Annotated in this window: 53 protein-coding genes (1 of these 53 only partly in view); 33 read left to right on the top strand and 20 right to left on the bottom strand. The window is 65.1% G+C overall.

Translation table 11 applies throughout. From position 1 onward, the window contains the following. Together BFL43_RS17545 and BFL43_RS17550 are read right to left on the bottom strand one after the other, a co-directional pair. Window positions 1–59, bottom strand: partial view of a M56 family metallopeptidase gene (locus BFL43_RS17545; protein WP_084893777.1) — the 5' portion only. The gene continues 889 nt to the left of window position 1, outside the view; the window shows 59 of its 948 coding nt (coding positions 1–59); the start codon lies at window positions 57–59; its stop codon lies off the left edge, out of view. Between the two features lie 8 nt (window positions 60–67). After that, complete coding sequence (locus BFL43_RS17550) at window positions 68–484, bottom strand: BlaI/MecI/CopY family transcriptional regulator (protein WP_084893826.1); 417 nt, start codon at window positions 482–484, stop codon at window positions 68–70. 298 nt (window positions 485–782) lie between these two features. On the opposite strand from BFL43_RS17550, the gene BFL43_RS17555 reads away from it, so the two are divergent. The 8 genes from BFL43_RS17555 (at window position 783) to BFL43_RS17590 (ending at window position 7,174) form a co-directional block, all read left to right on the top strand. Then, a complete protein-coding gene (locus tag BFL43_RS17555) occupies window positions 783–1,214 on the top strand; it encodes a PaaI family thioesterase (RefSeq protein ID WP_084893778.1) in 432 nt (143 codons plus the stop codon). Between the two features lie 7 nt (window positions 1,215–1,221). Beyond that, the gene (locus BFL43_RS17560; RefSeq protein WP_084893779.1) at window positions 1,222–2,472 is read left to right on the top strand and encodes an aldolase/citrate lyase family protein; all 1,251 of its coding nucleotides are present in this window, start codon (window positions 1,222–1,224) and stop codon (window positions 2,470–2,472) included. A gap of 175 nt (window positions 2,473–2,647) precedes the next feature. Beyond that, window positions 2,648–2,950 (top strand): urease subunit gamma, encoded by a 303-nt coding sequence (locus BFL43_RS17565; RefSeq protein ID WP_084838086.1) that lies wholly within the window; start codon window positions 2,648–2,650, stop codon window positions 2,948–2,950. A 31-nt stretch (window positions 2,951–2,981) separates the two neighbouring features. After that, complete coding sequence (locus BFL43_RS17570; RefSeq protein WP_084838213.1) at window positions 2,982–3,290, top strand: urease subunit beta; 309 nt, start codon at window positions 2,982–2,984, stop codon at window positions 3,288–3,290. 1 nt (window position 3,291) lies between these two features. Next, on the top strand, window positions 3,292–5,013 hold the full coding sequence (locus BFL43_RS17575) for an urease subunit alpha (protein ID WP_084893780.1): 1,722 nt from the start codon (window positions 3,292–3,294) through the stop codon (window positions 5,011–5,013). A 77-nt stretch (window positions 5,014–5,090) separates the two neighbouring features. Next, a complete protein-coding gene (locus tag BFL43_RS17580; protein ID WP_084893827.1) occupies window positions 5,091–5,711 on the top strand; it encodes an urease accessory UreF family protein in 621 nt (206 codons plus the stop codon). Between the two features lie 66 nt (window positions 5,712–5,777). Beyond that, window positions 5,778–6,476 (top strand): urease accessory protein UreG, encoded by a 699-nt coding sequence (gene ureG / locus BFL43_RS17585; protein WP_084893781.1) that lies wholly within the window; start codon window positions 5,778–5,780, stop codon window positions 6,474–6,476. Between the two features lie 20 nt (window positions 6,477–6,496). Continuing rightward, window positions 6,497–7,174, top strand: a complete 678-nt coding sequence (locus BFL43_RS17590; RefSeq protein ID WP_084893782.1) for an urease accessory protein UreD — start codon at window positions 6,497–6,499, stop codon at window positions 7,172–7,174. A gap of 1 nt (window position 7,175) precedes the next feature. Here BFL43_RS17590 and BFL43_RS17595 read toward each other — a convergent pair whose 3' ends face one another. Then, complete coding sequence (locus BFL43_RS17595; RefSeq protein WP_084893828.1) at window positions 7,176–8,693, bottom strand: NAD(P)/FAD-dependent oxidoreductase; 1,518 nt, start codon at window positions 8,691–8,693, stop codon at window positions 7,176–7,178. Between the two features lie 140 nt (window positions 8,694–8,833). Further along, the gene (locus BFL43_RS17600) at window positions 8,834–9,472 is read right to left on the bottom strand and encodes a GNAT family N-acetyltransferase (RefSeq protein ID WP_084893783.1); all 639 of its coding nucleotides are present in this window, start codon (window positions 9,470–9,472) and stop codon (window positions 8,834–8,836) included. 206 nt (window positions 9,473–9,678) lie between these two features. Here BFL43_RS17600 and BFL43_RS17605 point away from each other — a divergent pair, with 206 nt between their 5' ends. The 8 genes from BFL43_RS17605 to recD all read left to right on the top strand — a co-directional run bounded on the left by BFL43_RS17605 (window position 9,679) and on the right by recD (window position 22,799). After that, window positions 9,679–10,959, top strand: a complete 1,281-nt coding sequence (locus tag BFL43_RS17605; RefSeq protein WP_084893784.1) for an FAD-dependent oxidoreductase — start codon at window positions 9,679–9,681, stop codon at window positions 10,957–10,959. Continuing rightward, window positions 10,959–11,750: a DUF1365 domain-containing protein gene (locus tag BFL43_RS17610; RefSeq protein ID WP_084893785.1), complete on the top strand. Its 792-nt coding sequence runs from the start codon at window positions 10,959–10,961 to the stop codon at window positions 11,748–11,750. The genes BFL43_RS17605 and BFL43_RS17610 overlap by 1 nt, the downstream gene beginning before the upstream one ends. Continuing rightward, the gene (locus tag BFL43_RS17615) at window positions 11,750–13,066 is read left to right on the top strand and encodes a cyclopropane-fatty-acyl-phospholipid synthase family protein (RefSeq protein ID WP_084893786.1); all 1,317 of its coding nucleotides are present in this window, start codon (window positions 11,750–11,752) and stop codon (window positions 13,064–13,066) included. Before BFL43_RS17610 ends, BFL43_RS17615 begins: the two co-directional genes overlap by 1 nt. Continuing rightward, the gene (locus tag BFL43_RS17620; protein WP_084893787.1) at window positions 13,050–13,799 is read left to right on the top strand and encodes an SDR family NAD(P)-dependent oxidoreductase; all 750 of its coding nucleotides are present in this window, start codon (window positions 13,050–13,052) and stop codon (window positions 13,797–13,799) included. The genes BFL43_RS17615 and BFL43_RS17620 overlap by 17 nt, the downstream gene beginning before the upstream one ends. 48 nt (window positions 13,800–13,847) lie before the next feature. Next, window positions 13,848–14,291, top strand: coding sequence for a thioesterase family protein (locus BFL43_RS17625; RefSeq protein WP_084893788.1), 444 nt, complete (start codon window positions 13,848–13,850; stop codon window positions 14,289–14,291). 69 nt (window positions 14,292–14,360) lie between these two features. Further along, window positions 14,361–17,648, top strand: a complete 3,288-nt coding sequence (gene recC / locus BFL43_RS17630; protein ID WP_084893789.1) for an exodeoxyribonuclease V subunit gamma — start codon at window positions 14,361–14,363, stop codon at window positions 17,646–17,648. A gap of 4 nt (window positions 17,649–17,652) precedes the next feature. Continuing rightward, window positions 17,653–20,952 carry a UvrD-helicase domain-containing protein gene (locus BFL43_RS17635; RefSeq protein ID WP_084893790.1) on the top strand — a complete coding sequence of 1,100 codons (3,300 nt, stop codon included), beginning with the start codon at window positions 17,653–17,655 and terminating at the stop codon, window positions 20,950–20,952. Next, window positions 20,949–22,799 (top strand): exodeoxyribonuclease V subunit alpha, encoded by a 1,851-nt coding sequence (gene recD / locus BFL43_RS17640; RefSeq protein ID WP_240498331.1) that lies wholly within the window; start codon window positions 20,949–20,951, stop codon window positions 22,797–22,799. The genes BFL43_RS17635 and recD overlap by 4 nt, the downstream gene beginning before the upstream one ends. On the opposite strand, the gene BFL43_RS17645 is transcribed toward recD, so the two are convergent. Beyond that, the gene (locus tag BFL43_RS17645; RefSeq protein ID WP_084893829.1) at window positions 22,792–23,592 is read right to left on the bottom strand and encodes a PIG-L family deacetylase; all 801 of its coding nucleotides are present in this window, start codon (window positions 23,590–23,592) and stop codon (window positions 22,792–22,794) included. The genes recD and BFL43_RS17645 overlap by 8 nt on opposite strands. A gap of 132 nt (window positions 23,593–23,724) precedes the next feature. Between BFL43_RS17645 and BFL43_RS17650 the strand changes: the two genes are divergently transcribed. From BFL43_RS17650 to BFL43_RS17670, 5 genes are read left to right on the top strand one after another with little or no spacing between them, the layout of a single operon-like run. Further along, window positions 23,725–23,967 carry a hypothetical protein gene (locus BFL43_RS17650; RefSeq protein ID WP_084893792.1) on the top strand — a complete coding sequence of 81 codons (243 nt, stop codon included), beginning with the start codon at window positions 23,725–23,727 and terminating at the stop codon, window positions 23,965–23,967. 57 nt (window positions 23,968–24,024) lie between these two features. Continuing rightward, the gene (locus BFL43_RS17655; protein ID WP_084893831.1) at window positions 24,025–24,618 is read left to right on the top strand and encodes a sulfite oxidase-like oxidoreductase; all 594 of its coding nucleotides are present in this window, start codon (window positions 24,025–24,027) and stop codon (window positions 24,616–24,618) included. After that, a complete protein-coding gene (locus BFL43_RS17660) occupies window positions 24,615–25,331 on the top strand; it encodes a ferredoxin reductase (protein ID WP_276206114.1) in 717 nt (238 codons plus the stop codon). Before BFL43_RS17655 ends, BFL43_RS17660 begins: the two co-directional genes overlap by 4 nt. Beyond that, window positions 25,328–26,377: a beta-eliminating lyase-related protein gene (locus tag BFL43_RS17665; protein WP_084893793.1), complete on the top strand. Its 1,050-nt coding sequence runs from the start codon at window positions 25,328–25,330 to the stop codon at window positions 26,375–26,377. Before BFL43_RS17660 ends, BFL43_RS17665 begins: the two co-directional genes overlap by 4 nt. 31 nt (window positions 26,378–26,408) lie before the next feature. Continuing rightward, window positions 26,409–26,672, top strand: coding sequence for a hypothetical protein (locus BFL43_RS17670; RefSeq protein WP_084893794.1), 264 nt, complete (start codon window positions 26,409–26,411; stop codon window positions 26,670–26,672). A gap of 9 nt (window positions 26,673–26,681) precedes the next feature. On the opposite strand, the gene BFL43_RS17675 is transcribed toward BFL43_RS17670, so the two are convergent. Next, window positions 26,682–28,022, bottom strand: coding sequence for a TIGR01777 family oxidoreductase (locus BFL43_RS17675; RefSeq protein ID WP_084893795.1), 1,341 nt, complete (start codon window positions 28,020–28,022; stop codon window positions 26,682–26,684). 53 nt (window positions 28,023–28,075) lie between these two features. Beyond that, window positions 28,076–28,672 (bottom strand): TIGR03086 family metal-binding protein, encoded by a 597-nt coding sequence (locus BFL43_RS17680; RefSeq protein WP_084893796.1) that lies wholly within the window; start codon window positions 28,670–28,672, stop codon window positions 28,076–28,078. A 116-nt stretch (window positions 28,673–28,788) separates the two neighbouring features. Here BFL43_RS17680 and BFL43_RS17685 point away from each other — a divergent pair, with 116 nt between their 5' ends. Further along, window positions 28,789–29,628: an AraC family transcriptional regulator gene (locus BFL43_RS17685; protein WP_084893797.1), complete on the top strand. Its 840-nt coding sequence runs from the start codon at window positions 28,789–28,791 to the stop codon at window positions 29,626–29,628. 7 nt (window positions 29,629–29,635) lie between these two features. Here BFL43_RS17685 and BFL43_RS17690 read toward each other — a convergent pair whose 3' ends face one another. After that, on the bottom strand, window positions 29,636–30,019 hold the full coding sequence (locus BFL43_RS17690; protein WP_084893798.1) for a hypothetical protein: 384 nt from the start codon (window positions 30,017–30,019) through the stop codon (window positions 29,636–29,638). A gap of 152 nt (window positions 30,020–30,171) precedes the next feature. Between BFL43_RS17690 and BFL43_RS17695 the strand changes: the two genes are divergently transcribed. Then, entirely contained in the window at window positions 30,172–31,833 is a 1,662-nt protein-coding gene (locus BFL43_RS17695) for an FAD-binding dehydrogenase (RefSeq protein WP_084893832.1), read from the top strand. 10 nt (window positions 31,834–31,843) lie between these two features. Here BFL43_RS17695 and BFL43_RS17700 read toward each other — a convergent pair whose 3' ends face one another. Beyond that, window positions 31,844–32,899, bottom strand: a complete 1,056-nt coding sequence (locus BFL43_RS17700; protein WP_240498335.1) for a hypothetical protein — start codon at window positions 32,897–32,899, stop codon at window positions 31,844–31,846. A gap of 211 nt (window positions 32,900–33,110) precedes the next feature. Here BFL43_RS17700 and BFL43_RS17705 point away from each other — a divergent pair, with 211 nt between their 5' ends. The 5 genes from BFL43_RS17705 to BFL43_RS17725 all read left to right on the top strand — a co-directional run bounded on the left by BFL43_RS17705 (window position 33,111) and on the right by BFL43_RS17725 (window position 37,462). Next, window positions 33,111–33,743 carry a class I SAM-dependent methyltransferase gene (locus BFL43_RS17705; protein ID WP_084893799.1) on the top strand — a complete coding sequence of 211 codons (633 nt, stop codon included), beginning with the start codon at window positions 33,111–33,113 and terminating at the stop codon, window positions 33,741–33,743. Between the two features lie 84 nt (window positions 33,744–33,827). Continuing rightward, on the top strand, window positions 33,828–34,286 hold the full coding sequence (locus BFL43_RS17710; protein WP_084838068.1) for a cupin domain-containing protein: 459 nt from the start codon (window positions 33,828–33,830) through the stop codon (window positions 34,284–34,286). A gap of 66 nt (window positions 34,287–34,352) precedes the next feature. Next, window positions 34,353–35,171: an SDR family oxidoreductase gene (locus BFL43_RS17715; protein ID WP_084893834.1), complete on the top strand. Its 819-nt coding sequence runs from the start codon at window positions 34,353–34,355 to the stop codon at window positions 35,169–35,171. Between the two features lie 33 nt (window positions 35,172–35,204). After that, window positions 35,205–36,434: an acyl-CoA dehydrogenase family protein gene (locus BFL43_RS17720; protein WP_206186694.1), complete on the top strand. Its 1,230-nt coding sequence runs from the start codon at window positions 35,205–35,207 to the stop codon at window positions 36,432–36,434. Further along, window positions 36,431–37,462, top strand: a complete 1,032-nt coding sequence (locus BFL43_RS17725) for a phosphotransferase family protein (RefSeq protein WP_084893801.1) — start codon at window positions 36,431–36,433, stop codon at window positions 37,460–37,462. Before BFL43_RS17720 ends, BFL43_RS17725 begins: the two co-directional genes overlap by 4 nt. A 6-nt stretch (window positions 37,463–37,468) precedes the next feature. Here the strand turns inward: BFL43_RS17725 and BFL43_RS17730 are convergent, their stop codons facing one another. Then, window positions 37,469–38,143: a helix-turn-helix domain-containing protein gene (locus tag BFL43_RS17730; RefSeq protein ID WP_084893802.1), complete on the bottom strand. Its 675-nt coding sequence runs from the start codon at window positions 38,141–38,143 to the stop codon at window positions 37,469–37,471. A 166-nt stretch (window positions 38,144–38,309) separates the two neighbouring features. Here BFL43_RS17730 and BFL43_RS17735 point away from each other — a divergent pair, with 166 nt between their 5' ends. Further along, window positions 38,310–39,131 carry a class I SAM-dependent methyltransferase gene (locus BFL43_RS17735; RefSeq protein ID WP_084893803.1) on the top strand — a complete coding sequence of 274 codons (822 nt, stop codon included), beginning with the start codon at window positions 38,310–38,312 and terminating at the stop codon, window positions 39,129–39,131. Window positions 39,132–39,143: 12 nt separating this feature from the next. Here the strand turns inward: BFL43_RS17735 and BFL43_RS17740 are convergent, their stop codons facing one another. The 6 genes from BFL43_RS17740 to BFL43_RS17765 form a co-directional block, all read right to left on the bottom strand. Beyond that, window positions 39,144–40,106 (bottom strand): alpha/beta fold hydrolase, encoded by a 963-nt coding sequence (locus tag BFL43_RS17740; protein ID WP_084893804.1) that lies wholly within the window; start codon window positions 40,104–40,106, stop codon window positions 39,144–39,146. A 20-nt stretch (window positions 40,107–40,126) separates the two neighbouring features. Next, window positions 40,127–41,269 (bottom strand): polysaccharide deacetylase, encoded by a 1,143-nt coding sequence (locus BFL43_RS17745; RefSeq protein ID WP_240498332.1) that lies wholly within the window; start codon window positions 41,267–41,269, stop codon window positions 40,127–40,129. 247 nt (window positions 41,270–41,516) lie between these two features. Then, the gene (locus BFL43_RS17750) at window positions 41,517–41,711 is read right to left on the bottom strand and encodes a hypothetical protein (RefSeq protein ID WP_084838203.1); all 195 of its coding nucleotides are present in this window, start codon (window positions 41,709–41,711) and stop codon (window positions 41,517–41,519) included. A 201-nt stretch (window positions 41,712–41,912) separates the two neighbouring features. Then, on the bottom strand, window positions 41,913–42,602 hold the full coding sequence (locus BFL43_RS17755; RefSeq protein ID WP_084893805.1) for an HAD family hydrolase: 690 nt from the start codon (window positions 42,600–42,602) through the stop codon (window positions 41,913–41,915). After that, window positions 42,599–43,327, bottom strand: a complete 729-nt coding sequence (locus BFL43_RS17760; RefSeq protein ID WP_084893806.1) for a rhomboid-like protein — start codon at window positions 43,325–43,327, stop codon at window positions 42,599–42,601. The genes BFL43_RS17755 and BFL43_RS17760 overlap by 4 nt, the downstream gene beginning before the upstream one ends. Before the next feature lie 18 nt (window positions 43,328–43,345). Further along, window positions 43,346–43,963: a QsdR family transcriptional regulator gene (locus BFL43_RS17765; RefSeq protein WP_084893807.1), complete on the bottom strand. Its 618-nt coding sequence runs from the start codon at window positions 43,961–43,963 to the stop codon at window positions 43,346–43,348. A gap of 61 nt (window positions 43,964–44,024) precedes the next feature. Here BFL43_RS17765 and BFL43_RS17770 point away from each other — a divergent pair, with 61 nt between their 5' ends. Together BFL43_RS17770 and BFL43_RS17775 are read left to right on the top strand one after the other, a co-directional pair. Then, window positions 44,025–45,257 (top strand): acyl-CoA dehydrogenase family protein, encoded by a 1,233-nt coding sequence (locus tag BFL43_RS17770; protein ID WP_084893808.1) that lies wholly within the window; start codon window positions 44,025–44,027, stop codon window positions 45,255–45,257. Continuing rightward, window positions 45,257–46,402 carry an acyl-CoA dehydrogenase family protein gene (locus BFL43_RS17775; RefSeq protein ID WP_084893809.1) on the top strand — a complete coding sequence of 382 codons (1,146 nt, stop codon included), beginning with the start codon at window positions 45,257–45,259 and terminating at the stop codon, window positions 46,400–46,402. The genes BFL43_RS17770 and BFL43_RS17775 overlap by 1 nt, the downstream gene beginning before the upstream one ends. A 3-nt stretch (window positions 46,403–46,405) precedes the next feature. Here the strand turns inward: BFL43_RS17775 and BFL43_RS17780 are convergent, their stop codons facing one another. Both BFL43_RS17780 and BFL43_RS17785 read right to left on the bottom strand, forming a co-directional pair. Next, complete coding sequence (locus tag BFL43_RS17780) at window positions 46,406–46,690, bottom strand: 4a-hydroxytetrahydrobiopterin dehydratase (RefSeq protein WP_084893810.1); 285 nt, start codon at window positions 46,688–46,690, stop codon at window positions 46,406–46,408. Window positions 46,691–46,773: 83 nt separating this feature from the next. Further along, entirely contained in the window at window positions 46,774–48,204 is a 1,431-nt protein-coding gene (locus BFL43_RS17785) for an MFS transporter (RefSeq protein WP_084893836.1), read from the bottom strand. A gap of 112 nt (window positions 48,205–48,316) precedes the next feature. Here BFL43_RS17785 and BFL43_RS17790 point away from each other — a divergent pair, with 112 nt between their 5' ends. Then, window positions 48,317–49,555, top strand: coding sequence for an alpha/beta hydrolase (locus BFL43_RS17790; RefSeq protein WP_084893811.1), 1,239 nt, complete (start codon window positions 48,317–48,319; stop codon window positions 49,553–49,555). A 10-nt stretch (window positions 49,556–49,565) separates the two neighbouring features. Here the strand turns inward: BFL43_RS17790 and BFL43_RS17795 are convergent, their stop codons facing one another. Both BFL43_RS17795 and BFL43_RS17800 read right to left on the bottom strand, forming a co-directional pair. Then, window positions 49,566–51,044, bottom strand: coding sequence for an NAD(P)/FAD-dependent oxidoreductase (locus tag BFL43_RS17795; RefSeq protein ID WP_084893812.1), 1,479 nt, complete (start codon window positions 51,042–51,044; stop codon window positions 49,566–49,568). 42 nt (window positions 51,045–51,086) lie between these two features. Beyond that, window positions 51,087–52,229, bottom strand: a complete 1,143-nt coding sequence (locus BFL43_RS17800) for an IS630 family transposase (protein ID WP_084889713.1) — start codon at window positions 52,227–52,229, stop codon at window positions 51,087–51,089. Between the two features lie 100 nt (window positions 52,230–52,329). On the opposite strand from BFL43_RS17800, the gene BFL43_RS17805 reads away from it, so the two are divergent. Beyond that, complete coding sequence (locus BFL43_RS17805; RefSeq protein WP_084889720.1) at window positions 52,330–52,677, top strand: hypothetical protein; 348 nt, start codon at window positions 52,330–52,332, stop codon at window positions 52,675–52,677. Window positions 52,678–52,691 lie beyond the last annotated feature (14 nt).

The following is a 52,691-nucleotide window of genomic DNA, read 5'->3' on the forward strand; positions in this document are numbered from 1 at the left end:
CAGCCCGGAGCCGGTCCCACGAGGACCAGGGCGACGATCCCGAACACGAACGCGGTCAAGACAAATCCTACGGGTCGGTGATGCGATGCGGCTCGCGATGTGTTCCACGAGCCGATTCCAGTTCGTCCAATGCGCGCCGAAGGGCGTCTGCTTCGTCGGCGCCGACGCGTCCCACGAACGATACGAGCGCCGCCTGGCGCGACCCCGCCTCGTCGGCCTCGCTGAGTGCGTCGACCATCAGACTTGCCACGAGGTGCTCCCGCGGATGTGTCGCGGAGTACCGGTGGGCACGATCGTCCCGCAACTGAGTGACCAGATTCTTCTTGGCCAGGCGCTGCAGCACGGTCATCACGGTTGTATAGGCGAGTTCGCGGTCAGCCGATAGCGCAACGTGGACCTGCCGCACTGTTTGCGGTTCATCGGACGACCACAGACTGTCCATCACCGCGCGCTCGAGCTCACCCAACCCGTTCATTCTTCTCACTTTACGTTTCTTCTCATCAAACACCTCGACGCGCATCGCCATGACTTTTCTTCCGAAGTAGTTGACAGGTTGGTAAGGCTAGCCTACATTCATCAGTACGCGGACCGAGTGAGTGTCCTGAGGGCTGCAGAGACCCCCGGTCCACGCCACAGCAGGCCCCACCAATCCGGTGGGGCCTGCTGAGTCTTCTGGGTCGGTCTCGGGCGAGCCCGTTCCGCGCCGCACAGCGACCTTTGACAAACTGTGAGTTCGTCGGCGACCCGCTGGGTTCGCCAGCTTCACGGAGGAGTTTCGCCCGGTGACCGAGAAGATCGATGTCAGTAACAGCGATGCGAGTGACTGGACCGCGCGGGGATTCGACGCCGAGATCGGTCTCCAGTACAAAGACGTGACCCCCGACGCAGTGCGGGCCGAGTTCACGGTGACCGACAAGCTCCTGCAGCCGTTCGGGATCGTGCACGGAGGCGTCTATTGCGCGGTGATCGAGTCGGTGGCCAGCATCTCGGGTCAGGTCTGGCTGGTGAACAACGTCACGCCTGATGGCCATGTCGTGGGAGTGAACAACAGCACAGACTTCCTGCGGGCAGTGAAGACCGGGAACATGACGGCGCAATCCAAGCCCATCCACCGCGGTCGCCGCCAGCAGTTGTGGGAGGTCGACGTCGCCGATGAGAACGGCAAACTGATCGCCCAAGGCCGGGTCCGTCTGCAGAACATCACCGAGAGCTGACGCGGTCGTGTCTGCCGGTGACCCTGCCGTCGGTATCAGCCCACCCGCGCGAGCCCGGATCGACGCGGTGCTCGGGGCCATCGACATCGAGCTGGATCGCGACTTCCCCGGGGATCGTCCGGAGAAGCAGCCGGCGCACACCGCGTATGTCAGCGCCGCGGACGTCGACATCGACACCCCGGCGCGCTGGGGTCAGCACGCTCTGGAGATCGCCGAAGCCGCGGCGGCGACGCTGGCCGACCTCGATCCCCTCGGGGTGCTGCCACTGGTGAGGGAGCAGCTGTCGCACCACCCGATCGAAGATCTGAGAATTGATCTCGAAGACGGGTACGGATGGCGCGCCGGCGAGGTCGAAGACCGTCATGCCCGCGCGGCCGGCCAAGTGCTCGCGGGCTGGGCGACGGGCCACGCGGGAGCTCCCAGGGTGTTCGGGGTGCGATGCAAGGGGCTCGGCGCCGCCGAACGCGAGCGAGGACTGCGGACGCTCGAATTGGTACTCGACGGCGCGGGTGGCATACCGCAGGGCTTCGTCTTCACCGTCCCGAAGTTGCGAGCCGCCGGGCAGGTCGATGCCGTGATCATGATCTGCGAGGAACTCGAGCGCGCTCACGGACTCCCCGCCGGCGCGCTGCGATTCGAATTGCAGATCGAGAGTCCGCAGGCGGTTCTCGGGGCCGACGGGCGTGCGACGGTGGCCGAAGCGATTCACCGCGGCGGCGCCCGGGTGACCGGACTGCATTACGGCACTTACGATTACAGCGCTGCCTGCGGCATCGTTTCGGCGCAGCAGTCCCTGGAGCACCCGGTCGCCGACCACGCCAAGGCGGTGATGTTGGTCGCCGCCGCGCAGACCGGCGTCTGGGTGAGTGACGGCTCCACCCAGATCGCACCGGTTGGTAGCCCTGCGGTTGTCGACGCCGCGCTGCGACGCCATCACCGGCTGGTGACCCGCAGCCTGGAGCGCGGGATCTACCAGGGCTGGGACATGCATCCGGGGCACCTGGTGACCCGCTGGCTGGCCGTCTACTCGTTTTTCCGCGCGGCGATGCCTCCGGCGGCAAGCCGGCTCCAGGGGTACTTCGACCGTCAGAGTTCGGAGTTCGTCGACGAACCCGCAACCGCCCAGTCGCTGGCCCTGGTGATCCTGCGCGGTCTCGCGGCGGGGGCCTTCACCGAGGGCGACGTACTCGAGGTCGGTGGGCGATGCTCCGAGCAGGCCCTGACGGAGCTGCGGGCGCGCGGCGGTGTACTGGGCTGAGCCGGGGTTCGGTGTCGTTACGCCGCGCCGTGGCGCGGCTCGCGTGGCAGTATTGGAACAGTCGTCCTCCGAGCGGTTGACGGTGAACGTGCACCAGTCGGGCCGGAGCGGTCGACGGTGGGAATGAATCAGTCGGGCCTGAGGCGGTCGACAGTGGAGAACCGAGGAGGGCACCGTGCGTCTGTCGCCGCATGAGCAAGAGCGACTGATGATCTCGTACGCAGCCGAATTGGCCAGACGTCGACAAGGGCGAGGGCTGATCCTCAACCACCCTGAGTCCGTTGCGATCATCACCGATCACATCCTCGAAGGTGCCCGCGACGGACGGTCGGTTGCCGAGCTCATGTCCTCGGGTCGCGAGGTGCTCACCCGCGCCGACGTGATGGACGGGGTGCCCGAGATGCTGCACGACGTCCAGGTCGAGGCAACGTTCCCCGACGGCACCAAACTCGTGACCGTGCACAACCCGATCTCGTGATAGGAGTGCAGACCTCATGTCCGACGCTGGTCTGATACCTGGTGAAATCCTCTGCGCGGCAGGGGAGATAGTGCTGAACGAAGGCGCAGAGGTCACCGAGGTCCCGGTCGTCAACACCGGTGACCGGCCGGTTCAGGTCGGCAGCCACGTGCACTTCGTGCAATCCAACGAGGCGCTCGACTTCGACCGCGGGCTCGCGTACGGCAAACGACTGAACATCCCGGCCGGCACCGCGGTCCGATTCGAGCCGGGTATCCCGGCGACGGTCGCGCTGGTGCCGATCGGTGGCACGCGCGAAGTGTACGGAATCTCGCTGACGCCCCCGGGAAAGTTGGACTGACATGGCATCACTGAGTCGTGAGCGCTACGCCGAACTCTTCGGTCCCACAGTCGGCGACCGAATCCGGCTGGCCGACACCAATCTCCTGATCGAGGTCACCGAAGACCGATCCGGCGGTCCGGGTAAGGCGGGCGAAGAAGCGGTCTTCGGTGGAGGAAAGGTCATCCGCGAGTCGATGGGGCAGGGGCGGGCCACCAGGGCCGAAGGATCCCCCGACACCGTGATCACCGGGGTCGTGATTCTCGACTACTGGGGAATCATAAAGGCGGACTTGGGGATCCGAGATGGTCGTATCGTCGCGCTCGGTAAGGCCGGTAATCCCGACACCATGGACGGGGTCCATCCGGATCTGGTCATCGGGCCGTCCACCGAGATCATCGCCGGCAACGGCAAGATCGTGACGGCCGGCGGTATCGACTGTCACGTCCACTTCATCTGCCCCCAGATCATGGACGAGGCGCTCGGCAACGGGATCACCACCCTGATCGGTGGGGGCACCGGCCCTGCCGAGGGCAGCAAAGCGACCACGGTGACCCCGGGCGCGTGGCACCTGGCGTCGATGTTGCAGGCCACCGACCACTGGCCGATGAACATCGCGTTGCTGGGCAAGGGCAACACGGTCAATCCCGCCTCGATGCACGAACAGTTGCTCGCCGGTGCCTCGGGTTTCAAGCTCCACGAGGACTGGGGGAGTACGCCTGCTGCCATCGACGCCTGCCTGCGGGTGGCCGACGAGACGGGCGTTCAGGTCGCCCTGCACTCGGACACCCTCAACGAAGCCGGATTCGTCGAGCAGACCCTGGGAGCCATTGCCGGACGCGGCATCCACGCGTACCACACCGAGGGGGCGGGTGGTGGTCACGCACCGGACATCATCACGGTGGCCGGGTACGCGAACGTCCTGCCCAGCTCGACGAACCCGACCCGCCCGCACACCGTGAACACCCTGGACGAGCATCTGGACATGTTGATGGTCTGTCACCACCTCAATCCCAGCGTGCCCGAAGACCTGGCCTTCGCGGAGAGCCGCATCAGACCGTCGACCATCGCCGCCGAGGACCTTCTGCACGACATCGGGGCGATCTCCATGATCGGTTCAGATGCGCAGGCGATGGGTCGTATCGGTGAGGTGGTCCTGCGGACGTGGCAGACGGCGCACGTGATGAAGGCTCGCCGCGGTGCGTTGGCCGGTGATGGGGCCGCCGACAATCAGCGAGCGCAGCGCTACGTCGCGAAATACACGATTTGCCCGGCTGTCGCGCACGGGCTCGATGACGAGATCGGCTCGATCGAAGTCGGCAAACTGGCCGACCTCGTGCTGTGGGAGCCCGCGTTCTTCGGGATCCGTTCGCACGCCGTGATCAAAGGCGGTGCGATCGCGTGGGCCGCGATGGGCGACGCCAACGCTTCCATCCCGACACCGCAACCGTCGTTGCCACGCCCCATGTTCGGTGCCTCGCCCCGGCTGGCGGCCGCGACCTCATTGAGTTTCGTTGCGCAACAAGCCCTCGACGACGGGTTGTCCGATCGGCTGGGGCTGGACCGCCGGTTGCGTGCAGTGAAGAACGTGCGTCGGGTGGGCAAGTCGGACATGCCGAACAACGACGCACAACCCGAGATCACCGTCGACCCGGACAGTTTCACGGTCACCATCGACGGAGAGGTGTGGGATCAGCAGCCTGCAACCTCGCTGCCCATGGCCCAGCGCTATTTCATGTTCTGATGTCGACGGAGCCCACACCCACTGCAGGCCAGACCTTTCCCGGTGACCCGACGACCACCGGTGGACGACAGCTCGCAATGCTGCTGACCCTTGCAGACTCTCGGCTCCCGGTGGGGGGACACGTCCATTCCGGTGGGCTGGAGGAAGCCATCAGCGGAGGCGCGGTTCGTGACCTCAACACGCTGCGTGAGTTCTTGATCCGGAGGGTCAGGACCAGCGGGCTGGTCGCGGCGTCCATCGCCGCTGCGGTGGTCGACGGACGACTCGACGTGGCGACCGCAGAGGTCGAGGCCGACGCCCGCACGCCATCTGCTGCCGCTCGCACAGCATCGAGAGCGCAGGGGCGGGGCATGCTGCGCCTCGGGAAAAAGATCTTCCCGCAGGAGGATTGGAGTATGCACCCGCCTCGACCCCATCTGCCTGTGGTTGCAGGCGCGGTGGCGCGGATTGCGGGCCTGGACCCGTTCCAGAGCGCTCTGGTGCTGATCTATACGACGATGACGGGTTCGGCAACTGCCGGTCAACGGCTCCTGGCGCTGGATCCCGGGGATGTGGCGCTGTTGGGAGTGCAGATGACGCCGCTGTGCGAGAGTACCGCCGCCGCAGCAAGTGTCGAGCTGGCCGACCTGTCCGACCCGCTGCTCGACGTACTCGCGCAACGCCACGAGCTACGTCCCATGCCGTTGTTCGCCTCCTGAGGTGACCGGTACACACGTGAAGTATCCACAGCACGGCATCGATAAAAAACAAGAGGAGCAGTCCCCATGCCACCACATCTGATCGACGGTCAGCCGCACGTCCACGACCATTCGCGTCCCAAACGGAACCGCACACCGGGCGAGGCGCTGCGCATCGGGATCGGCGGGCCGGTCGGATCCGGGAAGACCGCACTGGTCGCCGCCCTGTGCCGGCAGTTGCGTGAAGAACTGTCGCTCGCAGTGCTGACCAACGACATCTACACCACCGAGGATGCGGACTTCCTGCGCCGCAACGCGGTGCTGCCCGATGAACGCATCACAGCGGTTCAGACCGGTGGCTGCCCGCACACCGCGATTCGCGACGACATCACGGCCAACCTGGACGCGATCGACGACCTGGTGGAAGCGAATCCGCCGCTGGACCTGATCCTGGTCGAATCGGGCGGAGACAATCTCACCGCGACCTTCTCGACCGGCTTGATCGACGCGCAGATCTTCGTGGTCGATGTCGCGGGCGGCGACAAGGTGCCCCGCAAGGGCGGGCCCGGTGTCACGTTCTCCGACCTGCTCGTCGTGAACAAGACGGATCTCGCGCCGATGGTCGGAGCGAACCTGCAGGTCATGCGGGACGATGCGGCGAAGGTGCGTGAGGGGCGTCCGACGGTTCTGATCTCGTTGACCGAGGACCCCGCCGCAACCGATGTGCTGGGCTGGGTGCGAGAACAGTTGGCCGCGATTTCTGAGGAAGCTGCGAGCAAGGCCTGAACTTCGGCACATACACCAAGATGCACACCGAACTCCATCTACAAGCAGTCAAGGGGCGGTCCCCGCGAATCCGGGCGTCGGGCGGTATCGCCGTCCGGCAGACCGGGGTCGACACCCTGCACATGATCTCGAGCGCCGCGACCCCCCTCGGCGGAGATCTCATCGAGATCCACGTCGAGGTCGGTCCCGGCGCCTACCTCAACCTGCACAGCGTCGCAGCAGCGATGGCCCTGCCGGGGCCGCACGAACCTCGGTCGGAGTTGCGCTGGCACATCACCGTGGCCGACGGAGCGAGGCTGGTGATCGACCCGCAACCGACGATCGTCGCGGCGCACGCCGTCCACCACTCCGAGACCGCGATCGACGTCGCGGAGTCGGGGTCGATCCGGGTGGCCGAACGCGTCCAGATCGGCCGTAGCAGAGAAGACCTCGGGCGATGGAGCGGTCGGGTCCGCGTCGACGTCGGCGGCACCCCCGCAGTGCGCCACCAACTCGGCATCGGCAGGCAGGACCACGACCAGCTCGGTGCACCCTCAATCCTGCTCAGCGAGTTCAGATATCCGGACGATCGGCCGGATGCGGTTCATCCGAGCGCGGTCGGTGCGCGGCTGGGCCTCGCGGCCGGCGGGTCCCTGACCACGGTGCTCGCCGGAACGCTGAACGACGCCGAGCAGTGGGCCGGGGACCTCGTCGGCTGAGTCAGCTCGCAGCCGGTTTGGACTGCGCCTCGGTCTCGGAACCAGATGCGGCGTCAGCCTCCGCCATGCGGACCTTCGGCGTCGGATCGGAGAGCACCGGCTTACCACTCGGTGTCTCGGCCACGTCGCTCGGCAGCAGTTCACCCGCCTCTTTGCGCCGATCCAGATCGATCTGTGCGAGGTGGTCCAGAGCGTTACGCGCGAGCACCTGCTGCTCGGTGATCGTGAGCTGGGAGCGACCCTTGGTCAGGAACGCGAACGACCAGTCGACGATGGTGTTGAGTCGACTGCGGAATCCGACGATGTAGACCAGATGCAGCAGCAGCCATCCGAGCCACGCGAAGAAGCCCTCTGTCTCGAGGTTCTTCTTGAATCCGGGCACCGGTACCGACATCACCGCGCTGAACTTCGAGATGGTCGCCATCGAGCCCTTGTCCCAGTACTTGAACGGCTCGCGATCCTCCGGCTTGGCGCCTTTGAGTTCTGCTTTGATGGCGTCTGCGGCATACCGGCCACCCTGGATCGCGCCCTGGGCCATACCGGGAACGTCTTCGACCGACATCATGTCGCCGACGACGAAGACATTGGGGTTGCCGGGTATCGACAGGTCGGGGAGTACCTTGACCCGGCCCGCTCGGTCCAGTTCGACGCCGCTCTGTTCGGCGAGTTGCTTGCCCAGCGGGCTCGCGGCGACACCGGCCGACCACACCTTGCACTGAGACTCGATCCGGCGGGTACTGCCGTCCTTCTCCTTGACCAGCAGTCCGTCGTAGTCGAGGTCGACGACCATCGCGTTGAGCTGGATCTCGACGCCCATGCTCTCGAGCCGTTTGGCCGCCTTCGCTCCGAGATTCGGGCCCATCGGGGGCAACACCGCGGGTGCGGCGTCGAGCAGGATGACCTTCGCTTCCGTGGAGTCGATGTTACGGAACGTGCCCTTGAGGGTCTTGTCGCTCATCTCGGCGATCTGCCCGGCAAGTTCGACACCGGTGGGGCCGGCGCCGACGACCACGAACGTCAAGAGGCGGGCGCGTTCCTCGTGGTCATCGGAGAGCTCGGCCTGCTCGAATGCGCCGAGGATTCGTCCGCGGAGCTCGAGGGCGTCGTCGATGGTCTTCATACCGGGGGCGAACTGGGCGAAGTGGTCGTTGCCGAAATACGACTGGTCTGCGCCTGCCGCGATGATGAGGCTGTCGAACGGCGTCTCGGTGATCCGCTCGAGCAGCCTGGAGGTGACCACTTTGTTCTCGAGGTCGATGGACTCGACATTGCCCATCAACACCTGGGCGTTCGCTTGCTTTCGCAGGATCACCCGGGTGGCCGGGGCGATCTCACCTTCGGAGATGATGCCGGTCGCGACCTGGTAGAGCATCGGCTGGAACAGGTGGTGGGTGGTTCGCGCGATCAGAGTGACGTCGACATCGGCCTTTCTCAGGCGCTGGGTGGAGAACAGACCTCCGAAGCCGGATCCGATCACCACCACCCGGTGCCGGGTCGAACCTACGGTCTCGTCACTCATGACCATCTCCTGTCAGTTTGCGGATTTTGCGGCCGGGATCTCCAGGGCGTGTGGGATCCGCACCCTGCTAACGGTAGTCAATGAGTGGCGTTTGGTCGCGGCAAGGTGGGCTTTGCCGCGCGGAGTGTGGCCTGCGGAGTTCAGGCAATCATGTCGGCACTGGTGCGTGCCGCCCAAGCCCATGGGAAATGGTTTGCGTCCCAATAGCTTTTGAGTATTTCATACTCGACTTCGCCGCGTTGCGCGCCGGCGATGGAGGTGTCTGCGCAGTCGTGAAGGCGGGCGAGTCGCAGACCCGATTTCTCCATCACCCGGCGCGATGCGGTGTTGACCGCCATGGTCCCGGCAAAGATTCGACTGATGTTCAATTCGGTGAACGAGAGCTGTACCAGCGCGCGGGAGCCCTCCGTGGCCAGACCGCGACCCCACATCGCGCGTCGCAGCCGGTAGCTCAGTTCGAACTCCGACTGCGAGGAATGCCGGGGTGCCCGCAGACCGAACCAGCCGACGAAGCTGGCGGCAGCAGGATTGGGATGGCCGACGGACCGCGCGGCCACCAGATCGAGCCGGTCGAGTGCAACCCAGACGCCGGCGCCGCCGCGGTACCGGGCCTCGGCGACGGCGCGCGGGATGACCCATTCCTCGATGACCTCCCTCGGGGTGGCGATGCCACCCGTGACGTACCGCATCACCGCGGGGTCACTGTCGAGGGCGACCAGATGGTCGGTATCGGACGCGGCAACCGGGCGGAGCACCAGGCGGTCGGTCTCGATGATCAACGAACTCCTCAATTCCCCGGCCCGCCTCTCCAGCCGAACTGGCGGACTGCTGTGCGCATACTACGGTCTACCGGCCGATGGTGGCGGACATTCACACCAGAGTGTCGCCTGTTCACCCATGAGGTCCGCTTTTCGAAAGGCGAACTGTGGCAGTGTGAACCGGACGAGCCGCGGTTGGGCGCCGTGACCGCCCTACACTGGCGGACATGCAATCGGCGAGTTCACGCCATACGACCACCGTGGCGGTCGTGGGATCCGGCGTCGCCGGACTGAGTGCCGCGTATCTGCTGCGCTCCGGTCATGACGTCACACTGTACGAAGGTGACGGCAGGCTGGGTGGACACGCGCACACCCACTCGGTCGCCACAGATGCCGGTCCGATCGGTGTGGATTCCGGGTTCATCGTGCACAACGACCGCACGTATCCGCTGCTCCGCCGCCTGTTCGCCGAACTCGACGTCCCGGTCCGGCCGACCGAGATGAGCATGAGCATCTACGACCAGGCCACCGGTGTGCAGTACGCCGGGGGCCGTGGGTTGCGCGGGATCTTCGCGCAACCACGCCGGGTCGTGGACCGTGAGTTCGTGTCGATGCTGCTGGAGGTTAAACGGTTCCATCGGGCCGCGGCCGAGGTACTGGCCGGCCAGGACGACGCAGATCTGAGCACCTACGGGCACTTTCTGGCCGACCGAGGTTTCTCGGACTACTTCATCCGGATGTTCGCCCTGCCGCTGGTGTCGTGTGTCTGGTCGACCGGGTCGAAAAAATCGCTGGACTATCCGGCCCGCTACCTTTTCGCGTTCCTCGACAACCACGGCATGCTCTCCGTGAAGGGGTCGCCGCAGTGGTACACCGTCCAGGGTGGATCGCGTACCTACGTGGATCGGGTGGCCGCCGCACTGAACGACGTACGTACGGATTCCCGGGTCACCAACATCGTGCGCGAGCGCAACGGCGTCACGATCACTGCCGACGGTCACCCCGACCGTCGTTTCGACAAGGTGGTCATCGCGACGCACGCGAAGGATGCGCTCACACTGCTGGCCGATCCGAGCGAACCGGAGAAGGAACTGCTCGGCGCCTTTGACTACGCCGTGAATCGGACCATCCTGCACACCGACTCCTCCCTGATGCCCACCGCAGTTCGGGCCGGTGCGAGCTGGAACTATCTGACCCCGGACCCCACCGAGGACGATTCGCCGCCTGTGGTGACCTACTGGATGAACCGATTGCAAGGGCTCACGGGCACCCGGCAGTATTACGTCACGCTCAACGCTCCCGACCGGATCGACCCGTCCGAGGTGATCGCCTCCATGGACTACGAGCACCCGGTCTTCACGCCGAAAGCAGTTGCAGCGCAACGCGGTCTGAAAGGTCTGAACACCGCCACAACAGCGTTCGCCGGGGCTTATCACGGCTGGGGTTTCCATGAGGACGGCTGCCGGTCCGGGGTGGCGGCAGCGGCGCACTTCGGGGCGCCGTGGTGATGAGCCCCCAGAGCACCTCGCCGCCGACGCCCGCGTTGGTGCAGGGGCGGGTGCGCCATCTGCGCAGAACCCCACTCGAGTACGGCTTCGATCACCGCGTCTATCAGTGGCTGGTCGATCTCGACGAGCCACCGCGGGTGCCTGCCGCGCTCCGGCCGTTCGCACGCTTGTACGCCGCAGATCACCTCGGCGAGGCGGGGCCAGACGCCGAACGGACCGATCCGCTGGCCCAGCAGCTCCGAATCAAGGCCAATGTGGAGAGCTTCTTGGCGCAGCGTGATGTAGAGCTGGGCGCCGGCGGCCGGATTTTGATGCTGTCCAACGCGCGGGTCCTCGGTTATGTGTTCGACCCACTGACCGTCTTCTGGTGCTATGCCGGAACCGAACTCCGCTGCGTCGTCGCCGAGGTGCACAACACCTACGGCGAGCGCACCGCGTACCTGCTCGAACCGGAGCCGGATCGGGCTGCGTTGCACAGCCGTGTGCCCAAACATTTCTACGTCTCGCCCTTCAACGACGTCTCCGGCGACTACGACATCGACGTCCGTCTCGACACCGACCGAGTGTTCGTATCGATAAGCCTGCTCCGAGAAGGTGCGAAGATGTTCACCGCGAGCTTCGACGGTCGTGCCCGTGCGTATACCCCTCGATTGCTCGGCCATTTGCTGATCACCAATCCGCTGATGCCGCAACGTGTTACGGCCCTCATTGCCTTCCACGGCGTGTGGTTGTGGCTTCGGCGTCTGCCCGTTCGCGCGCGTCCCGCGCACATCCCGCCCGAAGGAGTCTGATGTCCGAATCGGCCGACACCCAGCAGCTGCCCGAACTGGCCGAGCCCTTTTGTCTGCGTCGGCCGATCCTGGGCGGGGTGTGCTTTCTCGCGAGCTTCGCGAAGATGTTCGTCGACCAGGCGGTCAAGCGGACACCGGTGCAGGTGGTGTACCCGGACGGGACCATACGCGGCGGTGGCGATTCCACCACTCCGCGATTGGAGATCGTGCGTCCCAAAGCCCTGCATGAGCGGATGGGCCACAATCCCAAGATCGGTCTGGGGGAGGCATACATGGCCGGTGACTGGCGGGTCGCAGACGGTCACGACCTCGGCCGGGCGCTGACCCCGTTCGCCGAACGGCTGACATCGCTGGTCCCGGAACCCTGGTGGAAGCTGCGGGTGTTCGTCGACACCAAGATCCCACACCGGCACAAGAACACCCCTGAGGGTTCGCGGAGGAACATCGGCGCCCACTACGACCTCAGCAACGATCTCTTCGCCACGTTTCTCGATCCGACGATGACCTACAGTTCAGCGCTGTTCGACCCGAGCATGCCGGCGGACGAGCAGGATCTCGAACTGGCCCAATACCGGAAACTGGACTCGATCCTCGATCAGGCGGAAGTGAGAGCCGGATCGCGGGTGCTCGAGATCGGGACCGGATGGGGCGCACTGGCGATTCGTGCCGCTCAGCGCGGCGCGCAGGTGACCACGGTGACGCTGTCGAGTGAACAGCTCGAGATGGCCAAGTCCCGGGTGGCCGCTCTCGGTCTGAGCGACAAGATCGAGATCCGGCTGCAGGACTACCGGGCGGTGACGGGACAGTTCGACTCGATCGTGTCCGTGGAGATGATCGAGGCGGTCGGCGAAGAATACTGGCCGACCTACTTCGCCAAGATCGACTCGCTACTCGCGCCCGGGGGCCTCGTTGCCATCCAGGCCATCCTGATGCCGCACCAGCGGATGGTCGCCACCCGCAAGTCGTTCGGCTGGATCCAGAAGTACATCTTCCCGGGTGGTCTCATCCCGTCTTTCGAAGCGATCGAGAAGACATTGGCCGAGCACACCTCGTTGCGCGTATCAGGGCGGCTCGATTTCGGTCAGGACTACGCAGAGACGTTGCGGCGGTGGCGGACCGCTTTCACCGAGCACGAGCAGCGGGTGCGACAGCTGGGATTCGACGAGACCTTCGTTCGGATGTGGGAGTACTACCTGGCGTATTGCGAGGCGGGCTTTGCCTCGGACTACCTGCAGGTCAGTCAGATCCAGATGACTTCGAACAGCCCGGACTCGGGCAGGAAAGACGAGGTGAGCCGACATGTCGACAACTCTTGACGGCAAACGGGTATGGGTGATCGGTGCGTCCAGCGGTATCGGTGCGGCGACTGCCCACGAACTGGTCAAACGCGGTGCACGCGTTGCCATCTCTGCGCGGCGGGAGCAGGAGCTGCACGAGGTCGCAGGTTCTGAGATGGTCGTCGCGGTCGCCGATGTCAGCGACCGTGAGTCGGTGGACGCCGCAGCGGCGACGGTCCGAGCCGCGCTGGGCGGGATCGACGTGGTGCTCATCAACGCTGGATTCTGGCAGCAGATGGACGTCACCGACTGGGATCGCGACCTGTTCGCCCGCCACGTGGAGGTCAACCTGCTCGGGATGAACAACTGCGTCGGCGCGGTGTTGCCCGAGATGGTCTCCGCGCGCAGCGGCACGATCGTCGGCGTGGCATCTGTCGCCGGATACCGCGGACTCACCGGTGCGGAAGCCTACGGCGCCACGAAGGCGGCGCAGATCAACATGCTCGAGGGGATGCGGGTTGCTCTCGACCGCAAGGGCGTTCAGGTGGTCACGGTGTGCCCGGGTTTCGTGAAGACCGGGTTGACCGAGTCCAATTCGTTCCCGATGCCTTTCCTGATCGAGGCGGATGAGGCGGCGGAATCCATCTGCAACGGCCTCGAACGCGGGCAGATGGAGATCGTGTTCCCGCTGCCCATGGCCGCCCTGATGAAGGTCGCGCGAGTCCTTCCCGTCCGGCTGTGGGCGAAGGCATTCGGTCGCGCTGCGAAATGAGTCAGACCCGGCAACGCCCCCGGAATCGGTGCCGTTAGGCTCGGAGCGATGAACGAGCGCCTGTCCGAACCCGCCGAGATCGCATTGCACCTGCGCTGGGGCGATATGGACATCAACAACCACGTGAACAATGTCCAGTACGCGAGACTCTTCGAGGAAGCCCGCGTTCGGACGATGAAGTCGTGGTTCGGGAAAGGCCCTGGTGGAACCGGGTCTTTCCACATCGCGCGACAGGAAATCGAGTTCGTGGCGCCGCTGCTCTATTCGACCGATCCGGCGGTCGCGAAGGTCTGGATCAGTCGTGTCGGCACCTCGTCGTTCGACTTCGGTGCCGAGCTCCGCGACAGCCTGGGCGATCTGAAGGCATTGTGCGAAACCACCGGTGTGACAGTCGATCCTGGCACCGGTTCATCGCGTCCGATCGAGGGCGAGGTGCGCGAGTTCTTGCGAACGAAACTCGGCGACCCGGTCCCTTTTCGGCGCCGGGCCTGAGACCACGTCGGCCGGCGACGTCAGGGCGGCGTGATATACCGGCGTGAGGACCGGAAGGGGACTGCCAGCGTGCTGAAACTGCATCGCGCCGAACGCACCAGCACCTTGGTGACAGCGCTCGCCGAGATCTTGGCGGCCCCGATGCCGGACCCCTTTGCCGCCGAGATCGTCGCAGTGCCCGCCCGCGGTGTGGAGCGCTGGTTGACCCAGCAATTGTCCGCGGTGCTCGGCACCACCGCACAGATGTCGGGAGACGGCATCGCCGCCAACATCGAGTTCCCGTCACCGGCTGCCCTCGTCGACGAGGTGATCGGATGCGTCGGTGGCGGGCGATCGGCGTCGGTCCGCTCCGACGACGACCCCTGGTCGGCCGGCCGGATGCTCTGGACCCTGCTGTCGGTGATCGACGAAGCCGCGGACGATCCGGTGTGCGCCATCCTCGCGCGGCACCTCGGACGCTCGGGACCCGACGGCCGACGCGCGGGTTTTCGGATCGGGCGACGCTATGGCACGGCAGAGCACCTGACACAGTTGTTCCGCGGATACGCAACCCACCGACCACAGATGATCGTCGACTGGGCTCGCGGCGCCGACACCGACGGCAGCGATCAGCCGCTCGGAGCGGAACTGCTCTGGCAGCCTCATCTGTGGCGCCTGCTCCGCGCCCGCATCGACAATGACAGTCCACCCGAGCGACTCGACGATGTGTGTGCGCTGGTACGGCAGCAACCGGACCTCGTCGATCTGCCGCCGCGGGTGGCGCTCTTCGGGGCGACCCGACTCAGCACGGAACAGCTGCAGGTCTTGGCCGCACTCGGCGCCCACCGCGAGGTGAATCTGTTTCTGCCACACGCGAGCCCCGCGCTGTGGGACAAGGTCCGGGCGACTCCGGCGGTGCGGCGCCGCAGGGAAATGGTCATCGGCGCCGTCGAACATCCGTTGCTCGCATCGCTGTCCCGGGAGGTTCGCGAGCTGCAGATGCGTCTGGCCCCCTTTGTTGACGAAGACGTCCACCACCCTGCAAGTCCGTCCGCGAAGACGCATCTGGCGCAGCTTCAAGACGCCCTGCGTGAGGATCGGGTACCCGCAGGGTCGGCGAGTCCCGACGGAAGTGTCGAGGTGCATTCCTGTCACGGCCCGGCCCGCCAGGTCGAGGTTCTGCGTGAACTCGTCCTGCACCTGTTCCAGGACGACACCTCGCTCGATCCCCGCGATGTCATCATCATGTGCCCCGACGTGGAGACCTACGCCCCGTTGATCAGGGCGGCGTTCGGTCAGACCACTCATCTGCACCCGGGCCATGAGCTACGGGTCCGGTTGGCCGATCGCGCTCTGCGCCAGACCAATCCGCTTCTCGAGGTGATGTCCGAGCTCTTGACACTCGCGGGTGGTCGAGTCAAGGCCAGTGAGGTCCTGGGGCTGGCCGAGAGCGCACCAGTGCGTGCCCGATTCGACTTCAGCGACGACGATCTCGAGCGGCTACGCGAATGGACCGCCGAATCGGGTGCCCGGTGGGGGATCAACGACAATCAGCGAAAGCCGTTCGGACTCGGTGGCTTTGCCCAGAACACCTTCAGCGCCGGTCTCGACCGGATCCTCCTCGGCGTCGTCGCCGACGAGACCGAACTGAGCTGGCTCGGCACGGCGCTTCCCCTCGACGACGTCGACAGTGCCGACGTAGACCTCGCGGGGCGGTTCGCCGAGTTCGTCAGTCGACTCGACGCCGCGTTGGCCACCCTCCGTGGACCGCGTCCGGCAGCGGAGTGGGCGCAGAACATCTCGGCCGCCATGGATTTGCTGACCGCAGTACGTCCGGCTGACAGCTGGCAACGGGGACAGGCCCATCAGGAGGTTGCCGCGGCCACCGAGCACGGGGCCGAGGTGGTGGTCCGGCTCGCAGACATCCGGGCGATGCTGGCTCGACGGTTGGCGGGCCGTCCGACCCGCGCGAACTTCCGTACCGGAGAACTGACGGTGTGCACGATGGTGCCGATGCGGGCGGTACCGCATCGGGTGGTGATCCTGCTCGGGCTCGATGACGAGAGCTATCCCCGCGCCGGAGGGGTCAACGGTGACGACATCCTGGCCGCCGACCCCTGGGTGGGAGAGCGCGACATCCGCAGCGAAGACCGGCAATTGCTGCTCGACGCGACCATGTCGGCGGTGGACCGGCTGATCGTGCTCTACACCGGCAACGATCCGGTGACCGGGCTGCGGCGGCCGCCTGCGGTGCCGGTGGGAGAACTGATGGATGCCGCAAACGGAATGCTTGCGACCGGGTCGGTGCTGACAATTCACCCCCTGCACGCGTTCGATCCTGCCAATTTCGTCCTGCCTGCGCCGTTCAGTTTCGATCGTTCGGCGCTCGCGGGCGCTCGGGCCACCCGTGGTGTCCAGGTGGCGGAGCCGGCCCTGCTCCCGGATCCACTGCCGCCTCGTGCCGGAGACGTCGAATTGGCGGAACTGATCGCGTTCGTCGAGCACCCCATGCGGGCCTTCTGTCGGCAGCGGCTCGGCCTCTATCTGCCTGGCGACGAGGAGGAGCTCGACGACGTGCTCAGCGCGGAGATCGGGGGTCTGGACAAGTGGTCGATCGGCGATCGGATGCTGGCAGCGCGTCTGGCCGGAGTGGACGCGGCGGCGCTGCGAGCCGGCGAACTGAGGCGCGGCACCCTGCCACCGTTCCGCCTGGGCGGCGAGGTCTTTCGCGGGATATCCGACGACGTCGAAGCGCTGGTCGCTGCGGCCGAACCGTTGTACGAGGGCAACCCGGAATCGATCGACGTGACCGTCGACCTGGCGGGCGGCAGACGCCTGACCGGCACGGTGATCGGGGTCCACGATGGGGTGTTGGTCCGCACGGTCTTCTCTCGGCTGGCGGCCAAGCATCGGGTCGCGGCGTGGGTGAATCTGCTGGCGCTCGCCGCCACGGAGCCGCGCGACTGGTCTGCCGTCGTCGTCGGACGTGCCCGCTTCGGGAACCGGCTGCAACGATCCCGATTGACCCCGCCTGCGGACCCCGGTGAGATCTTGCAGCAGCTCGTGGACCTACGTGATCGCGGCCTACGTGCGCCTCTGCCGTTGCCCACCGCTGCCGGTGCCGAATATGCCGCACGACGGTACCGAGGGGACGACGATGCGCTGGCGCTCGATGCGGCGGAGAAGAGCTTCGACAACCAATACGGCGGCGAGGCCCAGGACCTGTACGTCCGATACCTGTTCGGCGGCGACCTGACTGCCGTCACGGCTGCAGAACCCGACGCCGGTGAGACCGCGTGGGACCAGATGCCGACCCGGTTCGCCGCGGCGGCCGTCAGACTGTGGAACCCGATCCTCGACGCCGAGAAGGTGAACTGACCAGATGACGCAGAGTCGGATCGTCCCGGTCACCTTCGACGTCACGGGCCCGTTGCCCACCGGAACCACTGTGCTCGAGGCCAGCGCAGGTACCGGAAAGACTTACGCGATAGTCGGGCTCGCGGCCAGACACGTCGCGGCAGGAGTGCCACTGTCAGAACTGCTGCTTGTCACGTTCAGCCGTTTCGCGACCGCAGAACTACGTGAGCGCACCCGCCTTCGGTTCGGCGGATTGGTTGCTGCCCTCTCAGATCCTGATGTTGCTGCGGGCTCAGACGATCCCTTGGTCGCGATGCTCGCGAAAGGTGCGCCGGCCGAGGTCGCGGCCCGCCGGACGAATCTGATCGCAGCGCTGTCGGACTTCGATGCCGCGACCATCGCCACCACGCACACGTTCTGCAGCCGGATGCTCGACGGCCTCGGGATCGCCGGAGATTTCGAGAACGACATCACTCTCGTCGAAGATGTGGGAGACCTGATCACCGAGGTCACCGACGACCTGTACCTGAAAAAGTACAGCGGCAGTGACGGTGTGCCGTTCAGCGTGCGGGACGCGCACGCGTTCGCCAGGGCCGCGGTCTTCCAGCGGCAGGCGCGACTGGCCCCGGATGCGGACCCCGGAAGCGATGAGTACTTCCGCGTGGAGTTCGCAGCACAGGTACGCGCCGAGGTGGAACGTCGCAAGCGGATGACCAACATTCGCGATTACGACGACCTGCAGACCCTGCTCCGCGACACGCTCGTCGACCCGGAGCACGGTCCGCAGGCATGTGCGCGGGTCCGCAGCCGATTCCGGGTGGTGCTCGTCGACGAGTTCCAGGACACGGACCCGGTGCAGTGGGAGATCTTCAAGTCGGCGTTCCACGGACACACCGATCTCGTGCTGGTCGGTGATCCGAAGCAGTCCATCTACGCATTTCGTGGCGCTGAGGTCTTCAGCTACCTGGAGGCGGTCAGAACAGCGGACAATCACCAGGTACTGCCGACCAACTGGCGTAGCGACGCCGGTTTGGTCGAGGCACTCGACCATGTCTACGGCAATGCGGCCCTGGGCAGCCCGGAGATCGTCGTGCATCCCGTCGACGCGAACACCTCGCAATCGCGGTTGCCGTCTGTGGCACCGCTGCGGCTGCGATACCTCAGGAGAAGTGGCCACGGGCCGTTGAGCAAAGCCGGGTTCCCGGTACTCGACAGGTTACGACGCGCTGTCGCCGACGACGTGGCGGCGGACCTGACCAAGCTGCTCAATGCCCGCCCGGATCTCGTCGTCGATGGTAGCGCCCGGCCGGTCGCGCCCGGTGACATTGCGGTGTTGGTGCGAAATCACAAGCATCTGAGCATGATCCAGACCGCCCTGGACGACGCGGGCGTCCCGTCGGTGCTGGCCGGGGGGACCAGCGTCTACAGCACACAGGGTGCGCGCGATTGGTTGTGGCTACTGCAGGCCATGGAACAGCCGAGCAGGTCCGCCCGCGTGCGGCTCGCAGCCCTGACCCCTCTGCTCGGCTGGACGGCCACCGACCTGGACGAGGGGGGCGATGAACTCACTGCCGATGTCAGCACCCTCGTCAGGGAACTCGTGTCGGTGTACCAGACGTCAGGATTTGCTGCGGTCTACGAACAGCTCTCCGGGCGACGTGACATCGCCGGACGGATCCTGTCGATCACAGGCGGCGAGCGCAGACTCACCGACCTGACCCACGTGGCGCAACTCTGTAACCGGGCGGTCGTGGAGCGCGGGCTCGGGTTGACCGCGTTGGTGCGCTGGCTGCAAGAGCTGATCTCCGACCCGACCACCGGGAACCAGGCGGACCAGAGCCGTCGGCTGGACAGCGATGCCGAAGCGGTGCAGCTGCTGACGGTGCACCGCAGCAAAGGTCTCGAGTTCCCCGTCGTCTATGTCCCCTACGGCTGGGACGCAGCCCGCAACCCGACGCCGGCCACGCTTGTGCTCCATGACGAGACCGGTGAGCGGGTACTCGATGTCGGAGGAAAGGACGCGCCCGGGTACCGCACGCGTCGCGAGGCGTCCGGCTCGGAAGACGACGGCGAAGAGTTGCGGCTGCTGTACGTTGCCCTGACCCGGGCCGGATCCGCGGTCGTGCTGTGGTGGGCTCCGGGTGGACCGACGAGGTCGTCGCCGCTGCACCGTCTCCTGTTCAGCCGGGACCGCGCGACACCGGACCCCAGGCCCACCGTTCCCGACGACGCCACCGCTGCACGGCGTCTGACCGAATGGGCTGAGCTGGCAGGTGCCGGTGTTCGGGTGGAACCAGCGCGCTTTGACGGGCTGCAGGTCCCGCAGTGGGACGATCGGTCGACGCCCGAGGGTGCACTCGACGCCGCCCACTTCGATCGCCGGATCGACCACACCTGGCGACGGACCTCGTATTCGGCGCTGATCGCCGGGTCGTCGCATCAGGCCCCGGTCGCCAGTGAGCCCGAGTACTCCGAGAAGACCGACGAGCAGACGGTGGAGCCGCTCGCGGAGCCTGTAGACGACGGGCCAGGGGAGCTGAGGCATCCGTCGCTGATGAACTCCCTTCCCTTCGGTGCCGCGTTCGGCACCCTCGTTCACGAAGTCCTCGAACTGGTAGACACCGACGTCGACGACGTCGCGGCCGAGGTACGGTCCAGATGTGCAGACGCGGTGCGAATCCGTCTGGTGGACATCGATGTCGATGCGCTGGCCACAGCTCTACTCGCCGTGTTGGCCACCCCGCTCGGCGAGGCGCAGGTGACGCTCGCCCAGATTTCTTCGTCGGATCGCTTGCCGGAATTGACCTTCGAGCTTCCGCTCGGATCACAGACCGAGGCGACTCTGCGGGGCATCGGAGATCTGATGGAGCGATTCATGCCTGCCGCAGATCTACTCGTCGACTACCCCGAGCACCTACGTCGAGTACCTGCGCCGCCGCTGCGTGGCTTCCTCACCGGAAGCATCGACGCCGTCCTCCGGCTACCTGGGAACTCATTCGTGGTCGTCGACTACAAGACCAACCGGACCGCTCGCGGCGACCTCAGTTGCCTCGACTACACACCCGAGTCGATGGCACGCGAGATGATTCATTCGCACTATCCTCTGCAGGCGTTGCTGTATTCCGTTGCCCTGCATCGTTATCTCCGCTGGCGGTTACCGGACTACACGCCGCAGGAACATCTCGGCGGTGTGCAGTATCACTTCGTCCGGGCCATGATCGGGCCGCAGACCCCGGCCGGATGCGGTGTCTTCGAATGGAAACCACCTGCCGAACTGATCGTCGCCACCTCGGATCTGATCGCGGGAAGGGTTCTGACACCGTGAGTATCGAGTCCGACAATCGGATCGTGCAGCGGGCCCACCCGGCGCTCGTGCCCTTCAATCAGGCCGGCGTGCTGAGCGCCGCCGACATCCACGTGGCGCAGACCCTCGCAACGCTGAGCAGATCCGAGATCGACCCCACGGTGTTGCTCGCTGCGGCGCTTGCGGTCCGGGCGGTCCGGCTGGGGTCGGTTTGTGTCGAAGTCGAGCGCCTGTCCGAGGTGGCCGTCGACACCGAGGAGTTCGGCATCGACCCTGCGACCCTGCCGTGGCCGGATCCCGCCGAGGTCGCCGCCGCGCTCGCGAAGAGCCCGTTGGTGGTGGGCGCCGACTCGGGACCGCTGCGTCCCCTGCACCTGGCCAAGACTCCTGAAGGCCCGCTGCTCTATCTGCGTCGATACTTTCTCCAGGAACAACGCATCCGAGAGGTACTCGACGAGCGTGCACAGAGCCATCCGTTCATCGACGCGGGGCGGCTCACAACCGGACTTGAGAAGCACTTCCCCGATGCGGCGCCGGATCGGCAGCGTGTCGCCGCCGCGTTGGCGACCGCGGGCTGGACCACGGTGATCGCGGGCGGACCGGGTACCGGGAAGACCCACACCGTGGCCCGCGTCTTGGCTTTGATGTTCGACGAGTACGGTCCACAGCTTCGAGTGGCCCTGGCCGCGCCGACCGGACGCGCTGCGGCACAGCTGGAAGAGTCCGTGCGCTCGCAGTCGGCGGCCCTGGGACTGCCCGAGGATCTGACGGCCACCACTTTGCACCGGCTGCTCGGCTGGAAGCCCGCCAGCCGCAGCAGATTCGCCCACGACGCCAACAACCGCCTACCGCACGATCTGGTGGTGGTCGACGAGACCTCCATGGTGTCGCTGACGATGATGTCCCGGCTGCTCGATGCATTGCGTCCGCAGAGCCGACTGGTGTTGGTCGGCGATCCCGACCAGTTGGCCTCGGTTGATGCGGGGGCGGTCCTCGCCGATCTCGTGGCCAGGCCGGTGTCGCAGCCGACCCATCCGGTCCTCGGGGAAGTGCTGGCTCCGGATCTTGTGGCAGATGCGGAGGATGACGACGCGCTCACGACTGACGAGCGGAACCGCCTCGGCGGTGGCGTCATCCGGCTCACCAAGGTGCGCCGGTTCGGTGAGCAGATCAAACGCCTGGCCTCAGCTGTCCGCGAGGGTGACTCCGATCTTGTGATCGAACTCCTCGGTGCGGGTCATCCGGAGTTCGAACTCGTCGACCCCGATGATCTCACCGCTGTCCGCGGTGAGGTCGTGGCCGCTGCGACTCGCGTCGGTGAGGCTGCCGCCGCCGGCGACCCTCGATCGGCGCTCGCGGGTCTGCAGACCCATCGACTGCTGTGCGCGCACCGTGAAGGATCCTCCGGTGTCGAGTTCTGGTCGCGTCTGGCAATGGAGTGGATCGACGCTCCCACCGATGCCCTCGACGTGGGCAGCTGGTATCCCGGACAGCCACTTCTCGTGACCGCGAACGACTACGACACGGGGATCTTCAACGGTGACACCGGGGTCGTGGTGAGTACCCAGGGGCGATTGATGGTGGCTTTCGCCCGTGGATCCACCTGGAAACTACTGCACCCGTCGCAACTGGTGGCAGCTGTACCGGTGTACGCCATGACCATCCATCGCAGCCAGGGCTCGCAGTACGAGTCGGTGTCCGTGGTGATTCCGCCTGAGCGGTCGGCACTGCTGACCCGCGAGCTGCTCTACACCGCGATCACACGAGCGAGTGGGCATGTCAGGCTGATCGGGACCGAGGCCGCGGTCAGAGCAGGCGTCGACCGTAAAGTGTTGCGTGCCAGTGGTCTGCGGACGCGGGTCAGCTGAGTTCGGGGTGTCCCGCGTCATCGCCGAACGCGAGGGCATCGACAGAGTCGGCATCAGCTGTCAACGGCATCCGCATGAACCATTCGTTGCGGAGCACCTGTCGCCGGGTCTCCTCCGGCAGACCCGCGAGCATGGTCATGGCACCTCCTCTGGCGATCTCACTGCGGTGCGCGCACAGTGCCTGCCATTTGAGATCGAGCCAGGGTTCCACATCGATGGTGGTGTCCACGGCCTCGTCGGGGATACCGGGTAAGGGGCCTTCGGGTCCCGACGACTGCTTCATCACCGGCGGCCACAGCACCTGCGCGATCGACAGCGGCATCGTCGCGAGATATACCAACTTTGTGCGCCAGGGCTTTCCGGTCCCCGGGTACAGCTGCGGGTAGGCAGCTGCCCCGACCGCGGCCAGGGTCACCCGGTGCGCCTGTACATGGTCCGGATGCCCGTAGATCCCGAGCGGATCGTAGGTCAGCACGGTGTCGGGGCGGAACTCGCGGATGTGCGACACGAGCACACCGACTGCCTCGTCGAAAGGCGCGTCGCAGAACGCAGCTCGGCCCGGCGCGGAATCAGCGACCAGGCGGTCTCCGTAGCCGAGCAAGTGCGGGTTTCCCGCGCCCAGTAGCTCCAGCGACTCGGCGAGTTCAATCGACCGCATCGTGCCCGCCGCCCAGGTACAGGTCACCACCGCCGTCCGGCCACCGAGTTCCGAGCATCGAGCCAGGACGCCGCCGGTCCACAACGCTTCGTCGTCGGGATGCGCGTGAACGCAGAGCAGACTTGGATGCGGCATCATTTCAGCGTAGTCGGGGCCGGCGGATCAGCGGCCGTAACGGCTGTGGGTGGTGACGAAGACCTGCTCACGACCAGGTGGAGCGCCGAAATTCCGAACTACTGCGAGGAGGAGGCGGACTAGAGTCACTCCATGACCGAAAGCTCCCGCCGTAAGACGAACGTGCTCGCCAAGGTTTCGCCCGCCGGCTGGGCGGCCCTGGCTCTGTCGATCATCGCAGTGATCTTCGTGCTGCAGAATCGGCGTTCGACGAATATCCAACTGTTCTGGATCACGGTGGACTCGCCGCTGTGGTTCACGCTGCTGGTCGTGTTCGCGGTGGGCTGGCTGGTCGGGGTGCTGACCATGCGCGGGCGCGCGAAACGAAACACCTGACGAAACCGGTGGCACCCAAAGGCTGCGGACCACTCACACGCAGAGCACACTGAAGCAATGGCGATCATCAACAAAGGGTTCGGCGCCCGACGCCGGCAACAGAACGACCGGATTCCGCCGGGGCAATACCTCACCAATGACTTCCCCGTCTTGTCTGCCGGGCCCACTCCGTCGATACCACTGTCGGAGTGGACGTTCGAGATCGAAGCGCCCGGCGAGCAAACCCGCAGCTGGACCTGGGACGAGTTCATGTCCCTCCCTCAAGAGGACATCACGGTCGACATCCACTGCGTGACGGCCTGGTCGAAACTCGACACCACCTGGCGTGGGGTGTCGCTGGACGTGTTGCTCGGAGATGATGTCGACCCCGACGGGTTCGTGATGGCGCACTCCTACGGCGGGTACACCACGAACGTCCCGCTCGAAGACGTGCTCGACGGAAAGGCCTGGATCGCGCATACCTTCGATGGTGAGCCGCTCGATCCCGAGCATGGCGGACCAGCCCGATTGCTCATCCCGCACCTGTACTTCTGGAAGTCGGCCAAGTGGGTCGACAGTCTCCGGGTGATGGACTCGGATGTGCCAGGATTCTGGGAGACCAACGGCTATCACAATCACGGGGATCCCTGGAAAGAGGAACGATATTGGTGAACGGGTGGCGGCCGGCGACGGTCGTCGCGGCGTCGATGGAGACACCGACCGCGCGGACTCTGCATCTGCAGCTACCTGAGCGCGGCAGGGTGCTCCCGGGCCAGCACATCGACATCCGGCTCACAGCCGAAGACGGTTATCAGGCGGTCCGGTCGTATTCGGTGGCCGCAGCAGGTGGTGATGACCTGCTCGAGACGACCATCGAGGAACTCGCCGACGGAGAGGTGTCGCCCTATCTGATCAACGACCTCGAGGTCGGTGACCAGGTCGAGATCCGCGGACCCATCGGCCGGTGGTTCACCTGGCACGCGTCCGATCCGGCACCGGTGCAACTGATCGCAGGTGGCTCCGGCGTGGTCCCGCTGATGTCGATGATCCGAGCTCGCGAGAGCAGCGGATCGGAGGCACCGTTCCGGTTGCTCTACTCCCTGCGAACGCCCGAGACCCGTTACTACGCCGCCGAACTGGACAGTCTCGAAGACTCGCACCGGCTACAGATCGACTATCTCTACACCCGGCAGGCTCCGCCGGGATCGTCCAGGCCTGCCGGCAGACCCGATGCGGCCGAGTTCGCCGAACGGGTGATCCCTGTCGATCAGAAACCCGAGATCAGGGTGTGCGGACCCACGGCGTTCGTCGAGCAGTACGCGCAGTGGCTGGTCGATCTCGGCTACCCGACAGCGAGCATCCGGACCGAGAGGTTCGGCGGATGACGCTGCACGACGCGTCGTGGCGTGCATTCGCCTCCGACAACTACGCAGGGATGTTGCCCGAAGTGCTCGCGGCGCTGGGCGAAGCCAACGGTGGCCACCAGTCGTCCTACGGCGAGGATGTCTACACCGACGCCCTCCGCGGGGTGGTCCGGGACGAGTTCGGCGCCCGCGCCGAGATCTTCCCGGTGTTCAACGGCACCGCGGCGAATGTGGTGTCGCTGACCTCGATGATGCCGCGCTGGGGCGCGGCCATCGTGGCCGAGTCGGCGCATGTCCACAACGACGAGGGCGGCGCGCCGGAACGGGTGAGCGGCCTCAAGCTGATGACCGTTCCTGTCATCGGTGGCAAGCTCACCCCGGAGTCCATCGCGACGCAGGCCTGGGGATGGGGCGATGTGCAACGCGCGCAGCCCTCGGCAGTCAGCATCACCCAGGCCACCGAGCTCGGCACCGTGTACACCGCGGACGAGATCAAGTCGATCTGCGACTATGCGCACGCCCATCAGATGACCGTGCATATCGATGGCGCCAGGCTGTGGAATGCCGCTGCGGCGCTTGACATGTCATTCGGCGAGTTCACGTCTGCCGTCGGGGTGGACGTGGTGAGTCTCGGCGGTACCAAAGCCGGCGCGTTGGGGGCCGAGGCGGTGGTCATACTCAACCCGGAACTGGCGGACGGTATGGCGTATCTCCGGAAAATGAGCATGCAGCTGGCAAGCAAGATGAGGTTCGTCTCGGCGCAGCTACTGGCGTTGTTCTCCGGCGGTGCCGGTATCGCCGCAGCGGCTCACGCGAACTCGATGGCGTCGCGTCTGCGTTCGCAACTCGAAGGTACTCCGGGCCTGTCGTTCACCCATCCGACCGACGCGAATGCAGTGTTCGCGGTCCTCGATCCTGCTGTGGCGGAACGTATCCGCGACACCTGGAAGTTCTACACCTGGAATGAGTTCACCGGCGAGGTGCGGTGGATGTGTTCCTTCGACACGGCCGAGTCCGACGTAGACGGATTCGCGTCGACCATTCGGGCCGAACTCATAGCAGGATGAGAAAAGTCTGTATTTCACCGACCTGGTCTTCGTGCTCGACGTGTTCTTCACCCACCGAACCCGTGGCGTCGAAGGCAAGAACGGCAACCCGATCAATGAGGTCCGAGTTCTCACCCAATCATTGCTGGAGAACGACGGCCGTCTCGGCGTCGACAACACGATCAAGCTCAAGCCGGAAACCTCTGTTCTGGGTCTGCGGGTCGGGGACGAGATCAAACTGACAGCACCCGATTTCACCCGGCTGGCGGATGCCTACTTCGACGAGATGGACGCCCGGTTCGGGGCGAAGGGATAGAGCTCCGATTCAGGCCTTGTCGGGGTCGCCGCCGAGTTGATGACGGAGCGTCCGGCCGACATCGGGCATCCGGAACCGATGACCCAGCTCGGTCAACCGTTCGGGGACCACATGCTGATTTGCGAGCGCGAGTTCTTGCGCACCCTGTGAACCGAGGATGAGCTGCGGACCCAACGACGGCACCGGGACGATGGCCGGGCGATGGACCGCCGATGCCAAAGCCGCAGTGTACTCGTTGTTACGCACCGCATTCGGCGCGACAGCGTTGATCGGGCCGACCACGCGTTCATCGACGATGGCGCGGTAGTAGATGTCGATCAGGTCATCGATCCCGATCCACGGGAGCCACTGCTGCCCGTCGCCGAGTCGGCCGCCCAACCCCACCGTGAACAATGGGCGCATCAGACGAAGCGTCCCACCGGCCGCGGCCTGGACGATGCCCGTGCGCACCTGCACCGTGCGACCGCCGTCTGCGGCAGTGGCAGCAGCTTCCCAGTCCACGACGACGTCAGCGAGGAAACCATCACCCCGCGAGGAGCTCTCGTCCAGAACTTCGTCGCCGCGGTCGTATCCGTAGAAACCGACGGCAGAGGCGCTGATGAATGCCGGGGCGGGATCTGACGCGGCCGCCACGCGTGCCAACGCCGCGGTCGGTTCGATGCGGCTTTCACGGACGGCCTTCTTGTGGGCATCGGTGAAACGCCCCGCAATCGACTCACCCGCGAGATGAACCACTGCGTCCACTCCGTCGAACAGGTCCGCGGCAGGGTTGTCAGGATCCCACCGGCGTTCATCCGGACCCTGTGGATCACGCCGGACCAGTTTGATCACCCGATGGCCACCGGTGGTCAGCAGAGCGACCAGGGGAGCGCCGACCAGTCCCGACGACCCGGTGATGGCGACGGTCAGCGGGGCGCCTCGCAGCGACTTCGCCCAGGCATGGGTCGCGAGATCGTCGGCGAGTTGGCGGTGCCGGTAGCGGAACATCGAGCGCAGAAGCGCTGCGGGAACAGGGGTGTTCACCGTGTCGGTGACGCGCGTCGAGTCGGGGTCCACCTCGGAGAACCCGTGATGGTGCGTCCAGGTCATGATGGTTCGCAGCGGCCACGAGTCGAGTTTGTCCACGAACTGGTTCGGCGGGTGGAACCGGGAGGCCTGGTGTTTGGCCTCCCACTTGAGTCCGCCCGGAAAGGCCAGTATCGCCGTCCCGTCTTCGAGTGAGTCCGCTTCCTGCACCAGCGACGGTGGCCCCCAGGGTGGTGCGAGGCGCGTGAACGCGCCAGGCCGACCGTGCCAGGCGAACACCTCGTCGATGGGGGCGGGGACGATGCTCGAATGCGTGATACCCATGAGCCCACGCTACGCAGGTCGGTCGGTCGGGTCGCGTGCGCGGCCCGTAGAGCTCACGTCCAGTGGGGATCGCGGCCGAGAAGTCCTAAAATGCGGTCCTGTACTGGTGCGTCGTCCGGCACCTCGACGACGGGTCCGAACACGACGATCCCCGGGCCGAAAGCACCCGGCCGGCGCATGATGTCCGGGATCTGTTGCGCCCCTTGCCACTGATCATCCAGTTCGTCAGGATCGATCGAATAGTCGAGGCCCAGGGCGCGGGCGAGATCCCAGGAATGGATCATCAGGTCGGCGCTTGCGACCCCATCGACATGGGCGGCAAACGTCGACGGTCCCATCGGCGTCTGCACGGCCAGACCTGCCACCGCCGGATCGCCGAGTGCGCGCTCGACGTCCGCGCGGGCGCTGTTGAATGCACCCAACGGATCCTCTGTCACAGAAGGGCCCGGAGCCCGCGCCAGGTCGGTGGGAACGAACATGGCTGCGTGCATGTCCACTGCGTGCTGCACAACATCTGCAGCGGTCCATGTGGCGCAAGGGGACTGGGCCGACCAGCGGCCGGGCGGCGCGGCGGAGATGACGTCTGCAAAACGCCCGGCGCGACGTGAATACCTGGCAAGTACTTCTTGATCGTCCGCCATCGACTCCATCTCCGGGTGTGTCCTTTTCGAGCGTAGGCCGCCGGTCAGTGTTACGGACGAGAACGACAAGGTGCGGAACCAGACCATACTGGGGATTCGGATCACCTGTGAGGACAAGGAGCGGCGTGAACAAAGGCGACAACCTCGGCTGGGCACCTGCAGCTCCCAGAGGCGAACTACGACCTGACCGCGGCGGGGTGAAACTGACCAGGGTGCCGTTGCCGCCGAGCGATCTGCTCCGGCACGTCTGGTTCGCGCAGTGGGATCTCGATACTCCGGCTCTGCAGCCCGTGCTCGAGCATCCTGGCGGAAATGTGGTGGTGGAAGCCGACCGCGCAGCGCTCTACTGCGTGAGCCAGGGGACGACAGAACGCAAACTCGAGGCGACCGGGTGGGCAGCGGGTGTGTTACTGCGACCGGCAGCGATCACCATCATGACCGGGCGCTCGATGACGAGTGGTTCGCGAACAGGGCCTGCGCTACCGATCGGGGAACCGCTACCCATCCCGTGCGATGGTGCGTTGAGTACGCGGATCCGCGAGGTCATGACGGCGGTGAAGTCCTCAAGTGGCGAACCGTTCGACACGGTAGCGGACCTCTACGACCGCTGGAGCCGGCAGTGGACCGTCGACGACGAGGGGTTGTTGATCAATCAGATCATCGATGCCGTCGAGGAAGAGAACGGTCCTCGGCGGGTGGCAGACCTCGCCACAGCGTTCAACATGACGACGAGAGCGCTACAGCGCCTCACGATCCACCGGACGGGCCTCAGCCCGAAATGGCTCATCCAGCGACGCCGGCTGCAGGACGCGGCGCTGGCGCTGCGTCGCGGAGACTCGTCGATCGCCGACGTCGCCGCGCACTTGGGGTACGCAGATCAGGCCCATCTGGCCCGTGAATTCAAAGCCGTCATCGGACAGACCCCGACGGATTATGTCGGCGCCGTCAGGTCCTCGGACAACTGACTCCGAGTCAGGCCCGCCGCCCGATCCCGAGAAACCCGCGCAGCATGTGCTCCGCGGACGACACAGGTGCGATCACTCGTTCGGCGAGATCGACGATCGCCTCGACACGGCCCACGATCTTCTCCAACCGCTCGACGACACCGATCATCGTGGTCACCGTCGTGTCGACGCGGGTGAGGGTCGCCGAGAAATCGTCGAGGGCCGACCCGAAACTGTCCAGTGTGGTGTCGAAGCCGCCCAGTGCCCTGTCGAAGTCGGTGAGTGCACTGCCCAGATCGCCCATGATCGTATCGAGCTGTGCGACAGTGATATCGGCGTTCATCGCTGCCTGTGCGAGCTTACGGAAGCGTTGTCGTTCGGCTCCGTCCTCGCCGTTGTCCTTGGTCGCCACGGACCCAGTATCAACCCGGGCGTCGGCCACTGCCTCCTGAATCGGCAAACACCTGTAGTCGGATGTGATGTGGGGTCTGTTCCCTATGCTCGTGCTTGAGAGGGCGCTCGACGGGAAGTACGGACCGGATGACAGTGAGGGAGAGGAACATCATGGCCGAGCAGGTGGATGTGATCGTGGTCGGTGGAGGTCTCGCCGGGTTGGTGGCCGCACACGAATTGGTCAAAGCCGGCCGGCGGGTGGCAATCCTCGAACAGGAGAACGAGCAGAACCTCGGTGGTCAGGCGTTCTGGTCCCTCGGAGGGCTGTTTCTCGTCGACACCCCGGAGCAGCGCAGGCTCGGCATCAAGGATTCGGTGGAGCTGGCCCGGCAGGACTGGTTCTCTTCCGCCGGGTTCGATCGCGATCGTGAGGATCACTGGCCTCGCCAATGGGCCGAAGCGTACGTGAACTTTGCGGCCGGCGAGAAGCGGGCGTACCTGAATGCCTTGGGTCTGAAGGTGATGGCCACCGTCGGGTGGGCCGAACGCGGCGCCGGGGCTGCCGGTGGTCATGGGAATTCTGTCCCCCGTTTCCACATCACGTGGGGGACCGGACCCGAGGTGGTTCGGGTGTTCCGCGAACCTGTGCTCGAAGGCGCCGCCAGAGGTCTGGTGAGCTTCCACTACCGGCATCAGGTCGACGACATCATCGTCGAGAACGGCGCCGCGGTGGGCGTGCGTGGCACGGTGCTGGCGGCCTCCACGCAGCGGCGCGGCGCGGAATCGACGCGGGAGGCGGCCGGCGAGTTCGAGCTCCGGGCGCAGGCAGTGGTCGTCACCGCCGGGGGTATCGGAGGGAACTTCGAGCTGATCAAGAAGAACTGGCCCACCGAGCGTCTCGGTCCGGCTCCCGCGCACATGATCAGCGGGGTGCCCGCACACGTCGACGGGCGGATGCTGGGGATCACCGAAGGTGCGGGCGGAAACATCGTGAACCGGGATCGGATGTGGCACTACACCGAAGGCATCAAGAACTGGGATCCGATCTGGCCGAACCACGCCATCCGTATCATTCCTGGTCCCTCGTCGCTATGGCTGGATGCGACCGGCAAACGGCTTCCGGTGCCCAACTTCCCGGGATTCGACTCGCTGGGAACGCTCGGGACCATCACCAGGGGCGGCCACGATTTCACGTGGTTCATCCTCACGCAGGCGATCATCGAGAAGGAGTTCGCGCTCTCCGGGTCCGAGCAGAACCCCGACTTCACCGGCAAAGACGTCAAACTGCTGCTGCAGCGGGTGAAGAAGGGCGCCACCGGGCCGGTGGAGGCGTTCAAGTCACACGGTGTCGACTTCGTCGTCCGTGACAATCTGCGTGATCTGGTGGCCGGGATGAACGAGATCACGACTGGACCGACGCTCGACTTCGAACAGATCGAAGCAGAGGTCGTGGCCCGTGATCGGCAACTGGAGAACAAATACACCAAGGACCTGCAGATCATGGCGATCCGCAATGCGCGGAACTATCTGAGTGACAAGATCATCCGCGTGGCGAAGCCGCACCGCCTGCAGGATCCGAAATACGGTCCGATGATCGCGGTGCGATTGCATCTGGTGACCAGGAAGACGCTGGGTGGGCTCGAGACCAATCTCGACTCCCAGGTGATCCGGGCCGACGGAAGCGCATTCAACGGCCTGTACGCGGCGGGGGAGATCGCGGGCTTCGGTGGGGGCGGTGTGCACGGGTACAACGCTCTCGAGGGGACATTTCTCGGCGGCTGCATCTTCTCGGGCCGCGCTGCGGGCCGGGCGTTGGCCCGCGACCTCAGTTGAGCGTTCGCGATCAGTGAGCCGGGGCCGGCGCGGGCGCCTTCGCCTCGGCTTCGTGTGCCGCCTCCGCGGCGATCGCTTCGGCATGCGCCCGCGGCCGGGCCTCGCGGATCCGTACATCGATCTGATACGAGATGATTGCGAGCGCGAACAGCCCGACCGTGAGGTTGAGAAGCGCACCGAATCCCTCGGTGGCGAAGTCGACAAGGGCGTTGAGCAGGGCGAACGTCAGGGCCCCGTACCGCAGAAATTGTAATGGCCAGAGCTTCGTGGTGCGTGTGCGCGCGATCATCGCAGGCAGTGAAAACGCGAGCGTGATGGCGGCGCTGGCGACCAAGATATAGGCCGCCACTCCCGCCCCTGCCAGTTCGACCTGGAGGTTGTCGTCCGCATAGTACGGATTGTCGAGCCAGATGCCGATGACACCGGACACCAACGCGGCGAGGGAGATGACGACCAGGGACCAGCCTACGATCGGTAGCCAGCGCGGGCTGCGAAAGAACGAAGGAATGAGCCGCGGAGCCCACTGCTGCAAAGCGTACAAACGTGCGGACGCCGAGGGCGCACCGATGAGCAGACTCCTTATGTGCTGCGCGGTCTCGGGATCGGCGCCCTTTTCCTCTGCGCGTTCGACCAGCCGCAAACCTAGTTCGCGACGGTGTGGTTGCAGGCCCCGAGCGACCCCGTCCGCAGCCATGGCGGCGGCGGTGGCGAGCTCCTCGTGGGCGCTCAGTGGCCGGATCTCCCGCATGATTCTGCCCAGGACCAGCACGACCACCACCAGGACGTACATGATCTCGGCCGAGGGGCCGTAGAAGTAATCGTTGTCCTTGGTCACGAACTTGCCGACCTCGTCGAGGAAGAGTCCAAAACCGATGCCGCCGAACACAACACAGAACAGTCGGGCACCGTATCCGAGCATCCACCAGCTCACCAGCAATGCCAGCATCATGAGTGCGCCGCCGTACAGGGCGTGGGCGATGTGTAGTGAGCCACCACCCACCTGCGGGTAGTCCGTCGCCCACAGATAGCCCCTGGTGACGAGGATGGTGGCGATCGCGATCATCATGAACGCTTCAGCCGAGCTGGTGCCGATCGCGTTTCGGGTGAACGGCCCGAGTCTGCGCGGTCGTGTGCCGGACGGTGTCACTTCGCTCCTATGCGCAGGCAGAGCTGTTGCTCCACGGTGAATAAAGTGTACTGGGAGCAGGGTCCCGAATGACCGCTTCGGCTCGACACCGGCATCGCCACCGACCCCGATGCTGTGAAAGGGGATCGCCATGGCGGGCCGCTTCGACGCCGACTTCTGGGACGATAGATACCGCGGCCGCGAGCGGGTCTGGAGCGGGCGACCCACTGCGCAGCTCCAGTCAGAGACAACAGGTTTGTCGGCCGGAACGGCGGCGGAGCTCGGCTGTGGGGAGGGTGCCGATGCGATTTGGCTGGCTCGACAGGGCTGGCGGGTGGATGCCGTGGATTTCTCGCCGGTCGCGTTGGCTCGGGTATCCGAGTACGCCGCGCAGGCCGGTCCGGATATCGCAGCACGCATCACCACCATCGAGGCCGACCTCTCCGCGTGGTCGCCGTCCCCGAATCACTACGACCTGGTGTGCGCACAATTCCTGCACGTTCCCGCCGACCTGCGGGCGACGCTCGTCCACCGGGCCGCGGCGTCCGTACTGCCAGGTGGGCACCTGTTGCTGATCGGCCACGACCGATCAGACCTGCAGACCGGTGTGTCGAGGCCAGGGCATCCCGGTCTCTACTTCACCGGCGAGGAGATCTTCGCGCAGGTCGACGCGGCGGCCTGGTCGATGGAAACCAATCGGGTAGTCGCTCGCCGCGGCGTCGACAAATCGGGTACGCCCACCACGATTCACGATGTCGTGGTTCGGCTTCAGCGACGCCGGTAGTCGTACCGGGAAAGTCCGGACCGACGGTAACGCCCTTTCGTTGAACATCCTGTGAGCTGCGACGTTGCGGGATACCCTCTGCCAATGAAGAGAATCCTGAGTGCTGTTGGGGCTGTCGTCGCGCTATCAGCCGGACTACTGCTCCCGGCGACCGCACAGGCAACGCCCGGTGAGGGAATCAGCGGAGTGACGTTGCTGGACATCGAGATCCCGGCCGAATTGCTGCCGTTCATTCCTGACGGAGCTCACGTGGTGGCGAAGCAGATCACGATCGCCCCTGGTGGCACCACCGGCTGGCACTACCACGACGGCCCGGTGCTCGGGATCGTCCAAGCCGGGACGCTGACGCATCCGGGGTCGGACTGCAAACCGGTCATCTTCGACACCGGTGCGTTCATCAACGAACCGAGCGGTAAGTCGAATACCCACGTCGGTCGCAACCTCGGCAAGGAGCCGGTGATCCTGGACGTGGTGTACCTCGAACCAATCGGCGCGCCGCTCTTCGAGGACGTCACGCCGGCACCACCGTGTGACAAGACGTAGCCGTCCGGGGGAGTCGTTTCGCCACCTCGAACCGCAGGTGCGGACCGACCCCCTAACATCGGTGTGGTGCAGATCGCAGAGAAAGTCGCCGTAGTCACCGGAGGGGGAGCCGGTATCGGCGCCGCCCTCGCCCACGCACTCTCCGAAGCGGGTGCCTCCGTACTGGTTGCCGACCTCGATGCCGAATCGGCGACCTCGGTCGCCGCGCAGATCTCGGCGGCAGGATCGACAAGAGCCCTGTCGTTCGGGGGCGACGTCTCGGATCCCGAAGTGCTGGAGGAGATCATCGGCCGCGCCGAAGCCGAACTCGGGCCGGTCGACATCTTCTTCGCCAATGCCGGAACCACCGCAGGCCTCGGACTCGACACCCCTGATTCCCAATGGGACGTGGCTCTGGGGGTCAACGTGCTGGCCCATGTGCGTGCTGCCCGACTCCTGGTTCCGAAGTGGATAGAGCGCGGGGGCGGGTACTTCGTGTCGACCGCGTCCGCGGCGGGTCTGCTGACCCAGATCGGGTCCGCGACGTATTCGGTCTCCAAACATGCGGCCGTCGGGTTCGCGGAATGGCTGTCGGTGACGTACGGAGACCAAGGGGTGGCCGTGAGTTGCCTGTGCCCGATGGGCGTCGAGACCAAGCTCCTCAGATCTGGCTTTCAGACGGATCAACCGGGCGCGTCCGTGGCCGCGAGCGCGGTGACGAGCGCCGGCGCCGTATTGAGTCCGGCAGAGGTCGCGACCGCTGTCCTCGCCGCGATGGAGGAGGAGAAGTTCTTGATTCTGCCGCACCCGGAGGTGCTCGACTTCTACCGTAACAAGGGGTCGGACTACGACCGATGGATAGGTGGGATGCGCCGCTACCAACGGCACTTGATGTCGAACCCGTGATCGCCGCTCTTCCGTTCAATTGAAAGCTGGTTATTGTCAATGGATTTCGCTTACTCGCCGCGCTGTCTCGAGTTTCAGGATCGTCTTGTCGACTTCATGGACGCCCACGTCTACCCGGCGGAGGCCACCTACGCCCAGCAGATGGCGGAATCGGGTGATCCGCATTTCGATCCACCGATCATCGAGGAACTGAAAGCGGAAGCGAAGTCCAGGGGCCTGTGGAACCTCTTCCATCCCGACCCGCAGTACGGAGCGGGCCTGACGAACTCCGAGTACGCGCCGCTGGCCGAGATCATGGGTCGCAGCGCCGGTTTGGCGCCTGAGGCCACCAACTGCTCTGCACCCGACACGGGCAACATGGAGGTGTTCTCGCTGTTCGGGACCGACGAGCACAAGGAACGCTATCTGCAGCCCTTGTTGGACGGCACCATTCGGTCGGCATTCGCGATGACCGAGCCGGATGTCGCCAGTTCCGACGCGACGAACATCCGGATGTCCATGGTCCGCGACGGCGACGACTGGGTGCTCAACGGTCGAAAGTGGTGGACGTCAGGCGCTTTGCATCCCAATTGCGCAGTGCTCATCGTGATGGGTAAAACCGACCCGGACGCGGCCGCGCACGCGCAGCAGTCGATGATGGTCGTTCCGATCGACGCGCCCGGTGTGAAGTTGCTCCGCAATCTTCCTGTCTTCGGCTACCAGGATCGCGAAGGGCATGCGGAGGTGGTGTTCGAAAATGTGCGTGTCCCGGACGCTGACGTGCTTGCCGGTGCAGGTGCCGGTTTCATGATCGGGCAGGCCAGGCTCGGTCCCGGCCGCATCCATCACTGTATGCGCGCGATCGGGATGGCAGAGCGTGCTCTCGAACTGCTGTGTGAGCGCGCCTCATCGCGGGTTGCGTTCGGCAAACCGCTGGCCGCGCAGGCCAACATCCAGGATTGGGTTGCCGAGGCCCGAATCGAGATCGAGATGACCCGGTTGCTCACGCTGAAGGCGGCGTGGCTCATGGACACGGTGGGAAACAAGCAGGCTCGCACGGAGATCTCCGCGATCAAGGTCGCAGCTCCCAACATGGCGCTCAAGATCGTCGATCGTGCCATCCAGGTGCATGGAGGCGGAGGGGTTTCCGACGACTTCCCACTCGCCAGCATGTACGCGCACCTTCGCACGCTGCGCCTGGCGGATGGACCAGACGAAGTGCACAAGCGGAGTATCGCGCGACACGAACTCGGTCGGTACCGCAAGACCGGAAAGTCGGCATGAACTCCCCGGTCGGGATCGACACCGAGGCGGTCACGACCTGGATGGTCGGCTTGGGGGTGTCTGCTGCTCCGCCACTGTCGTTTCAGCGGATCGGCAACGGCCAATCGAACCTGACCTTCCTGGTCTCCGATTCCGACGGCAACAAGTGGGTGCTGCGCCGACCTCCGCTGGGAGCGTTGCTCGCCTCCGCGCACGACGTCCTTCGCGAACACCGCATCATGTCCGCCCTGCAGGACACGCCCGTCCCGGTGCCGCGGATGATAGCCACAACAGCTGATCCCGACATCACCGATGCCCCATTGGTTTTGATGAGTTACATCGACGGCGCGGTGATCGACGACCGGGCCGTTGCCGAGACGCTGACAGAAGATCACCGGCGACGCATCGGCCTTTCGCTGCCGAAGGCGCTCGGGACCATCCATGCGATCGATCTCGAGTCCGTCGGGCTGAATGATCTGGCCAGCCACAAACCGTACGCGGCAAGACTGCTCAAACGGTGGACCGGTCAGTGGGAGAAGTCGAAAACCCGCGACGTCGAAGCGGTTACGCGAGTCGCCGAAGCGCTTGCGAAGCATGCACCCGAACAGACCGAGCTGACCCTCGTGCACGGCGACTACCATCTGAGCAACGTGATCACGTCATCCTCGGACGGCGAGGTGATCGGGGTCGTGGATTGGGAGCTGTGCACCCTCGGCGACCCACTCGCCGATCTGGGGAACTTGTTGGCATTCTGGCCGGAATCCACCGACCCGGTGGCAGCGCTGTCCACCGTTCCCACGCTGCCGGGCTTCCCGGCCCGAGCAGAGGTCATCGATGCCTACGCGTCGGCAACCGGTCGCGACGTGAGCGCCGCGGGCTACTGGCACACCATGGGCCTGTGGCGGCTGACGATCATCGCGGAAGGCATTCTGCGCCGGTTGATGAACGACCCACGTAACGCCTCACGCGACGGCGGACCCACCGCTGCGCTGATCGACAATTTGTCCGAGCGCACGCTGCAGGTCGGTTCGGAAGCAGGCCTGGTGTAGCGACATTCAACGCGGGCGCGGGATCTGCGCCATGCGTCCCTGTCCCAACCATTCCGGAACACTGGTGCGGACCTCGCGACCGGCGATGATATGCACGTCACCGCCCCGCAGGGCGCCGGCCCAGCTCACGTCCCCACGCCAGATCGCGGTGAGCTCGCGCAGGCTCGATGTCACTGTGGCGGTGACGTCGAAGCCCGGGTCGTAGTCGCAGATGTCGGCGTCGCCATCGGAGACGACCAGCCACCATCTCGACACTGCCGACTGCACTCCGCTGAGCTCAAATGTGACGACGGTACGCGAGCGCGGCCACCGTTCGACGTCCACGTTGCGGCGCATGTCCCACATCAGCAGATGGGGATCGAGGTCGGCATCACCCAATCCGCCGATCCACCGCACACCCCAGGCGTTCAGTGCCTCCACGACAGTCGACAGTTCGCGCCCACTGGCGGTCAGCTCGTAGCGGGTACGGCCGCCGTCGAGCTGCCGGTCGATCACACCGGCTCGTTCGAGTGTGCGAAGGCGTTTCGACAGCAGCGCCGGTGACATCTTGGGAACCCCGCGCCGCAACTCGTTGAAATGACAACTACCGGCGAGGAGTTCGCGAACCACCAACAGTGTCCAACGCTCGTCGAGCACTTCCATGGCCTTGGCGACGGGGCAGAATTGACCGTATCCGGGCATAACGACTCCTTGATCTCCACCCAGTACACACTGCTCGGGGGAGTAGGACCAGTACAGATTCGAAAGCAGAGACAGTACAGATCTGGCACTGGTTCCCACGCGTGGGACGGCCGATGCTGAGAACGGTCGGCCCGCCGGGCCGCCGCTGACAGCAGAGGAGAAGCTCATGACGAACAAGACCGCAGAACTCGCCGGCGACCTGTTGGTCCGGCACCGCGCGATGTGGGCCTCCGGGGACTATCCGGCCGTGGCAACACAGGTGATCGCCGGCCTGGGACCGACGTTGGTCGAGGCAGTGGGGATTCGCGCGGGTGAGCACGTCCTCGACATCGCGGCAGGGAGCGGGAACGCCTCGATACCCGCAGCCCAGAAGGGCGCCGATGTGGTGGCATCCGACCTCACGCCAGAACTGTTCGAGGCGGGGCGCCAACTCGCCGCGGAGGAGCACGTCGAGCTCACCTGGCGGGAGGCCGACGCCCAGTCATTACCCTTCGCCGACAACAGCTTCGATGTCGTGATGTCCTGCGTGGGAGTGATGTTCGCGCCACATCACCAGGAGTCGGCCGACGAGTTGATCCGTGTGTGCCGAACCGGTGGGCGCGTCGGGCTCATCAACTGGACACCGGCGGGCTTCATCGGCCGCATGTTCGGCACCATGAAGCCGTACACGCCCACCCCTCCGGCGGGCGCACAGCCACCGCCACTGTGGGGCGATGAGGAGCACGTGCGCACGTTGTTCGCCGACCGAGTCGATCAATTGACCCCGGTGCGCCGGACTCTCGAGGTCGACCGGTTCGAATCCGGCGGGGAGTTCAGGGACTTCTTCAAGTCCACCTACGGCCCGACGATCGCCGTATACCGAAACATCAGCGGTGATGCCGAAGCCACCGCGTCGCTCGATCAGGCGTTGGCCGATCTGGCCGATGACGCCCTTGACGACGGGGTGATGGAGTGGGAGTACCTGGTGGTCACCGGCATCATTCGATAACCGGTCGCCGTCTCATTCGTCGAGGTCTGCTGCCTTCGTGCTCGAGGCATCGGTGATGATGTCGATGATCTGGCCGTAGACGGGTTTGGTGGACGTGACGATCGACCCGTGATCCTCGCCGTCGAGCAGGATCACCTTGCCCGTGCCGTTCTGCTTGTTGACCGCGTCGACGTATCGCTGTGACAGCGACGGCAACACCACCGTGTCCGCCGTGCCGTGGACAGCGATGACAGGGGTGCCCGGATCGATGTTCTGGATCGGATCGACGGACGTATACCGATCCGGCACCTGCTCCGGCGTGCCTCCGAGCGCGGTGACGATGCGGTCGTCGCCGTTCTTCACCGCCTGCACCATGTCGAGGGGACCCGCCAGTGAGATCACTTTGGTGGGCCGGAACTTCGGGTTGCTGCCCACCTCGTCCGACTCCAGTTTGTGCCTGGTCCCGCCCCAGACCGCGAGTTGCGCGCCGGCGCTGTGGCCGACGACGAGCGCGTCGGTGGTTTCGAGTTGAGGGAACTTCTTGTCGATGGCGGCGACATTGTCGAGCGCCTGGGAAACGTCCTCGAACGTCGTCGGCCACCCGCCTCCGGAGCCGACCCGCCGGTACTCGATGTTGTACACAGCCATGCCCTTGGCGGCGAGATCCCGCGCAAAGGGGTCGAACAAGTTGGCACCGAGCTGCGACTGCCAGGCGCCGCCGTGGATCAGGACCACGAGCGGGATCGAATCGACGTTCTGCGGCCCCGCCGGAAGGTAGAGGTCGCCCCAATTCTGTTCGGGGTCGGTGCCGTCGAGTGTCGGGTAATCGATCCGCTGCACCGTGACCTCGGACAGCGACGTGACCTTGGCGTCGTCCTGGATCGACGCCGAGGTCGTCTGCTCCGACGAGGCCCCGTCATCGTCGGTGCATCCGGCCACCAGCACGACGCCGATGGTCGCGAGGGATGTGAAGATCTGAGCGCTACGTCGACGCATCGGCGGGCACCTTTCTGTTTTCAGCTGTTCGCATCAACGGCCACCGCGGGCATGTCTTCCCAGACACCGAGGACCTGCGGATCCTGGAGCTCCATCCATGCGATCACGTCCTGGTACGTCGCGCAGATGGTTTCGGGCTTCACGCAGACCTCGCTCATGAAGTCGGCGGTGGCAGGATTGAACGCGTTGCCACTCCAGTCGTTGAAGTGGTTGGCGATCACCAAGGGTGCCCTGTTGCCCTCATAGGCGCGCCGAAACATGTAGTCGTAAGACTCTTTGACGATCTTGCGGATCTCCGGCGCTTTGCCGGGTGCGTCCTTGGCCTGGTTGAACGTGTACCAGTAGTTGTAATCCAGAGCGGTTTGCCGATGCTTCAGCGGTGGCGACCAGGTATAAGGAATCGGGAACTCCCAGATGCTGCCGACCTTGGTCGGCCAATAGATTCCGGGCTGACGTGCAGCCTTCGACGAGTCCCACGTCATGTTGTGCTGACCCAAGGCCGGGAACAGCTGACCCATGCCGCCTTCGAGGCACGGGGTGCGGCCGCCCTTCACAACGTCTTCGCCGAATGCGAGATCCGGGGCGTCAGGAAGGTTGTTGATGCTCTTCCAGTCGGTCATCAGGCGGAAGAACTGGTCGAGTTCGTGGTTCCACTCGGCCGTACTCCAGTCCTTGCCGGGATTTTTCGTTCCGGCGCAGAAGTGTCCGACGTAGTGGGTGCCCATCTCATGTCCGTCGTACCAGGTGCGATTGAGATATTCGACCTGTTCGACGACCTCGGCCTTGCTGCCACCGAACGCCAGGGAGGATTCTCCGGGTTGGTATCCGGGACCCCGATACTCCTTCTTGTGGTCGTCGGCGAGGAAATACAAGCCGGTCATCAAAGCGGTGAAGCGCGAGTCCGAGCTCCTAGCCGTTTCGAGGAACAGATCCCAGTTCTCGGAGACCCCGACACCGTCGAATGAGAAGAGCACGAATTGCGGGGGCTTCTCTCCCGGGGCCAAGACCTCCATCGGGACATTGCTAGCGGTCCGCTGGGGGCCGGAGTCGTCTTTCTTCTCCGGCGGAGGGTCGGCGGTCTCGATCGTTTGATCAACTGCTGTGATGCCCAGGAGCACCTCGGGTCGCTCGGCACCGCAGGCGGCGAGGGTGGCTGCGGCCATCGCCATCACCAAGCCGCGCACCACATTGCGCCGACGGAGTCGGGATAGCAACTGTTTGACCCTTTCGGCTGCCAGGCCGGGCGAAACAGCGCCCTGTGCTCGCCGAAATCCTAACAGGTCAAATCGGACTCGGACGGCATTGACATGGGGTTCAACACAACTCCGCGTCGTCCGAGGTGCGCTTGAAACGGAGGCGGCGCCAACTCCGACCGAAGGATCGGAAAGTTGGCGCCGTCCGCAGCCTCACTCAGTCGCGTGACCGGGTGCCGTCGGTCTGATCGAACATCTTCCAATTACCGTCCGAGTTCACTTCCATCCGGTACCCGAGCTCTCCGGACGGGACCTCTTTCTCGGCGAACCAGTGGTAAGCGTCCTCGGCGTTGTTGAAGTCTTTCGTGTCGATTACTTCTTCATCGGGATTGAGTACTCGATACTGAGTCATCATCGCCTTTCGTTCATCTCGTCGAAAGCGGTGCGCTTCGGCGTCTGACGGCGAGTACCCGGCACTTCCGTGGGTTACACATCCGCGCCAAGGTGCCGGTCCTCAGACGGTCGAGCTCCGCTGCGCTGCGTCTCCTCAGACGGTCGAGCTCCGCTGCGCTGCGTCTCCTCAGATGGTCGAGCTCCGCTGCGCTGCGTCTCCTCAGATGGTCGAGCTCCGCTGCGCTGCGTCTCCGACCTCGGTCACTGTCTCGGTGAGCCGGCTCAGGTCGGCGACCACGGCGTCGACTATCGCCGGGTCATCATTCTCGGCGCGGCGATTGACCCACACGCGCGGTATCCCGAGCGCAGCCGCCGGCACCATGTCGTGGAAGTAGCTCTGCGCCACATGGACCCAGTTTCCGGGGCGGGGGTCGAAGGTCTCGGCGAACCGCCGGAAGTGTCTGTGATCGGGTTTGTAGGCGCCTACGTCTTCGGCTGTGACAATCGCATCGACGGGTGTTCGCAGCCGTCGCTGCGCCGCGCCGATGATGTCGCGATCACAGTTGGTCAGCAACGCCAGGCGCCATCCCGCGTCTCGGAGTCGCTGCAGTTCCGCCGCAGTGTCGTCGAATGCGGGCCAGTACGGAATCGACGCCGCCAGCACGTCCGCGTCGTCGGGGAGCAGGGTCAGTCCCGCCTCGTCCGCGGTGCGCCGGAAAGACTCGGTGAGAACGTCGCGGTACCGCAGAGTCGGGGTTTCGGCCTGTACGACAGGTTCGTGCCGGTTGAACGTCTCGAGCAGTTCGGGGCCGCGCCCGGGAAAGATCAGCTCGATCCCGGTGGCGATCCCGTGTCGCCAGTCGATCAGGGTTCCGTAACAATCGAAGGTGGCCCACCGGATTTCGGTCACAGTTCGTCCTCCTCTGCCGGTGTCGACCCTACCGTCGGGAATCGTCGGTCGCTGCGTGTGCGAAAGCGTGCGAGTGAGGCCGCAGGCGACCACTGGACCTGCGGGCTGGTCCTGATCAGCGGGTAGCAAGCCAGACCTATCAGCAGGGAACTGAGGTGGCCGATACCGGTGAAGGTCACATTCGCCAGCAATGGTGCACAGAACAGGACAAGCATCCCGGCGAGATACAACCACCGCCACGGTCTGGCGATGTGAAAAGTCAAGACCCCGATGATCCCGGCGAGAAAGTAGCTGACCCCGATGTCTCTGACATTCACCAGTGTTTCCGACGCCCGGTCGTGCTCGATGGCCCAATACAGCACACCCTCGCTGACGAACGTTGCACTCACGTGGGCGATGAGGCCGACGGCGAGCCACAATCGAGTGCCCAGCCAGCGCTCGGCCGGAACGTGGAAGATGCAGTACAACAACAGGTACGGCAACCAATAATATCCGTCGAGCCAGAACAGACTGGTGATCAGGACGTGTACCGGATCGTCGCCGAGGTGACGGATGTTGGTCGACTGAGCGCCCAGGATCGTCTGCAGACGTTCGGGTGTCACGGAATGCTGAATGATGGTGGTCGCCAGCAACACCGCCAGCCAGATGAAGGTGCCCGGCGCGCTGCGCACGTACAGCGACGGCCTCGAGTTCCAGAGGCGGCCGCCTGCGCGGCGGCCGCTCACGCGGGGCCCCGTCGCTCGTCAACGGACGTGGGGGCCACCAGGCAATGGTAGGGGAGAGCAGGCGCCTGCGACGAGAAGTCTGACCATCGCGGTCGCCTTGTCCGGCTGCGGGGGCTCTCCTGTGATCATGTCGCTCCAGATGAACGACTCACCAACGCGGACAATCGCATACGCCAGGTCATCGACGTCGGTGTGGGACCGGATCTCGGGAATGCGACCCAATCTGTCGACGGTCCACTCGATCAACCTGCCCTGAACCACGCTGTAGCGGGAGGTCAGCACACGTAGGGCGTACTCGGGATCATCTGCGACGAATCGTTCGAGTGGTTCGTAGGTGCGCACCATCTCTGCCATCCGGCCGAAGTTCTCGACGAAATGTCCGGCATCGATTCCGGTCTTTCTCGCCTCCACCCGATCGATGGCCTCGATCAGGATTCGCCAGACCACTTCGCCGAGGATCACCTCCCGCCCCGACCACCATCGGTAGACCGTGGCGCGCCCGATCCCCAACTCCCGGGCGAGTCTGCCGATGTCCACCCGCTGCCCGGTCCGGAACCAGTCGTACGCCACATCGATGACATCGCTCTGCGCGATGCGGGTCCGCCGCGGGGGGCTGTTGACGGCCTCATGAGACATAAGTAGATTTTGTCTCTGACCGATCGATCGGTCAATCGGGTGTCACACGCAGGGAGTGCAGATGGATTTGGACTGGTCAGCGCACGACTTGGCCTTTCGGGACGAGGTCAGGTCTTTCCTCGACGAGAAACTGACACCGGATCTGCGGCGCGCGGGCCGCTTGACGACGAGCGTGTACTCGGACCACGAGGCCAGCATGGAATGGCAGCGCATCCTCCATGAGCGCGGGTGGGCCGCGCCGGCGTGGCCGGTTGAGCACGGTGGCTGCGATTGGAGCCTCACCCAGCACTACATCTTCAGCCGCGAATCGATTCTCGCCGGTGCCCCGTCGCTGTCGCCGATGGGCATCAGGATGGTCTCGCACGCGATCACCGCTTTTGGTACCGAAGAGCAGAAGAACTACTTCCTGCCGGGAATCCTCACCGGCGATGTCTTCTTCTGTCAGGGCTACTCCGAACCCGAGGCCGGCTCGGACCTCGCGTCGCTGTCGATGGCGGCGGTCGACGACGGCGACCACCTCGTCTGCACCGGCAGCAAGATCTGGACCACCCATGCGACCGAGGCCAATTGGATGTTTGCGCTCGTTCGCACCTCGCGTCAGGAGAAGAAGCAGGTCGGGATCACGTTTGTCCTCATCGACATGACGTCACCGGGTATCGAGGTGCGTCCGCTGGTGATGACTTCGGGGGAGCAGGTCCAGAACCAGGTCTTCTTCGACAACGTCAGGGTGCCGAAGGCGAACGTGCTCGGCAAGATCGACGACGGTTGGACTGTCGCGAAGTATCTACTCGTCTTCGAACGAGGTGGGGGTGCGGCTGCGCCCGCGCTGCAGGTGATGGCGGAGTCGCTGGCCACGGCGGCGGCCGAGCAGCCGGGCCCGAACGGCGGCGCACTACTCGACGACCCGGCGTTCGCGAACAAACTCGCGGAAGCACGGATCCGTACCAAGGTGCTGGAGATCCTGGAGTATCGGACCCTCTCTGCAATGGCCGCGGGAAAGAACCCGGGGCCGGCGTCGTCGATGCTCAAAGTGCTTGCAACCGAACTCAGTCAGAAGCTGACGGAGTTGACCCTCGAGGCCGCCGGACCCCGCGGGCGGGTCTACCAGCCGCACGCCGCGGCACCGGGTGGACCCATCGCCGAGTTCACCGCTCCCGCCGACGGTTACGTCAGCGGCGAGTCGTGGGAGGCGGTGGCACCGCTGCGCTACTTCAATGATCGAGCCGGCTCGATTTATGCCGGTAGCAACGAGATTCAGCGAAACATACTCGCCAAAGCAGCATTGGGGCTCTGATGGACTTCACTCTGACCAAAGAACAGGAACTCCTGCGCGACGGGCTCGCGAAGTTCTTGGCAAGTCGCTACGAGCTGGCACCGAGCCGTGCTGCTGCGAAGACGGGTGCGGGCTGGCAACCGAAGATCTGGCACAGCTTCGCAGAAGAACTCGGCATCCTGGGTGCCACCCTTCCCGAATCCGAAGGTGGGATCGGTGGCGGACCGGTCGAATTGATGATCGTCACCGAAGCGCTGGGACAGGCCCTCGTCGTCGAACCGTTCGTCGACACCGTTGTGTTCGGTGCCGGGCTGTTGCAACGTGGGGGCGGCGAGCGGGCCAGAGCCGTACTCGAACAGATCGTTGCGGGTGAGGCCATCACGGCATTCGCAGCAATCGAGCCCACGTCGGGTCACAACTATTCCGACATCAGCACCACCGCCCGCAAAGACGGCGACTCGTGGATCATCAACGGCACAAAAGAAGTTGTGAGCAGCGCGCCGCTGGCGAACCACCTACTGGTGACGGCCCGCACGGACGGTGAGCAGCGCGACACCGACGGCATCTCGTTGTTCCTTCTCGAGTTCGACGCCGCCGCGCCCGCAGCCGGGTTGGGAGTCCATTCGTATCGCACCATCGATGACCGGCAGGCGTCCGACCTCACGTTCACCGATGTCCGAGTTCCTGCCGACGCCTTGATCGGCGCGGAAGGGCAGGCGTGGGAGTCCATCGACCGCGCCGTCGACGAGGCGACTGCGGCTGTCGCGTCCGAGGCGGTCGGACTGATGCGAAAGGTGTTGAACGACACCGTCGACTATGCGAAGCAGCGCCAGCAGTTCGGCCAGGCCATCGGTAGCTTCCAGGCCCTGCAGCATCGCATGGTCGACATGTACATGGAGCTGGAGCAATCGACGGCGGCGGTGTACCTGGCCGTTCTCAACCTCGACGGTGACCGGGTCGATCGCGCGCTGGCCGTGTCGGCCGCAAAGGCGACGATCGGTCGGTCGGCGCGATTCATAGGCCAGAATGCGGTGCAGCTGCACGGCGGCATGGGGATGACCGAGGAGTTGGCGATCGGGCACTACTTCAAGCGGCTGACGGCAATCGAGTACGAGTTCGGTTCCGCGGATCAGCACATCGCCAGGTACGCCGCACTGACCAGGTGAGTGCTAGGGCTCCAGGTCGTCGATCTGGTGCGCCAGTTGGGTGTCCTTGCCGGTGAGTCCACCCTCGGAGTGGGTGCTCAAGGTGAAGGTGACCTTGCGCCAACGGATGTCGATGTCCGGGTGGTGGTCGGCCGCTTCGGCGGCCTCCGCCACCCGGCCCACGAACGCGATGGCTGCCGGGAAATCGGGGCAGTCGACGGTCCGGGTCAGGGAGTCTCCCTCGCGGGTCCAGCTCGCCAGATCAGCGAGTGCCTGGGTGATCTCGGATTCGTTCAACAGGTGGGCCATTGATCCGATGTTTCCACCCGACCCCCCGAAAATGTGTCGTTTTGGCGAACCTGACCTGGGGTTATGTTCGCCACAACAACCCATCATCGGGGTGGGGCGGTGACCTTGTCGCAGCATGCGGCCGCCGCCTCCGGGGTTACCCGGTCGGGATGGTGCTCGCCGTTCCGTATTCCCACCGCGGACACTATGCCGCCGGCGATGAACAGCACGGCGGTCACCAGTGCGACTCGGCGAAAACCCGCATAGTCGAGCTGACCACTCACGACGATTCCGGTGCAGGCGACGGCCACCAGACCGGCGACCCTGGAGATCGCGTTGTTGATGGCGGAACCGATACCGCTCTGTTCTCGGTCGACGGCCGCGAGTATCGCCGAGGTGAGAGGGGTGACGGTGACCGATAGGCCGATACCGAACAGGACGAGTCCGGGGAACATCTGGGTCCAGAACTGGAAGTCCGGTCCCGTGGTGAGCATCAGTAGGAAGCCGACCCCGGCGATGATCGGTCCGACCGCCATGAACAGGTGCGGGCCGTACCTCCCGGCGAGCACGCCGACCGGGCGGGCGATGAGAAACGAGAGCACGGGCACCGGCAGGGTCGCCAGACCTGCAGTCAGCGCTGAGAATCCCGCGACCTCTTGCAGGAACAGGGCCACGACGAGCATCCCCATCGACACCCCCGCGTAGATGAAGGTGGTGGCCAGGTTCCCGACCCCGAAGTTCCTGACCGTGAACATTCGCAGCGGGATCATGGGGTGATCAGTGTGCGTCTCGCGCCACGCCAGTCCGAGCAGACACGCGACACCGATGCCGAGGGCAACGGCCACAACGGGTTCGGCGAGTCCCAATCGCTGCCCTTCGATCAGTGCGTACACGGTTCCCGCCAGACCCGCGGCGGCGAGAACTGCGCCGGGCACGTCGATGCGGGGTCGCGTCGCCGTCCGCGGCGGCTCGACAAGCCGTTTGGACAGAATGAGCGTCACGACGACCGGCACGACGTTGACCGCAAAGATCCAGCGCCAGTTCAGGGTGTCCACCAGGACTCCGCCGAGGAGTGGGCCCACGACGAAGGCTGTCCCCGTCCATGCGGTCCACGTGCCGATCGCCTTTGGTTGCTCGTCTGGTCCGACGCCGGAGTTGATCAGCGCAAGCGAACTCGGGACCAGGAGTGCCGCACCGACCCCTTGGAACCCACGAGCGACGATGAGGACCTCCGCAGTAGGGGCCAGCGTGCACGCAAGCGACGAGAGGCCGAACACGAGCAGGCCGATACGCAGTACCGGCAGCCGTCCGAACGCATCAGAAATCGCTCCGGCGACGAGTATCAACGCCCCGAGCGTGAGCAGATAGGCGTCGACGACCCACTGCTGGGTTGCAAGTCCGCCGCCCAGGTCCTCGGAGATCGCCGGCAGGGCCAGGTTGACCACCGAGCCATCAAGGAATGCAACGAACGACGCGAGGATCGCGACGACCATCACAAGTGTCGTCGAGGATCGTCCGACAGCGGCAGTTCCCATGGAGCGACGGTAACCCCAGATCGGCCTCGCAGGATCGCTCGGTGGCTCAACTTCGGGGCTCGCCGCCACGATCGCACATGACAATCGAGTGTACGACTGTACACTGAGATGCATGGTTGGTGTCATCGAAACAAGTCAGGACGTCGAAACCGATGAGGTCCGGGCGCTCGCGGAACTGGCTTTCATCGAGGTCGGCAAGGCGACGCGGGGAATCGGTGCGATGCACCGGGCCATCGCCGATCGGGTGTTCTCTGCGGTGCGGTTGGGAGTGGGCGGGTTCGCCGCACCGACGCAGCTGATGCACAACACCATCGCCGAGGGGACCTATCGTTCGATCGCCGCAGGCTGTTCGGTCGCCGCCGAGGTCGCATCGCGGACCATCGACGGACATGGTTCGACGTTGTCGCAGACCAAGCGAGGTGCGGTCGCATTGGGTGCGCTGACAGGGTTGATCGGGGACGCCCTCGCCGACGCGCATTCGCCACTCGCTCAAGAGATGTCGATACGGATCGACGGCAAAGCCTGCAGGCTGGACCGGGAGTCGTTGGCGCATGACCACCCAGATGCCACACCCGACCTCGTTTTCTTCCTCCACGGACTGATGGAGACGGAATTCGCCTGGGAGATCGGTGGAACCCCGACCTATGGCAGTCGGCTGGCGAGCGATCTGGAGTGCACGGACCTGCAGATCCGCTACAACACCGGCAGGCATATCTCCGAAAACGGTGCGGACCTGGGGCGGCTCATCGCCGAGGTGGTGGCGAACTGGCCGGTTCCGGTGGATCAGATCGTTCTGGTGGGCCATTCGATGGGCGGTCTGGTGGCACGCAGTGCGGTCCATCAAGCTGCTCTGATGGGCCACGAGTGGGCGACCAAGGTTCGTCACATCGTCTGCCTCGGTTCGCCGCACCTGGGCGCGCCCTTGGCGCGGACTGTTCACCTCGCGACGGCAGCGCTCCGACGAATCCCCGAGTCACGGCCGCTGGGCAACCTGCTCCATCGCCGCAGCGGCGGTATCCGCGATTTGCACGCCGGGTCGTTGGTCGACGAGGACTGGCGTGATCGGGATCTCGACGCCTTGCGTCAGGCGGCGATCGCCGAGGTCCCCCTGCATGTCGGTGCCCAACACAGTTTTGTCTCGGCAACCATCACCAGGAGCGCGAGCCACCCCCTCGGTCGGGTGATCGGCGACGGGCTGGTCCTCCACGGCAGCGCAGGCGGCCGAGATCGGCGTCGCAACATCGGTTTTGCCGAAGATGCCGGCATGCACCTCGCCTCGGCACATCACTTCACCCTGCTCAACAGCGACGCTGTCTACGCGTGGTTGGTGCGCCGTTTGACGGGGTCGTGAGGGTGCGACTTCAGGCGTCCGTCAGCTCGGGCCGCTTCGGCGCGAACTCGACGGCGTCGTCGGCAACGGAACCCCGGCGCAGCGTGAACACGTCGCGGTAGTAGTTCATCCGTAGACGCCACGGTGCCCGCGAGCCCTGGTGCGGGAAGGTGTTCACCGACCGCAGCACGTAACCGGCCGCAAAATCGAGGAAGGGTTCTTCCTCCACCGACGGATCTCTTCTGGCTACCACGCTGCCGTACCCGCCTGCGTCCATGTATCGGAGCAATCGGTAGACGTAGTCGCACACCAGATCTGCCTTCAAGGTCCAGGACGCATTGGTGTAACCGACGATGTACGCGAAGTTCGGGATACCGCTGAGCATCAAGCCCTTGTAGGTCATCGTCTCGGGGAGGATGACCTCTTCGCCGTCGACGACGAAAGTCAGGCCACCGAGCGCGAGCAGGTTGAGTCCGGTCGCCGTGACGATGATGTCGGCCGACAGTTTCTGTCCTGATTCGAGATCGATCCCGCCCGGGGTGAATGTCGAGATCGTGTCAGTCGCCATCGACACCGACCCCTGGCGGATCGCGCGGAAGAGGTCGCTATTCGGGACGAGGCAGAGTCGCTGATCCCACGGGTCGTACCGCGGGTTGAAGTGGGTGTCGACGTCGACATCCGGCAGCTGACGTACCTGCATGTCGCGGATGCGGGCACGCATGAAGTTCGGGAACCTCCGGCACAGTTGGTACAACGCGGTCGACACCGCGATCGCCTTGCCGCGGGAGACCGAGTACGCGATGGACGTAGGGAGCAGGCGGCGTAACCGGTTGGCGAGGGCGTCCTTGGCCGGAACCGAGATGATGTACGACGGTGACCGCTGCAGCAGGGTCACGTGCGCCGCGTCCGCGGCCATCGACGGCGCCAGGGTGACGGCGGTGGCCCCGCTGCCGATGATCACGACCTTCTTACCGGTGTAGTCGAGGTCGTCGGGCCAGTGCTGGGGATGGACGATGGTGCCCTTGAACTCCTCGACGCCGGGGAATTCCGGCGTGTACCCCTGGTCGTACCGATAGTAACCGCTGCATGACATGACGAAACCCGCAGTGACCGTGGAGGTCTCACCTGTGTCGGTGTGCTCTACCGTCACGGTCCAGGACTGCGACGAGCTGGACCACTCGGCCCGGATTGCCCGGCGGTTGTATCGGACGTCGTTGTCGACGCCGTACTCGTCGGCGGTGTCGCGCACGTACTGCAGAATCGACGGTCCGTCGGCGATGGCTTTGTCGTCCGACCACGGGCGGAAGCGGTATCCGAGGGTGAACATGTCGGAGTCCGATCTGATCCCGGGGTACCGGAAAAGGTCCCACGTCCCACCGGACACCGACCTGGCTTCGAGGATCGCCATGGTCCGAGTGGGGAACTTCTCCCGTATGTGGCAGGCGGCACCGATGCCGGACAGACCGGCACCGATGATCAGGACGTCGACATGATCTGGTGTGTTCGGCACGCTGTCGAGCTTAGTGGTCTGAGCCGTTAGTTCGTCGGGGGGTCATGCCGCCTCGCTGCTTTGATCGATCAGTTTGAGTTGGCGGTGGAGGTCCCGGCGGGTGTATTTCCAGGCGAAGGGTTCGGCGGTGCGGTTGTAGCGTTCGGCGAAGGTGTGCAACCGGTTCTCGACTGAGGTGAGGTCGGGAAAGTCATTGGGCGTGAGGACTTTGCGTTGGACGATGGAAAAGTAGATCTCGACTTGGTTGAGCCATGATGCGTGCACCGGGGTGTGCACCATGACCGCGTTCGGGTATCGGGCGGTGAGGCGGTCGATCGATGCTTGTCCGCGGTGCGAGGAGCCGTTGTCGACGACCCAAAACACCCGGTCGGCGGACGCGTACGGTTCGCTCGTCATGACCTGATCGACGAGGGCGGTGAACTCGGTGATGCCGGTGCTTTGCTCGCAGCGGCCGAAGACCCGTGCGGTGTGGACGTCGTAGGCAGCGAGGTAGGTGAGCGCGCCGCGGCGGCGGTAGTCGTGGCTGACGCGCATCGGGCGACCTGGTGCGGCGGCGGTGGTGCGGTGGCAGCGGTCGCGGGCTTGGATCGACGGCTTTTCATCGGCCGAGATCACAAACTCGTTGCTGCCCAACGGTTTGCCTGCGTAGCGGCGTGCGTACAGGTCGAGAACGACAGATGCTCTCATCTCGAAGTTCGGGTCGCGGGCGGCGATCCAGGAGCGATGCTGCCACGGTTTGAGCGCATCCTCGTCCAGCCACCGGCGCACCGTCGACACCGAGACGGTCATGCCGTCGCGTGCGAGTTGGGCGGCGAGTTCCGGGGTGGACCACCGTGCGATCGGAATATCGTGATCGGCCGGGATCTGACACGCCCACGCTTTCACTGCAGCGATGTCAGCGGGGGTGTAGATCGGTGGCCGGCCCGACCGTGGTGCGTCGGCGAGGGCATCGATACCGTGATGGTGGAACCGGCTGCGCCACTTACGGACCGTGTCGGGATGAACGTCGAGTTCGATGGCGATACTTGCGTTGGTGCAGCCGTCCGCGGCGAGCAGCACGATCAGAGACCGCAGCACTGTCTTCTGCGGTGTCGACCCACACCTCACCCATGTTTCGAGAACCTGACGGTCGCTGGTGGACAGGACGATCACGCAGGCCGAGGGTCGAGCGGTTTTGTCACTCATGCCTCAAAAGGACACCTGAGTCACACCTGTCTCGGGCCGCGGCACGCCGATGATCCGCGAAATGTTGGGTGGACCACACGGATCGGGCACGATCGGATGCGTGCCGACACCACCGGAATCGACGAAAAGCTCACTGCGCCTCAAGCTCAGCGGCCACGCCCGAACGAGGTGGCCGCAACTCGCGCGAGTCAACGTCCGATTTCGTGGCGCGTTCGCCTACGTCGACGGTGTACTACCGGACGAGTCGGTCCTGGTGTTGATGCGGCTGCGATACAACGGCTCCGCTAGCAGATGGGGCTTCGCGATCCACCTCGCGTCCAAGGGCAAGTACGAAGATTCGCTGCTGCCTACAGGCGACTTCACCGGCAGCCCTGAAGACGCACTCGACACCGCATGCGGGCTCTACCTCGGCGACCCGACAGCCTGGCAAATACCCCCGACGAACTAACGGCTCAGACCACT

Origin of the sequence: Williamsia sp. 1135, from assembly GCF_002095395.1 — a bacterium.
GTDB lineage: Bacteria > Actinomycetota > Actinomycetes > Mycobacteriales > Mycobacteriaceae > Williamsia.

What these genes read in the sequence shown, in the direction of transcription:
- BFL43_RS17730 (WP_084893802.1), bottom strand. Translation starts at nt 38,143, where the DNA reads ATGCCCGGATACGGTCAATTCTGCCCCGTCGCCAAGGCCATGGAAGTG.
- BFL43_RS17625 (WP_084893788.1), top strand. Translation starts at nt 13,848, where the DNA reads ATGAACGAGCGCCTGTCCGAACCCGCCGAGATCGCATTGCACCTGCGC.
- BFL43_RS17615 (WP_084893786.1), top strand. Translation starts at nt 11,750, where the DNA reads ATGTCCGAATCGGCCGACACCCAGCAGCTGCCCGAACTGGCCGAGCCC.
- BFL43_RS17780 (WP_084893810.1), bottom strand. Translation starts at nt 46,690, where the DNA reads ATGGCCCACCTGTTGAACGAATCCGAGATCACCCAGGCACTCGCTGAT.
- BFL43_RS17655 (WP_084893831.1), top strand. Translation starts at nt 24,025, where the DNA reads ATGGCGATCATCAACAAAGGGTTCGGCGCCCGACGCCGGCAACAGAAC.
- BFL43_RS17645 (WP_084893829.1), bottom strand. Translation starts at nt 23,592, where the DNA reads ATGCCGCATCCAAGTCTGCTCTGCGTTCACGCGCATCCCGACGACGAA.
- BFL43_RS17675 (WP_084893795.1), bottom strand. Translation starts at nt 28,022, where the DNA reads ATGGGTATCACGCATTCGAGCATCGTCCCCGCCCCCATCGACGAGGTG.
- BFL43_RS17650 (WP_084893792.1), top strand. Translation starts at nt 23,725, where the DNA reads ATGACCGAAAGCTCCCGCCGTAAGACGAACGTGCTCGCCAAGGTTTCG.
- BFL43_RS17785 (WP_084893836.1), bottom strand. Translation starts at nt 48,204, where the DNA reads ATGGGAACTGCCGCTGTCGGACGATCCTCGACGACACTTGTGATGGTC.
- BFL43_RS17680 (WP_084893796.1), bottom strand. Translation starts at nt 28,672, where the DNA reads ATGGAGTCGATGGCGGACGATCAAGAAGTACTTGCCAGGTATTCACGT.
- BFL43_RS17790 (WP_084893811.1), top strand. Translation starts at nt 48,317, where the DNA reads ATGGTTGGTGTCATCGAAACAAGTCAGGACGTCGAAACCGATGAGGTC.
- BFL43_RS17765 (WP_084893807.1), bottom strand. Translation starts at nt 43,963, where the DNA reads ATGTCTCATGAGGCCGTCAACAGCCCCCCGCGGCGGACCCGCATCGCG.
- BFL43_RS17575 (WP_084893780.1), top strand. Translation starts at nt 3,292, where the DNA reads ATGGCATCACTGAGTCGTGAGCGCTACGCCGAACTCTTCGGTCCCACA.
- BFL43_RS17665 (WP_084893793.1), top strand. Translation starts at nt 25,328, where the DNA reads ATGACGCTGCACGACGCGTCGTGGCGTGCATTCGCCTCCGACAACTAC.
- BFL43_RS17725 (WP_084893801.1), top strand. Translation starts at nt 36,431, where the DNA reads ATGAACTCCCCGGTCGGGATCGACACCGAGGCGGTCACGACCTGGATG.
- BFL43_RS17580 (WP_084893827.1), top strand. Translation starts at nt 5,091, where the DNA reads ATGCTGCTGACCCTTGCAGACTCTCGGCTCCCGGTGGGGGGACACGTC.
- BFL43_RS17740 (WP_084893804.1), bottom strand. Translation starts at nt 40,106, where the DNA reads ATGCGTCGACGTAGCGCTCAGATCTTCACATCCCTCGCGACCATCGGC.
- BFL43_RS17800 (WP_084889713.1), bottom strand. Translation starts at nt 52,229, where the DNA reads ATGAGTGACAAAACCGCTCGACCCTCGGCCTGCGTGATCGTCCTGTCC.
- BFL43_RS17620 (WP_084893787.1), top strand. Translation starts at nt 13,050, where the DNA reads ATGTCGACAACTCTTGACGGCAAACGGGTATGGGTGATCGGTGCGTCC.
- BFL43_RS17605 (WP_084893784.1), top strand. Translation starts at nt 9,679, where the DNA reads ATGCAATCGGCGAGTTCACGCCATACGACCACCGTGGCGGTCGTGGGA.
- BFL43_RS17595 (WP_084893828.1), bottom strand. Translation starts at nt 8,693, where the DNA reads ATGAGTGACGAGACCGTAGGTTCGACCCGGCACCGGGTGGTGGTGATC.
- BFL43_RS17735 (WP_084893803.1), top strand. Translation starts at nt 38,310, where the DNA reads ATGACGAACAAGACCGCAGAACTCGCCGGCGACCTGTTGGTCCGGCAC.
- BFL43_RS17750 (WP_084838203.1), bottom strand. Translation starts at nt 41,711, where the DNA reads ATGACTCAGTATCGAGTACTCAATCCCGATGAAGAAGTAATCGACACG.
- ureG (WP_084893781.1), top strand. Translation starts at nt 5,778, where the DNA reads ATGCCACCACATCTGATCGACGGTCAGCCGCACGTCCACGACCATTCG.
- BFL43_RS17700 (WP_240498335.1), bottom strand. Translation starts at nt 32,899, where the DNA reads ATGATGATCGCGATCGCCACCATCCTCGTCACCAGGGGCTATCTGTGG.
- BFL43_RS17770 (WP_084893808.1), top strand. Translation starts at nt 44,025, where the DNA reads ATGGATTTGGACTGGTCAGCGCACGACTTGGCCTTTCGGGACGAGGTC.
- BFL43_RS17695 (WP_084893832.1), top strand. Translation starts at nt 30,172, where the DNA reads ATGGCCGAGCAGGTGGATGTGATCGTGGTCGGTGGAGGTCTCGCCGGG.
- BFL43_RS17775 (WP_084893809.1), top strand. Translation starts at nt 45,257, where the DNA reads ATGGACTTCACTCTGACCAAAGAACAGGAACTCCTGCGCGACGGGCTC.
- BFL43_RS17745 (WP_240498332.1), bottom strand. Translation starts at nt 41,269, where the DNA reads ATGGCCGCAGCCACCCTCGCCGCCTGCGGTGCCGAGCGACCCGAGGTG.
- BFL43_RS17635 (WP_084893790.1), top strand. Translation starts at nt 17,653, where the DNA reads ATGACGCAGAGTCGGATCGTCCCGGTCACCTTCGACGTCACGGGCCCG.
- BFL43_RS17590 (WP_084893782.1), top strand. Translation starts at nt 6,497, where the DNA reads ATGCACACCGAACTCCATCTACAAGCAGTCAAGGGGCGGTCCCCGCGA.
- BFL43_RS17710 (WP_084838068.1), top strand. Translation starts at nt 33,828, where the DNA reads ATGAAGAGAATCCTGAGTGCTGTTGGGGCTGTCGTCGCGCTATCAGCC.
- BFL43_RS17705 (WP_084893799.1), top strand. Translation starts at nt 33,111, where the DNA reads ATGGCGGGCCGCTTCGACGCCGACTTCTGGGACGATAGATACCGCGGC.
- BFL43_RS17610 (WP_084893785.1), top strand. Translation starts at nt 10,959, where the DNA reads ATGAGCCCCCAGAGCACCTCGCCGCCGACGCCCGCGTTGGTGCAGGGG.